The sequence below is a fragment of the Acinetobacter sp. 479375 genome, from assembly GCF_000581715.1.
In the GTDB taxonomy this organism is placed as follows: domain Bacteria; phylum Pseudomonadota; class Gammaproteobacteria; order Pseudomonadales; family Moraxellaceae; genus Acinetobacter; species Acinetobacter ursingii.
Map to the genome: position 1 here is coordinate 1 of NZ_JEZN01000006.1, position 57,671 is coordinate 57,671.

At 40.0% G+C, this 57,671-nt stretch carries 55 protein-coding genes, 1 tRNA gene and 2 pseudogenes (1 of these 58 running past the window's edge); 36 read left to right on the forward strand and 22 right to left on the reverse strand.

Features of this window, described 5'->3' with window-relative positions; genetic code table 11:
- The 11 genes and pseudogenes from J500_RS06715 to J500_RS06765 all read left to right on the forward strand — a co-directional run.
- A pseudogene (locus J500_RS06715) lies at positions 1 to 300 on the forward strand (elongation factor Tu); the annotation flags it as partial.
- A gap of 59 nt (positions 301 to 359) precedes the next feature.
- Positions 360 to 435, forward strand: a tRNA-Trp gene (locus J500_RS06720).
- Positions 436 to 504: 69 nt separating this feature from the next.
- The gene (secE, locus tag J500_RS06725) at positions 505 to 945 is read left to right on the forward strand and encodes a preprotein translocase subunit SecE (protein ID WP_004995290.1); all 441 of its coding nucleotides are present in this window, start codon (positions 505 to 507) and stop codon (positions 943 to 945) included.
- Between the two features lie 7 nt (positions 946 to 952).
- Positions 953 to 1,486, forward strand: a complete 534-nt coding sequence (gene nusG, locus J500_RS06730) for a transcription termination/antitermination protein NusG (protein WP_004985062.1) — start codon at positions 953 to 955, stop codon at positions 1,484 to 1,486.
- 116 nt (positions 1,487 to 1,602) lie between these two features.
- Positions 1,603 to 2,031, forward strand: a complete 429-nt coding sequence (gene rplK / locus J500_RS06735; protein WP_004637639.1) for a 50S ribosomal protein L11 — start codon at positions 1,603 to 1,605, stop codon at positions 2,029 to 2,031.
- Between the two features lie 3 nt (positions 2,032 to 2,034).
- The gene (rplA, locus tag J500_RS06740; protein ID WP_004985063.1) at positions 2,035 to 2,730 is read left to right on the forward strand and encodes a 50S ribosomal protein L1; all 696 of its coding nucleotides are present in this window, start codon (positions 2,035 to 2,037) and stop codon (positions 2,728 to 2,730) included.
- Positions 2,731 to 3,004: 274 nt separating this feature from the next.
- A complete protein-coding gene (gene rplJ, locus J500_RS06745) occupies positions 3,005 to 3,511 on the forward strand; it encodes a 50S ribosomal protein L10 (protein ID WP_004985064.1) in 507 nt (168 codons plus the stop codon).
- 42 nt (positions 3,512 to 3,553) lie between these two features.
- The gene (rplL, locus tag J500_RS06750; protein ID WP_004985065.1) at positions 3,554 to 3,925 is read left to right on the forward strand and encodes a 50S ribosomal protein L7/L12; all 372 of its coding nucleotides are present in this window, start codon (positions 3,554 to 3,556) and stop codon (positions 3,923 to 3,925) included.
- Positions 3,926 to 4,233: 308 nt separating this feature from the next.
- Positions 4,234 to 8,322, forward strand: a complete 4,089-nt coding sequence (rpoB, locus tag J500_RS06755) for a DNA-directed RNA polymerase subunit beta (protein WP_004995287.1) — start codon at positions 4,234 to 4,236, stop codon at positions 8,320 to 8,322.
- Between the two features lie 136 nt (positions 8,323 to 8,458).
- On the forward strand, positions 8,459 to 12,652 hold the full coding sequence (gene rpoC, locus J500_RS06760; RefSeq protein ID WP_004995284.1) for a DNA-directed RNA polymerase subunit beta': 4,194 nt from the start codon (positions 8,459 to 8,461) through the stop codon (positions 12,650 to 12,652).
- 179 nt (positions 12,653 to 12,831) lie between these two features.
- Entirely contained in the window at positions 12,832 to 13,188 is a 357-nt protein-coding gene (locus J500_RS06765; RefSeq protein ID WP_004995282.1) for a hypothetical protein, read from the forward strand.
- Between the two features lie 114 nt (positions 13,189 to 13,302).
- On the opposite strand, the gene J500_RS06770 is transcribed toward J500_RS06765, so the two are convergent.
- Entirely contained in the window at positions 13,303 to 13,794 is a 492-nt protein-coding gene (locus J500_RS06770) for a DUF4442 domain-containing protein (RefSeq protein ID WP_034698863.1), read from the reverse strand.
- A gap of 120 nt (positions 13,795 to 13,914) precedes the next feature.
- Here J500_RS06770 and J500_RS06775 point away from each other — a divergent pair, with 120 nt between their 5' ends.
- The gene (locus J500_RS06775) at positions 13,915 to 14,793 is read left to right on the forward strand and encodes an alpha/beta fold hydrolase (RefSeq protein ID WP_034698980.1); all 879 of its coding nucleotides are present in this window, start codon (positions 13,915 to 13,917) and stop codon (positions 14,791 to 14,793) included.
- Positions 14,794 to 14,864: 71 nt separating this feature from the next.
- Here the strand turns inward: J500_RS06775 and J500_RS06780 are convergent, their stop codons facing one another.
- Complete coding sequence (locus J500_RS06780; RefSeq protein ID WP_034698866.1) at positions 14,865 to 16,226, reverse strand: amino acid permease; 1,362 nt, start codon at positions 16,224 to 16,226, stop codon at positions 14,865 to 14,867.
- Positions 16,227 to 16,726: 500 nt separating this feature from the next.
- Here J500_RS06780 and J500_RS06785 point away from each other — a divergent pair, with 500 nt between their 5' ends.
- The 3 genes from J500_RS06785 (at position 16,727) to htpG (ending at position 19,936) form a co-directional block, all read left to right on the forward strand.
- Positions 16,727 to 17,311, forward strand: a complete 585-nt coding sequence (locus J500_RS06785; protein WP_004985082.1) for an OmpW/AlkL family protein — start codon at positions 16,727 to 16,729, stop codon at positions 17,309 to 17,311.
- A 240-nt stretch (positions 17,312 to 17,551) separates the two neighbouring features.
- Complete coding sequence (locus J500_RS06790; protein WP_004995275.1) at positions 17,552 to 17,905, forward strand: lysozyme inhibitor LprI family protein; 354 nt, start codon at positions 17,552 to 17,554, stop codon at positions 17,903 to 17,905.
- A 105-nt stretch (positions 17,906 to 18,010) separates the two neighbouring features.
- Positions 18,011 to 19,936: a molecular chaperone HtpG gene (gene htpG, locus J500_RS06795; protein WP_004995273.1), complete on the forward strand. Its 1,926-nt coding sequence runs from the start codon at positions 18,011 to 18,013 to the stop codon at positions 19,934 to 19,936.
- Positions 19,937 to 20,039: 103 nt separating this feature from the next.
- On the opposite strand, the gene J500_RS06800 is transcribed toward htpG, so the two are convergent.
- The 4 genes and pseudogenes from J500_RS06800 to J500_RS06815 form a co-directional block, all read right to left on the reverse strand.
- Positions 20,040 to 20,933 carry a hypothetical protein gene (locus tag J500_RS06800; RefSeq protein ID WP_004995271.1) on the reverse strand — a complete coding sequence of 298 codons (894 nt, stop codon included), beginning with the start codon at positions 20,931 to 20,933 and terminating at the stop codon, positions 20,040 to 20,042.
- Positions 20,934 to 21,066: 133 nt separating this feature from the next.
- Positions 21,067 to 22,269 (reverse strand): hypothetical protein, encoded by a 1,203-nt coding sequence (locus tag J500_RS06805; RefSeq protein WP_004995267.1) that lies wholly within the window; start codon positions 22,267 to 22,269, stop codon positions 21,067 to 21,069.
- A 151-nt stretch (positions 22,270 to 22,420) separates the two neighbouring features.
- A pseudogene (locus J500_RS06810) lies at positions 22,421 to 22,750 on the reverse strand (DMT family transporter); the annotation flags it as partial.
- A gap of 160 nt (positions 22,751 to 22,910) precedes the next feature.
- Complete coding sequence (locus J500_RS06815) at positions 22,911 to 23,141, reverse strand: hypothetical protein (RefSeq protein WP_004995259.1); 231 nt, start codon at positions 23,139 to 23,141, stop codon at positions 22,911 to 22,913.
- 266 nt (positions 23,142 to 23,407) lie between these two features.
- Between J500_RS06815 and J500_RS06820 the strand changes: the two genes are divergently transcribed.
- Positions 23,408 to 23,764, forward strand: coding sequence for an ASCH domain-containing protein (locus J500_RS06820; protein WP_004995257.1), 357 nt, complete (start codon positions 23,408 to 23,410; stop codon positions 23,762 to 23,764).
- A 207-nt stretch (positions 23,765 to 23,971) separates the two neighbouring features.
- On the opposite strand, the gene J500_RS06825 is transcribed toward J500_RS06820, so the two are convergent.
- Positions 23,972 to 24,670: a DsbA family oxidoreductase gene (locus tag J500_RS06825; RefSeq protein ID WP_004995254.1), complete on the reverse strand. Its 699-nt coding sequence runs from the start codon at positions 24,668 to 24,670 to the stop codon at positions 23,972 to 23,974.
- Positions 24,671 to 24,856: 186 nt separating this feature from the next.
- On the opposite strand from J500_RS06825, the gene J500_RS06830 reads away from it, so the two are divergent.
- Entirely contained in the window at positions 24,857 to 25,633 is a 777-nt protein-coding gene (locus J500_RS06830) for a hypothetical protein (RefSeq protein ID WP_004995252.1), read from the forward strand.
- 67 nt (positions 25,634 to 25,700) lie between these two features.
- Here the strand turns inward: J500_RS06830 and bfr are convergent, their stop codons facing one another.
- The 6 genes from bfr to gmk form a co-directional block, all read right to left on the reverse strand.
- A complete protein-coding gene (gene bfr, locus J500_RS06835) occupies positions 25,701 to 26,165 on the reverse strand; it encodes a heteropolymeric bacterioferritin subunit Bfr (protein WP_004995250.1) in 465 nt (154 codons plus the stop codon).
- Between the two features lie 250 nt (positions 26,166 to 26,415).
- Complete coding sequence (locus J500_RS06840; RefSeq protein WP_010588682.1) at positions 26,416 to 26,610, reverse strand: bacterioferritin-associated ferredoxin; 195 nt, start codon at positions 26,608 to 26,610, stop codon at positions 26,416 to 26,418.
- 220 nt (positions 26,611 to 26,830) lie between these two features.
- Positions 26,831 to 27,214 (reverse strand): RidA family protein, encoded by a 384-nt coding sequence (locus tag J500_RS06845; RefSeq protein ID WP_004985108.1) that lies wholly within the window; start codon positions 27,212 to 27,214, stop codon positions 26,831 to 26,833.
- A gap of 111 nt (positions 27,215 to 27,325) precedes the next feature.
- Positions 27,326 to 29,437: a RelA/SpoT family protein gene (locus J500_RS06850; protein ID WP_004995248.1), complete on the reverse strand. Its 2,112-nt coding sequence runs from the start codon at positions 29,435 to 29,437 to the stop codon at positions 27,326 to 27,328.
- A 388-nt stretch (positions 29,438 to 29,825) separates the two neighbouring features.
- Positions 29,826 to 30,107, reverse strand: a complete 282-nt coding sequence (gene rpoZ, locus J500_RS06855) for a DNA-directed RNA polymerase subunit omega (protein ID WP_004985115.1) — start codon at positions 30,105 to 30,107, stop codon at positions 29,826 to 29,828.
- 67 nt (positions 30,108 to 30,174) lie between these two features.
- Positions 30,175 to 30,798: a guanylate kinase gene (gmk, locus tag J500_RS06860; RefSeq protein ID WP_034698872.1), complete on the reverse strand. Its 624-nt coding sequence runs from the start codon at positions 30,796 to 30,798 to the stop codon at positions 30,175 to 30,177.
- A gap of 143 nt (positions 30,799 to 30,941) precedes the next feature.
- Here gmk and ispH point away from each other — a divergent pair, with 143 nt between their 5' ends.
- The 12 genes from ispH to rplS all read left to right on the forward strand — a co-directional run bounded on the left by ispH (position 30,942) and on the right by rplS (position 42,105).
- A complete protein-coding gene (gene ispH / locus J500_RS06865) occupies positions 30,942 to 31,892 on the forward strand; it encodes a 4-hydroxy-3-methylbut-2-enyl diphosphate reductase (RefSeq protein WP_004995246.1) in 951 nt (316 codons plus the stop codon).
- A gap of 144 nt (positions 31,893 to 32,036) precedes the next feature.
- The gene (locus tag J500_RS06870; RefSeq protein ID WP_004995245.1) at positions 32,037 to 32,570 is read left to right on the forward strand and encodes a prepilin-type N-terminal cleavage/methylation domain-containing protein; all 534 of its coding nucleotides are present in this window, start codon (positions 32,037 to 32,039) and stop codon (positions 32,568 to 32,570) included.
- Positions 32,571 to 32,572: 2 nt separating this feature from the next.
- Complete coding sequence (pilV, locus tag J500_RS06875; protein ID WP_004995244.1) at positions 32,573 to 33,088, forward strand: type IV pilus modification protein PilV; 516 nt, start codon at positions 32,573 to 32,575, stop codon at positions 33,086 to 33,088.
- Complete coding sequence (locus tag J500_RS06880) at positions 33,088 to 34,062, forward strand: PilW family protein (RefSeq protein WP_004995242.1); 975 nt, start codon at positions 33,088 to 33,090, stop codon at positions 34,060 to 34,062. Before pilV ends, J500_RS06880 begins: the two co-directional genes overlap by 1 nt.
- 10 nt (positions 34,063 to 34,072) lie before the next feature.
- Positions 34,073 to 34,828, forward strand: a complete 756-nt coding sequence (locus J500_RS06885; RefSeq protein ID WP_004985133.1) for a pilus assembly PilX family protein — start codon at positions 34,073 to 34,075, stop codon at positions 34,826 to 34,828.
- A gap of 15 nt (positions 34,829 to 34,843) precedes the next feature.
- Positions 34,844 to 38,782 (forward strand): hypothetical protein, encoded by a 3,939-nt coding sequence (locus J500_RS06890; protein WP_004995239.1) that lies wholly within the window; start codon positions 34,844 to 34,846, stop codon positions 38,780 to 38,782.
- Position 38,783: 1 nt separating this feature from the next.
- Complete coding sequence (locus J500_RS06895; protein ID WP_004995237.1) at positions 38,784 to 39,392, forward strand: type IV pilin protein; 609 nt, start codon at positions 38,784 to 38,786, stop codon at positions 39,390 to 39,392.
- Positions 39,386 to 39,820: a type IV pilin protein gene (locus tag J500_RS06900; protein WP_004995236.1), complete on the forward strand. Its 435-nt coding sequence runs from the start codon at positions 39,386 to 39,388 to the stop codon at positions 39,818 to 39,820. The genes J500_RS06895 and J500_RS06900 overlap by 7 nt, the downstream gene beginning before the upstream one ends.
- A 148-nt stretch (positions 39,821 to 39,968) precedes the next feature.
- Positions 39,969 to 40,226 (forward strand): 30S ribosomal protein S16, encoded by a 258-nt coding sequence (gene rpsP, locus J500_RS06905; RefSeq protein WP_004923845.1) that lies wholly within the window; start codon positions 39,969 to 39,971, stop codon positions 40,224 to 40,226.
- A 14-nt stretch (positions 40,227 to 40,240) separates the two neighbouring features.
- Positions 40,241 to 40,789, forward strand: a complete 549-nt coding sequence (rimM, locus tag J500_RS06910; protein ID WP_004995234.1) for a ribosome maturation factor RimM — start codon at positions 40,241 to 40,243, stop codon at positions 40,787 to 40,789.
- Between the two features lie 53 nt (positions 40,790 to 40,842).
- A complete protein-coding gene (trmD, locus tag J500_RS06915) occupies positions 40,843 to 41,586 on the forward strand; it encodes a tRNA (guanosine(37)-N1)-methyltransferase TrmD (RefSeq protein ID WP_004995231.1) in 744 nt (247 codons plus the stop codon).
- A 147-nt stretch (positions 41,587 to 41,733) separates the two neighbouring features.
- On the forward strand, positions 41,734 to 42,105 hold the full coding sequence (gene rplS, locus J500_RS06920) for a 50S ribosomal protein L19 (protein WP_004985149.1): 372 nt from the start codon (positions 41,734 to 41,736) through the stop codon (positions 42,103 to 42,105).
- A gap of 68 nt (positions 42,106 to 42,173) precedes the next feature.
- On the opposite strand, the gene J500_RS06925 is transcribed toward rplS, so the two are convergent.
- Together J500_RS06925 and J500_RS06930 are read right to left on the reverse strand one after the other, a co-directional pair.
- Positions 42,174 to 43,142, reverse strand: a complete 969-nt coding sequence (locus tag J500_RS06925) for an esterase/lipase family protein (protein ID WP_004995227.1) — start codon at positions 43,140 to 43,142, stop codon at positions 42,174 to 42,176.
- Between the two features lie 132 nt (positions 43,143 to 43,274).
- Positions 43,275 to 44,303 carry a lipase secretion chaperone gene (locus J500_RS06930; RefSeq protein ID WP_004995222.1) on the reverse strand — a complete coding sequence of 343 codons (1,029 nt, stop codon included), beginning with the start codon at positions 44,301 to 44,303 and terminating at the stop codon, positions 43,275 to 43,277.
- 152 nt (positions 44,304 to 44,455) lie between these two features.
- Here J500_RS06930 and truB point away from each other — a divergent pair, with 152 nt between their 5' ends.
- From truB to J500_RS06945, 3 genes are all read left to right on the forward strand, one after another.
- Positions 44,456 to 45,361 (forward strand): tRNA pseudouridine(55) synthase TruB, encoded by a 906-nt coding sequence (truB, locus tag J500_RS06935; protein ID WP_004995219.1) that lies wholly within the window; start codon positions 44,456 to 44,458, stop codon positions 45,359 to 45,361.
- Positions 45,362 to 45,373: 12 nt separating this feature from the next.
- Positions 45,374 to 46,144 carry a sulfite exporter TauE/SafE family protein gene (locus tag J500_RS06940; protein WP_004995217.1) on the forward strand — a complete coding sequence of 257 codons (771 nt, stop codon included), beginning with the start codon at positions 45,374 to 45,376 and terminating at the stop codon, positions 46,142 to 46,144.
- A 142-nt stretch (positions 46,145 to 46,286) separates the two neighbouring features.
- Positions 46,287 to 46,736: a hemerythrin domain-containing protein gene (locus J500_RS06945; RefSeq protein ID WP_034698877.1), complete on the forward strand. Its 450-nt coding sequence runs from the start codon at positions 46,287 to 46,289 to the stop codon at positions 46,734 to 46,736.
- Positions 46,737 to 46,782: 46 nt separating this feature from the next.
- On the opposite strand, the gene J500_RS06950 is transcribed toward J500_RS06945, so the two are convergent.
- The 3 genes from J500_RS06950 to serA form a co-directional block, all read right to left on the reverse strand.
- Positions 46,783 to 47,661, reverse strand: a complete 879-nt coding sequence (locus J500_RS06950; RefSeq protein WP_034698880.1) for an EamA family transporter — start codon at positions 47,659 to 47,661, stop codon at positions 46,783 to 46,785.
- A gap of 84 nt (positions 47,662 to 47,745) precedes the next feature.
- On the reverse strand, positions 47,746 to 48,630 hold the full coding sequence (locus J500_RS06955) for an EamA family transporter (protein ID WP_034698883.1): 885 nt from the start codon (positions 48,628 to 48,630) through the stop codon (positions 47,746 to 47,748).
- A gap of 90 nt (positions 48,631 to 48,720) precedes the next feature.
- Positions 48,721 to 49,953, reverse strand: coding sequence for a phosphoglycerate dehydrogenase (serA, locus tag J500_RS06960; RefSeq protein ID WP_034698885.1), 1,233 nt, complete (start codon positions 49,951 to 49,953; stop codon positions 48,721 to 48,723).
- Between the two features lie 379 nt (positions 49,954 to 50,332).
- On the opposite strand from serA, the gene J500_RS06965 reads away from it, so the two are divergent.
- From J500_RS06965 to J500_RS06975, 3 genes are all read left to right on the forward strand, one after another.
- Positions 50,333 to 51,742: an FAD-binding oxidoreductase gene (locus J500_RS06965; RefSeq protein ID WP_034698888.1), complete on the forward strand. Its 1,410-nt coding sequence runs from the start codon at positions 50,333 to 50,335 to the stop codon at positions 51,740 to 51,742.
- Between the two features lie 98 nt (positions 51,743 to 51,840).
- A complete protein-coding gene (locus tag J500_RS06970; RefSeq protein WP_034698891.1) occupies positions 51,841 to 52,209 on the forward strand; it encodes a hypothetical protein in 369 nt (122 codons plus the stop codon).
- An 89-nt stretch (positions 52,210 to 52,298) separates the two neighbouring features.
- The gene (locus J500_RS06975; protein ID WP_004995202.1) at positions 52,299 to 53,579 is read left to right on the forward strand and encodes an AbiH family protein; all 1,281 of its coding nucleotides are present in this window, start codon (positions 52,299 to 52,301) and stop codon (positions 53,577 to 53,579) included.
- A 62-nt stretch (positions 53,580 to 53,641) separates the two neighbouring features.
- Here the strand turns inward: J500_RS06975 and J500_RS06980 are convergent, their stop codons facing one another.
- Together J500_RS06980 and J500_RS06985 are read right to left on the reverse strand one after the other, a co-directional pair.
- Positions 53,642 to 53,956 (reverse strand): putative quinol monooxygenase, encoded by a 315-nt coding sequence (locus tag J500_RS06980; protein WP_004995201.1) that lies wholly within the window; start codon positions 53,954 to 53,956, stop codon positions 53,642 to 53,644.
- Between the two features lie 10 nt (positions 53,957 to 53,966).
- Entirely contained in the window at positions 53,967 to 54,560 is a 594-nt protein-coding gene (locus J500_RS06985; protein WP_034698893.1) for an NAD(P)H-dependent oxidoreductase, read from the reverse strand.
- Positions 54,561 to 55,071: 511 nt separating this feature from the next.
- On the opposite strand from J500_RS06985, the gene J500_RS06990 reads away from it, so the two are divergent.
- Positions 55,072 to 56,301, forward strand: a complete 1,230-nt coding sequence (locus J500_RS06990; protein ID WP_034698896.1) for an MFS transporter — start codon at positions 55,072 to 55,074, stop codon at positions 56,299 to 56,301.
- Positions 56,302 to 56,361: 60 nt separating this feature from the next.
- On the opposite strand, the gene J500_RS06995 is transcribed toward J500_RS06990, so the two are convergent.
- Both J500_RS06995 and yccS read right to left on the reverse strand, forming a co-directional pair.
- Positions 56,362 to 56,649: a DUF3817 domain-containing protein gene (locus J500_RS06995; protein ID WP_034698899.1), complete on the reverse strand. Its 288-nt coding sequence runs from the start codon at positions 56,647 to 56,649 to the stop codon at positions 56,362 to 56,364.
- 71 nt (positions 56,650 to 56,720) lie between these two features.
- Positions 56,721 to 57,671, reverse strand: partial view of a YccS family putative transporter gene (yccS, locus tag J500_RS07000; RefSeq protein WP_034698903.1) — the 3' portion only. The gene runs 1,200 nt beyond the window's last position; 951 of the gene's 2,151 nt are visible here — the last part of the coding sequence; its start codon lies off the right edge, out of view; its stop codon occupies positions 56,721 to 56,723.

The following is a 57,671-nucleotide window of genomic DNA, read 5'->3' on the forward strand; positions in this document are numbered from 1 at the left end:
CCAGGTGCGATCAAGCCACACACTAAATTTGACGCAGAAGTATACGTACTTTCTAAAGAAGAAGGTGGTCGTCATACTCCATTCCTAAATGGTTACCGTCCACAGTTCTATTTCCGTACCACTGACGTAACTGGTGCAATCCAGTTGAAAGAAGGTGTAGAAATGGTTATGCCAGGTGACAACGTAGAAATGTCAGTAGAATTGATCCACCCGATCGCAATGGATCCAGGTCTACGTTTTGCGATTCGTGAAGGTGGTCGTACTGTAGGTGCTGGTGTTGTTGCGAAAGTAACTGCATAATCATCTTATACGGTTGCAATTTTTGAGCCGAGAGTCTAGACTCTCGGCTTGTGTGTCCTAGGTCAGTAGTTCAATTGGTAGAGCGTCGGTCTCCAAAACCGAATGTTGGGGGTTCGAGTCCCTCCTGGCCTGCCACGTTATGACAAGCTTGATGCTGACTTAAGTGTCATATAATAAGTCGCGAGTTCAACGACGAGTAAAAAAATGTCGAATGATAAATCGCGTGACGCATTAAGCGACGCGCCAATCCCTCAAAGAAATAATTCTGCCGAAGTTGTCACTTCTGGTTCGCCGTTGGATATTGTACTGTGGGTGATTGCACTGGTACTTTTAGTTGGTGCAGCCATGGTGAATCAATATCTACCTGCGTATTGGCCGCCTGCAAATAGTGTTTGGGTGCGTGTTGGTGTAATTATCGCTTGTATCGTTGTTGCTTTAGGTTTATTATACGCCACCCATCAGGGTAAAGGCTTTGTTCGTTTACTTAAAGATGCGCGACTTGAGTTGCGTCGAGTAACTTGGCCAACAAAACAAGAAACCGTGACCACATCTTGGCAGGTTTTGTTAGTGGTTATTATTACTGCAATTGTATTGTGGTGTTTTGACTATGGACTGGGTTGGTTAATTAAGTTAATTATCGGATAAAAGAGCTATGAAACGTTGGTACATTATTCATGCCTATTCTGGTTATGAAAAACAGGTAATGCGTTCTTTGAATGATCGTATTGCACGTAGCGCTGTTGCCGATAGCTTTGGTGAAGTCCTTGTTCCTACCGAAGAAGTGGTGGAAATGAAGGATGGTAAGAAGCGTAAATCAGAACGTAAGTTCTTTCCAGGCTATGTGTTGGTCGAAATGGAAATGAACGATGAAACTTGGCATATTGTCAAAGAATGTCCAAAAGTTCTGGGCTTTATAGGTGGAACAGCAGAAAAGCCTGCTCCGATTTCACAAAAAGAAGCTGATGCGATTCTTGCACGTGTGCGCAATACTGGTGAAGCACCTCGTCCTAAGACAATGTTTGAGCCAGGCGAAGAATTATTGGTGACTGATGGTCCGTTCACAGACTTTAAAGGAGTCGTGGAGGAAGTTCAGTACGAGAAGTCACGTTTAACGTTGACGATTAATGTATTTAACCGTCCAACTCAGGTTGAACTCGAGTTTCGTCAAGTCGAAAAAGCGAATTAATCTGAATTGGTTGGAAAGCGCCCGATCTGATCGGGCATTTGTTATTACAGCATCCTGTATGTTGTGAAGTAAATGTTGGGGAGCCTAGCGGCGTTTGTACCCAGAGGTAATCTATAATGGCTAAGAAGATTGACGGCTATATCAAGCTGCAAGTTCCAGCTGGTAAAGCAAATCCATCTCCACCAATTGGTCCTGCTTTGGGTCAACGTGGTGTTAACATCATGGCATTCTGTAAAGAATTCAATGCTGCGACACAAAAACTTGAAGTAGGTTTGCCTATTCCTGTCGTGATCACTGTGTACAATGATAAGTCGTTCACTTTTATCATGAAAACTCCACCTGCATCTATTCTTCTTAAGAAAGCTGCTGGTATTCAAAAGGGTTCTTCTGTACCAAACAAAACTAAAGTTGGTAAGTTGACTCGTGCTCAATTAGAAGAAATCGCGACTACGAAAGAACCAGATTTAACTGGTGCTGATTTAGACGCACGTGTTCGTACCATCGCTGGTTCTGCACGTTCTATGGGCTTGGAAGTGGAGCTATAAGACATGGCAAAGTTAACTAAACGTCAAAAAGCCATTGCTGCTGCTGTCGATACTAACAAAGTTTATACTTTGGAAGAAGCGGTACAAGTTCTTAACGACCTACCTGCTGCTAAATTCAAAGAGTCTTTGGATGTTGCAGTGAATCTGGGTGTAGATCCACGTAAATCTGATCAGGTTGTTCGTGGCGCGACTACTCTTCCTGCGGGTACTGGTAAAACTGTACGTGTTGCAGTATTTGCTCAGGGTGCTGCTGCTGAAGCTGCTAAAGCTGAAGGTGCTGATATCGTAGGTTTTGATGATCTTGCTGAAAGCATTCAACAAGGTAATCTTGATTTTGATGTTGTAATCGCGGCTCCAGACGCAATGCGCGTTGTAGGTAAGTTGGGTACGATTCTTGGTCCACGTGGCTTAATGCCAAACCCGAAAGTGGGTACGGTTACTCCAGATGTTGCTGGTGCAGTTAAAAATGCGAAAGCAGGTCAGGCTCGTTACCGTGTAGACAAAGCAGGTATTATCCATGCTGCGATCGGTCAAGTAGGTTTTACCGCTGAAGCGATCCGTCAAAACGTTGAAACTTTAGTTGCTGACTTGAAAAAGTTAAAACCTGCAACTTCTAAAGGTGTTTATATCAAAAAGATCACTTTGAGCTCAACAATGGGCCCTGGTTTGACTGTTGATGTAAACAACGTTTCTAACTAATTTTAGTTAAAAGATTTTTAAAGGTCTTGGTGAATAAACGTATTTGATGAATCTTTGAGGATTTAAATACGTCATCAAGCGGACTTTGAATTGGTAAATATTAATTTGCCAGCGTCAAAGACCTCAGGTGGTTGGAGTTTCGACTTTGGCCTTAATTGATTGCCTGAGTAGACGCGGTGGTGTGATTTGTTCCTCCTCCGCGTGTAAGCCGAAAGGTTTACGAATTGGGAGTGCATCTAGCTCAGATGCATAAGTCACCTTAGGAGGTTTTACAATGGCTCTTCTTATCGAAGGCAAAAAACAGATCGTCGCAGAAGTCAACGAAGTTGCTTCTAAAGCGTTCTCTGCTGTTGTTGCTGATTATCAAGGTTTAACTGTCGAAAAACTTACTCAACTTCGTGTTGAAGCGCGTAAGTTAGGTGTTACTACACGTATCGTGCGTAATACTTTGGCTAAACGTTCATTTGAAGGTACTCAATTTGATATCTTGAATGACAACCTTGTAGGCCCAACAATTCTTGGTTTTTCAACTTCTGAAGACGACATGGGTGCAGCTGCACGCTTGTTTGAAGAATTTGCAAAAACGAACAAAGCATTTGAATTAAAAGCTGCTGCATTTGACGGCAAAGTTTATCAAGGTGCTGAAGTTAGCGTTATTGCAAACCTTCCAAACCAAGAAAAAGCACTTACTATGCTTGCCTCTGTTCTTCAAGCTCCTGTTTCGAAATTGGGTCGCTTACTTACAGCACTCAAAGAGAAAAACGAGTCAGAAGCAGCTTAATCACACTTTTACCTTATTCAATATCCATTTGGAGTTATTCTCATGGCTTTAACTAACGAAGAAATCTTAAACGCAGTTGCTGAAAAAACTGTTCTTGAACTTGTTGAATTAATCTCTGCTTTTGAAGAGAAATTCAATGTATCTGCTGCTGCTGTAGCTGTTGCTGCTGCTCCAGGTGCTGGCGCTGCTGCTGCTGAAGAACAAACTGAATTCAATGTTGAATTGACTTCTTTCGGCGCGAACAAAGTTGCTGTAATTAAAGCAGTTCGTGAAGCGACTGGTCTTGGTCTTAAAGAAGCGAAAGATCTTGTTGAAGGTGCTCCACAAGTTCTTAAAGAAGGCGTTTCTAAAGAAGAAGGCGAAGAGCTTAAGAAGAAACTTGAAGAAGCTGGTGCTACAGTTACACTTAAGTAATGCATCAAGGGGTCGATTTTTTGATAATCGGCCCCATAAAATGGCTGATGGCTCTTGGGTCATCAGCCTTTTTGCGTTACAATAATCGGCTCGATTTTTGTTTGTTTGATATAAAAACGCTCGATTTAAAGAACAAATGAAATAAATTCAAACGCTTACCAATATTTTTCTGGTTTAAAAATATTGTTAAGCGTTTTAATACCACTTAAAAATTGCAGCATTTGTAAAAGTGGTGGCCATATCGGCCTGCGTCATTCCATCCAAGCTCGTTCTGCAGGCGAGCCTGGTTTACTTTCCGAGGACTCCAGATGGCATACTCATATACCGAAAAGAAACGGATCCGTAAGAATTTTGGTAAATTGCCTAGCGTCATGGACGCTCCGTACTTGCTTTCGATTCAGGTCGATTCGTACAGAACGTTTTTACAAGATGGCAAATCACCGAAAAACCGCGAAGATATCGGTCTCCAAGCCGCATTTCGTTCAGTTTTTCCTATAGAAAGTTATTCTGGCAATGCTGCTTTAGAATTTGTTGAGTATAGTCTTGGTAAACCAGAGTTTGATGTACGCGAGTGTATTCTTCGCGGATCAACTTATGCGGCACCAATGCGCGTAAAAATTCGTTTGATCATTAAAGATCGTGAAACGAAATCAATTAAAGATGTTCGCGAACAAGAAGTGTATATGGGTGAAATGCCACTCATGACTGAGAACGGAACATTTGTGATTAACGGTACTGAGCGTGTCATCGTATCTCAGTTACACCGTTCACCAGGTGTGTTCTTCGATCATGATAAAGGTAAAACTCATTCAAGCGGTAAAGTGCTGTATTCAGCACGTATTATTCCTTACCGTGGTTCATGGTTAGACTTTGAATTTGATGCCAAAGATTTGGTTTACGTGCGTATTGACCGTCGTCGTAAGCTATTGGCTACGGTTATTCTGCGTGCACTGGGTTATAACAATGAGCAAATCCTTGATTTGTTCTATGAAAAAGTTCCTGTGTATCTGGACATGGGCAGCTACCAAATTGATCTTGTGCCTGAACGTTTACGCGGTGAAATGGCGCAGTTTGATATTACTGATAATGACGGTAAAGTCATTGTAGAACAAGGCAAACGTATTAATGCGCGTCATGTTCGTCAAATGGAAGCGTCTGGTCTAAGCAAGCTTTCAGTGCCTGATGAGTATCTATATGAGCGTATCACTGCTGAAGATATTACACTAAAAGATGGTGATATCATTCCTGCCAACACTTTGCTCAGCCATGAAGTGATGGTCAAGCTAGCTGAAGGCGGCGTAAAGCAGTTCAATATCCTGTATACCAATGATATCGATCATGGTCCGTTTATTGCGGATACTTTACGTGCTGATACCACATCAGGCCGTGAAGAAGCACTGGTTGAAATCTACAAGGTAATGCGTCCAGGTGAGCCACCAACGAAAGAAGCGGCTGAAAACTTGTTTAATAACTTGTTCTTCTCTTCTGAACGTTATGATTTGTCACCTGTCGGTCGTATGAAGTTTAACCGTCGTTTGGGTCGTCCTTACGAAGTCGGTACAGATCAAAAATCACGTGAAGTTGAAGGTATTCTCTCTAATGAGGATATCACTGATGTACTACGTACATTGGTTGAGATTCGTAACGGTAAAGGTGAAGTTGACGATATCGATCACTTGGGTAACCGTCGTGTCCGTTCAGTTGGTGAAATGACAGAGAACCAGTTCCGTGTGGGTCTGGTGCGTGTTGAACGTGCGGTGAAAGAGCGTTTAAGCCAAGCTGAAACCGATAACTTGTCTCCACAAGACTTGATCAATGCGAAACCTGTTGCTGCCGCGATCAAAGAATTCTTTGGTTCAAGCCAATTGTCTCAGTTTATGGATCAAAACAATCCATTGTCTGAAATTACACACAAACGTCGTGTATCAGCGCTTGGGCCAGGTGGTTTGACACGTGAACGTGCAGGCTTTGAGGTACGTGACGTACATCAAACTCACTATGGTCGTGTTTGTCCGATTGAAACGCCTGAAGGTCCAAACATTGGTTTGATCAACTCGCTATCTGTTTATGCAAAAGCCAACGATTTCGGTTTCTTGGAAACGCCTTATCGTAAGGTAGTCGATGGTCGTGTAACGGACGATGTTGAATATCTTTCTGCGATTGAAGAAGTGGGGACTGTGATTGCACAGGCCGACTCTGGTGTTGATGCAGAGGGTAACCTCGTTGAAGAAATGGTTTCAGTCCGTCATCAGGGCGAATTTGTACGTATGCCTCCTGAAAAAGTGACGCATATGGATGTTTCTGCGCAGCAAGTTGTTTCTGTAGCAGCATCATTGATTCCATTCCTTGAACACGATGATGCGAACCGTGCCTTAATGGGTTCGAACATGCAACGTCAGGCAGTGCCAACTTTACTTGCGGATAAACCGCTTGTGGGTACGGGTATGGAAGCGACCGTTGCACGTGACTCAGGCGTCTGTGTAATTGCAAAACGTGGTGGTGTGATTGAGTTTGTTGATGCATCACGTGTGGTCATTCGTGTTCATGAAAATGAAATGATCGCGGGTGAAGCAGGTGTTGATATTTATAACCTGATCAAATACACCCGTTCTAACCAAAACACTTGTATTAACCAGAAAGTTCTTGTGAATCTGGGCGATAAAGTTGGTCGTGGTGATGTATTGGCTGATGGTCCTTCTACCGATGGTGGTGAGTTGGCATTGGGTCAAAACATGCGCGTCGCGTTCATGACATGGAATGGTTATAACTACGAAGACTCAATCTTGTTATCTGAGCGAGTTTTGCAGGAAGATCGTTTAACTTCGATTCACATTCAGGAATTATCATGTGTTGCACGTGATACCAAGTTAGGTGCAGAAGAAATTACTGCCGATATTCCGAATGTAGGTGAAGCTGCTCTATCCAAGCTAGATGAATCTGGTATTGTGTATATCGGTGCAGAAGTTACTGCAGGTGATATTCTTGTGGGTAAAGTAACACCTAAAGGTGAAACTCAACTTACTCCAGAAGAAAAATTGCTTCGTGCAATCTTCGGTGAAAAAGCCGCTGACGTGAAAGATTCATCTTTACGAGTTCCGTCTGGTACGAAAGGTACGGTGATCGATGTACAAGTCTTCACACGCGATGGTCTTGAGAAAGATGATCGTGCACTTGCGATTGAAAAAGCGCAATTGGATTCGTACCGTAAAGATTTGAAAGAAGAATACAAAATCTTTGAAGAAGCAGCACGTGAACGTATTGTGCGCTTATTAAAAGGTCAGGATTCTAACGGTGGTGGCACGACTAAACGTGGTGACAAACTGACTGAAGATTTATTGTCTGGTCTTGAGCTGGTCGATTTACTTGAAATTCAACCAAGTGATGAAGGCATCGCTGAGCGTTTAAGTCAAATTCAAGTATTCTTGAAAGAGAAGAGTGCTGAAATTGATGAGAAATTTGCAGAGAAAAAACGCAAATTAGCGACGGGTGATGAGTTAACGACGGGTGTCTTGAAAGTCGTTAAAGTCTACCTTGCAGTTAAACGTCGTATCCAGCCAGGTGATAAAATGGCGGGTCGTCACGGGAACAAAGGTGTTGTTTCTAACATCTTGCCTGTAGAAGACATGCCACATGATGCCAATGGTGTACCTGTCGATATCGTCTTGAACCCATTAGGTGTACCATCGCGTATGAACGTGGGTCAGATTCTGGAGACACATCTAGGATTGGCAGCCAAAGGTCTGGGTGAACAAATCGATAAGATGTTGCAACAACAGCGTACCATTGCCGAACTTCGTATCTTCCTTGATAAGATTTACAACAAGGTCGGTGGTGAGCAAGAAGATCTAAACAGTCTGACTGATGATGAAGTCTTGGTATTGGCTGGCAACTTGCGTAAAGGTGTACCACTAGCAACTCCTGTATTTGATGGTGCTGAAGAAAGTCAAATTAAAGAGTTACTTGAGTTGGCTGAATTGCCACGTACTGGTCAACAGATTTTGTTTGATGGACGTACAGGTGAACAGTTTGACCGTCCTGTAACCGTAGGTTATATGTACATGTTGAAACTGAACCACTTGGTGGATGACAAGATGCATGCGCGTTCAACAGGTTCATATTCTCTGGTAACGCAACAACCATTGGGTGGTAAAGCTCAATTCGGTGGTCAGCGTTTCGGTGAGATGGAAGTCTGGGCACTGGAAGCTTATGGCGCAGCATATACCCTTCAGGAAATGCTCACTGTGAAGTCGGATGACGTTGAAGGTCGTACACGCATCTATAAGAACATTGTAGATGGTAACCATTATATGGATCCGGGTATGCCTGAATCATTCAACGTATTGACCAAAGAGATCCGTTCTTTAGGTATCAACATTGAACTGAAAAATGGTGACTAAATCCCCCTCGATTCCCCTTTGTTAAAGGGGGCCCCTCTTTTCAAAGAGGGGTTAGAGGAGATTTTCAAATTTCAGTAAAAACAATATTTGTGACCCAGTCGGATGAGCCTAGCTCTCTGACACACGGAGAAAAAAATTGAAAGACTTGCTCGATATCATGCGTAAGAAAACGGATTCTGACGGTCATGCACCCGTTGAATTCGACCGTATCCGTATTGGTCTTGCGTCACCAGAAATGATTAAGTCATGGTCTCACGGTGAAGTGAAAAAGCCTGAGACAATCAACTACCGTACGTTTAAACCAGAACGTGATGGTTTGTTCTGTGCCAAAATCTTTGGTCCAGTCAAAGATTACGAATGCTTGTGTGGTAAATACAAGCGTATGAAATACAAAGGCGTCATTTGTGAAAAATGTGGCGTTGAAGTCACCACTGCAAAAGTTCGTCGTGAACGTATGGGTCACATCGAGCTTGCTTCGCCAGTGGCGCACATCTGGTTCTTGAAATCATTACCAAGCCGTATTGGTTTATTACTAGATATGACACTTCGTGATATCGAACGTGTGTTGTATTTCGAATCTTATGTCGTGACTGATCCTGGTATGACTCCATTCGAGAAATACCAGTTGCTTAGCGATGAAGAATATTACAACGCCCTTGAAGAACACGGTGATGAATTTACTGCGAAAATGGGTGCGGAAGCGGTTCAGGATTTGTTGAAAGACATCGATCTTGAAGCTGAAATCGCGCGTCTTCGTGAAGAAATTCCACAAACAACCTCAGAGACGAAACTGAAAAAAGCGTCTAAGCGTCTGAAGTTGATGGAAGCGTTTAAAGAGTCAAACAACAAGCCAGAATGGATGGTGATGAATGTACTGCCAGTACTTCCACCAGACTTGCGTCCACTTGTACCACTTGAAGGTGGTCGTTTTGCGACGTCTGACTTGAACGATCTTTACCGTCGTGTAATTAACCGTAACAACCGTTTGAAGCGTCTGCTTGACCTTGCAGCACCAGATATCATCGTACGTAACGAAAAACGTATGTTACAAGAATCTGTTGATGCCTTGTTAGATAATGGTCGTCGTGGCCGTGCGATCACAGGTTCAAACAAACGCCCATTGAAATCTTTGGCAGATATGATCAAAGGTAAACAAGGTCGTTTCCGTCAGAACTTGTTGGGTAAACGTGTTGACTATTCTGGTCGTTCGGTCATTACCGTTGGTCCTACTTTACGCTTGCATCAATGTGGTCTTCCGAAGAAGATGGCACTTGAACTATTCAAGCCATTTATTTTCGCAAAATTGCAGGCATCTGGTCAGGCAACCACCATTAAAGCTGCCAAGAAAATGGTTGAGCGCGAGACTCCTGAAGTTTGGGACGTTCTAGCGAATGTGATTCGTCAACATCCAGTGATGTTGAACCGTGCACCGACACTTCACCGTTTAGGTCTACAAGCCTTTGAACCGATTTTGATCGAAGGTAAAGCGATTCGTTTGCATCCATTGGTTTGTACTGCATTTAACGCCGACTTTGACGGTGACCAAATGGCAGTACACGTTCCATTGACCTTGGAAGCACAGCTTGAAGCACGTGCTTTGATGATGTCGACCAACAACATCTTGTCACCAGCCAATGGTGAGCCGATTATTGTTCCGTCTCAGGACGTCGTCTTGGGTCTTTACTACATCACGCGTGATGCAGTCAATGCCAAAGGCGAAGGCATGGTCTTTGCTGATACGCACGAAGTAAACCGTGCTCTGGCCACCAATAAAGTTGCGATCCATGCACGTGTAAAAGTGCGTGTGCATCAGACTGTAATTGATGAAAATGGTCAGCGTGAAAAGCAAACCATTATTGTGGATACCACACCGGGTCGTTGCTTACTTTGGGAAATCGTTCCAGAAGGCTTAAGCTTTGACATGATCAACCTTGAGATGACCAAGAAAAACATCTCAAAACTGATCAACTCTTGCTACCGTAAATTAGGTCTAAAAGACACCGTCATCTTTGCTGACCAATTGATGTATTTGGGCTTCCGTCAAGCGACTCGCTCAGGTGTATCGGTGGGTATGGAAGACATGGTGATTCCGCCACAAAAGCAAGTCATTATTGACAAAGCAGAAACTGAAGTTCGTGAAATTGAGCAACAGTTTGAACAAGGCTTTGTGACTGCGGGTGAGCGTTATAACAAAGTGGTCGATATTTGGGCGCGTACTAACGATCAAGTCGCTAAAGCGATGATGGATAACTTGTCATTTACCAATGTGAAGAACAAACAGGGTGAAGACGAGAAACAAAAATCGTTCAACAGCATCTACATGATGTCTGACTCTGGTGCACGTGGTAGTGCGGCTCAGATTCGTCAGTTGGCGGGTATGCGTGGTTTGATGGCAAAACCAGATGGTTCGATCATCGAAACGCCAATTAAAGCGAACTTCCGTGAAGGTCTAACGGTTCTTCAGTACTTTATTTCAACGCACGGTGCGCGTAAAGGTTTGGCCGATACAGCATTGAAAACTGCGAACTCAGGTTACTTGACTCGTCGTTTGGTTGACGTAGCACAAGACTTGGTGATTACTGAGCCAGACTGCGGTACTGCGGGCGGTTTAGTCATGACTCCATTCATTCAGGGTGGGGATGTGATTGAGCCATTACGTGATCGCGTATTGGGTCGTGTAACAGCAGAAGATGTACGTCGTGCATCGGACAATGAAGTGGTATTGCCACGTGGCACTTTGATTGACGAGAAAATTGCAGCTCAGCTTGAAGAAGCGGGTGTCGATGAAGTGAAAGTTCGTTCAGTCATCGCATGTGAATCGTCATTTGGTGTTTGTGCGAAATGTTATGGTCGTGATTTGGCTCGTGGTCATCAGGTTAACCCAGGTGAGTCTGTTGGTGTTATGGCAGCTCAATCGATTGGTGAACCAGGTACACAGTTAACGATGCGTACCTTCCACGTGGGTGGTGCTGCAAGCCGAACTTCTGCTGCGAACAGTGTACAAGTGCGTAACAAAGGTACTGTACGTTTCCATAATGTGAAAACGGTACAACACGCCAAAGGTCACTTGGTTTCTGTTTCGCGTTCAGGCGAAATTGGTATTGCCGATGAGTTAGGTCGTGAGCGTGAGCGTTATAAACTGCCTTATGGTGCAAGCATTCTGTTGAAAGACGGTGAGTTTGTTGAAGCAGGCGGTATTGTCGCAACTTGGGATCCGCATACACATCCACTTGTAACAGAAGTGGCAGGGAAAGCGCGATTCAGTCAAATTGCGGATGGTGTCACTGCAACGTCTAAAACTGATGATGCGACGGGTATGACTACGGTTGAAATCTTGCCTGTGACAGCACGTCCTGCGTCTGGTAAAGATTTACGTCCTGCAATCGTCTTGGATACAACTGATGGCGGCGAGCAGTTCTACTTCTTGCCACAAAATACCATCGTAACCGTACGTGATGGTGAAACCATTGGTGTGGGTGATGTTATTGGTCGTGTACCGCAAGAAACTTCACGTACTCGTGATATTACCGGTGGTCTACCGCGTGTTGCTGACTTGTTCGAAGCACGTAAGCCAAAAGAGCATGCGATCTTGGCAGAAATATCAGGTATCGTGAGCTTTGGTAAAGAGACCAAAGGTAAAAACCGTTTAGTGATCACGCCTGATGATGGTTCTGAAATCTACGAAGAATTGATTCCGAAATGGCGTCAAATCAACGTGTTCGAAGGCGAGCATGTGAACCGTGGTGAAACCATTTCTGATGGTCCACAAAATCCACATGACATCTTGCGTTTGAAAGGTGAAGTGGCATTGACCAACTACATCGTGAACGAAGTTCAGGACGTTTATCGTCTACAAGGTGTAAAAATCAACGATAAGCACATTGAAGTCATCGTACGTCAAATGTTGCGTAAAGTTGATATCACTGATGGTGGTGATACCAGCTTCATCAAAGGTGAGCAAGTGGACTACATCCGTGTCGTTCAAGAAAACCAAGCAGTCTTGGCTCAGAACAAGTTCCCTGCGAAGTTTGAACGTCAATTGATGGGGATTACCAAAGCATCGCTTTCGACTGACTCATTCATCTCTGCTGCATCGTTCCAGGAAACCACTCGTGTGTTAACTGAAGCGGCTGTAACAGGTAAAGAAGATGATTTACGTGGCTTGAAAGAAAACGTAGTTGTGGGTCGTTTGATCCCAGCAGGTACGGGTCTAGCGTATCATCTCGAACGTCGTCGTCAGGAAGCTGAAGCGGCTGAGTATGAATTGCACAACGACTTTAGTGATGTTGATCAAGCTTTCAGTCAGGCATTAAACTCTGATCAATTTTAAAGATTGATTGAAAAAGAAAGGCACCTACGGGTGTCTTTTTTTATGCAAAAAAATAGATGAATTTGTCCAATTTTTTTGATTACAAAATCACTGCATGGATGGGGCATTTTGTTACATGATCTTATTAAAAAATTCTCCAAAAATGCTTATTCTGATAGGTATTAAACGAGGAGCTAAGCATGAAAAAAACAATGAGTTTAATGGCGATCGCTGTCATGTCGACCGCAATTCTCGCTGGTTGTCAGGATATGAGTCCATCGAATCAACGTATTGGCGCTGCTGCTTTAGGTGGTGCTGTTGGTGGTGGCGTGGGTAACCATGTGGGTGGTGGCGTTGGTGCTGCTGCTGGCGGTGCTTTAGGTGGTGGCGTAGGTGCTAATGCCAAAGGTGGTAATAGTAGCTCAACAACCAGTAGTGCCGTTGGAGCGGGTATTGGATCTGTCGTCGGCAAGGCGATATTTGGTGGCGATGGTGGTGCTGCGATTGGTGGAGCCATTGGTGGCGGTGCGGGTGCGGCCATTCAAGAGAAAAAATAATGTTTTATCGATGACAAAAAAGACAGCACGAAGCTGTCTTTTTTGATAGGAATTTAGACAAATATAGAATCTTTGATTTTATCAAAACTCTTTAAATTTCAAATAAAAATAAGATCAATGATACTTTTCAAATGGTTTTGGCTTTTTACGACGAATATAAAGTGTTTTTTGAATCTCTGCGATTCTGACACCAGATTCATCAAAAAGATTAACGGTATAGTTTCTTAGCACTGGTGCATAATTTTCTGCTAGTTCACGGATATGCTCAAGTTCCATCGCATCTAGGCGAATATCTGCATACACGGTACTTCGTCCAGGTGATAAAAAGTTGATATTGGCAGACTTATCCCAAACGATATATTTTGAGCCCAGATGATGCATGAGGATCAACATATAAAAAGGATCCACCATCGAGTATAAGCTCCCCCCAAAATGAGTCCCGACAATATTTTGGTTTTTTCGGGTGAGGGGCATTTTGACTCGGATGTAATAATTTTTCAGATCAATTTTGTCAATGCTAATCCCCGCACCACGATAAGGTGAATAGCGATTAATAATAAACTTTGAGACAGCGGGTATGGTTTGAAGTTGCTTTAAAATATTCATGAGGGTCAATTGATTTTCTATAGGCTATCTTCATACTAAATAACTAACATCATTCTGGCATTGATAGCAATGCCTAATCCGATTAAAGAAATGGTCAATCAAAAACAAAAAGGAAATGGCATGCATCCTCAGATTCACACTGTCCAAACTTCCGATCAGCAGACCTTATGTGCTAAAACATGGGGCGATCAGCAAAAACCAGCCTTGGTACTGGTTCATGGTTATCCTGATAATCAGGAAGTCTGGGAGCCGATTATTCATGAGCTGATCGATGATTTTTATATAATCACCTATGATGTTCGTGGCGCTGGTCAATCCAGCATTCCTAAGCATATTCGGGATTATCGGCTTGAACGCCTTTCTCTGGATCTGGAAGCAGTTGTCAATCAATTGTTGTTAGATCGACCATTTCATTTGGCTGCGCATGATTGGGGGTCGATCCAAAGCTGGGAATCGGTGACTGAACCTAAGTTTAAAGATCGTATTTTGTCTTATACCACGATTTCAGGCCCTTGTTTGGACCATGCTGCTTGGTTGCTACGTGATGAAGTTAAAACTCATCCAGCCAATTTTTTGAAGAAATTATCAAAATCATGGTATATCGGCGCATTTCATCTGCCCTTCATTGCACCTACCGTCTGGCATTATTTCACTCCCGAAAAATGGGGAAAAATCTTAAATGGTTTGGAAAGGAAGCAAGATTTACCATTGAATTTTCATATTGCGAGTGATGGAAAATATGGGGTTAATCTTTATCGAGCGAATTTTATTCCAAGTTTGACTCGACCACGTCAGCGCTATGCACAATGCCCAGTTCAGGCTGTGGTACTCATGCGTGATGCTTTTGTCAGCCCTGATTATATTTTAAAAGGAATGCCAAAATGGGTGGAGCAATTTGAATATGTTGAACTGGATGCCAATCATTGGGCAATGTTGAGTGAACCACAAAAAATGGCAGACTATATTCGTCAGTTTGCTTGGTCTCAACAGTCAGTTTAATTCAATGGTCGCAATAAAAAACCACCTTTAGATTGCCATGAAAGGTGGTTTTTTATACCAGTTAACATTGATTAGATTTTTGGTTTGACCCAAATCTTGTAAGCAACAGCTAATAAAAGTAACCAGAAAATGCCGACATACAGGGCAGGGCGCGTATCAGGGAAATAGCCAATCACCGCAATCACAAAGATCATAAATGCGGTAGCAAGTGCAGGTGCTACAGGCCAACCAATCATCGGGAAATCAAGCTTTTTAATTTCATCACTCGATAATTTTCTGCGCATGCCAAAATGCGATAATAAAATCATCAGCCAAACATAGACCGTCGCAAAAGTCGCGATCGAAGCAATAATTTCAAATACATTTTTAGGAATTAGGTAATTTAGAACCACGCCAATTAACAATACGCCAGCCATGACCACCACGGTCATCCACGGCACACCGAATTTAGACGTTTTACGGAACACTTCAGGTGCTTGTCCTTTGAGTGCCATACCGTACATCATACGACCTGCGCCAAATACATCACTATTAATCGCTGAAATAGCTGCTGTAATTACCACGACATTCAATACGGCAGCGGCAGATTTAATGCCTAAACTCTCAAAAATTTGTACAAATGGACTGCCTTGAGTCCCGATCTGATTCCATGGAAAAATCGACATTAAGACAAAAATAGTCAAAACATAGAACAGGATAATTCGGATCGGAACAGCATTAATGGCACGTGGAATGGCCGTTTTCGGATTTTCTGTTTCACCTGCGGTAATGCCGATGATTTCAATTCCACCAAAAGCGAACACGACCACTGAGAAACAGGCGATGACACCCATTACTCCATTTGGCATAAAGCCGCCATGTTCCCATAGATTAGAAATACCAGGATTAAAGCTAGTATTGGGAACATGCAAACCATAAAACATAATGCCAAAGCCACCACAGATCATGGCAACAATGGCGCTCACTTTAATAATCGATAGCCAGAATTCAAGCTCACCGTAAAATTTGACATGAATCAGATTAATTGCACCCAAAAAGAAGATGAGCGATAAAATCCATGTCCAGCGTGGCACATCAGGAAACCAAAATCCCATATAGATGCCAAAAGCGGTGACATCTGCTATGGCAACAATCACCATCTCAAAAACATAGGTCCAACCTGTGGTGAAACCAGCCAAAGGGCTCACATAATCGGAGGCATAACGACTAAATGAGTCTGAAACTGGGTTGTGTACGGCCATTTCGCCAAGCGCGCGCATCACGATATAAATGGCAATACCCGCGATGACATAGGCCATCAAGACTGCGGGACCTGCGAGTTTAATAGCAGAAGCAGATCCATAGAACAGACCTGTACCAATGGCAGAGCCTAAAGCTAAAAAACGGATGTGGCGTGTATTGAGTCCACGCTTTAAAGAAGAATTCTGTGACATCGATTACTCCAATTCTTGCGCGTATTGTATCGGAGCTACATTCAATGTTCACTTTATTTATATAAAAAATGAAAAATTTGGGCTGGACAAGACATTGATCGAAATAAACTTACAAATTTATTTAAATTAATTAAATTAACAAAATGAAAGATTAAAAATAAATATAAGCTTGTGATTAAATATTTTAAAATAATAGACTTCTTTGATCATTATTTAGTTTTTTATTTTTCTCCCGTAGGTGGGGATAAAAAGATTTTATGAAAATAGTCTAATAATCACAAAACCTTATTATTTTGGTTGGTTTTAAAGTATATTAATTTAATTGGATTTATTTGTGTTTAATTTGGCATTTTAAAAACATACTAAAATACTCTGATTAAAATAAATAAATAAGAATATCATTGTGTTATAAATGATGTTTAAAATGTGTTTATAATCTGTATTGCGTTTAATATATATATAATATTATGATGTTATCAAGATATTAAGAGGTAATAAAAATGTTGAAACAAGCTGCTGTTATTGCATTATTAGGTTTGTCTTCTTCTGTTTTTGCAGGTGATTGGCAGGTTAAAGTCGGGGCAAGTTATATTGCGCCAACCAGTGATACTCAAACTGCATTAGGCAAAGTTGAAGCGGATGATGAGTTTGCTTTTACACCATCTGTTGAATATTTCTTTGGTGACTCACCATTCTCTGCTGAATTACTTCTTGCAACACCGATTAACCATGACGTGTTATTGGATGGTAATAAGGTTGCAAGAGTAAAACATTTACCACCAACCATCACAGCAAAATATAACTTTAAAAACGCGACACGCTTTACACCATATATTGGTGTAGGTGCAACTGCTTTCATTCCATGGGATGAGTCAGGTGTAGCAGATAAAGTCAAAAATGATTACGGTTTCGCGGGACAAGTTGGCTTCACTTTCCAACCTGCTGATGCAAAAAATTGGGGTGTTTACTTCGATGTGCGTTATGCAGATTTGAGCCCAGAAGTTCGTTTAGTCGACAACTTAGGTACGTTTGATTTAGATATCGACCCAGTGATTTATACACTAGGTTATAGCTATAGATTCTAAGGAAGATATAGCCTTTTAAAACTCCCTCGTGGGGAAGGGAGTTTTTAACTGATAATGCACTTAATAATAATGATATAGAGAACAACAATAATATGATCATCGGCATGATAAGCCTGACAGGAAACTGTGAGGCTTTTTTTATGGTTGTGACTGATGTTGTACAGAAAATGGCAAAAATTTACTTATTCAAATGAACATAATTGTTAAAGTTAAAATAATAAATCCAACAAGAGCGTTTCAATGAAAAAATTACGAATAGTTCTGCTCAGTAGTTTATTTTGTATAAATGGTTTAAGTCTCGCCCATGCTGCAAGTTTCTCCTGCGATAAAGCCAAAACCAGTACAGAAAAAACCATTTGTCAAAACCGCAGTTTAAATGATGCCGATGTAAAAATGGCAACAACTTATAATATTGTTGTTCACGCCTTGCCAATGGGCGGTCGTGATGCCGAAAAAAGCGCCCAATACCAATGGCTCAAGCAACGTGATAGCTGTCGCGCCAACGTGAATTGTATTGCGCAGCGTTATAGTGAACGCCAAAAGCATCTGGATGATATTGTGCAAAATCGTATTCTAACGCAAGGGCCATTTTAAACCAGATAAAATTCTTAGCTTTTGCTATTGAAAAAAGCATGACTCACTCCAATACATACAGCATCAAAGAATATGCAACAACACATTGTATTTTAGGAGTGAGTGATGAGCGAGCAAAAAACTTCACAGAACTATAGCTTTCAGGCAGAAGTTGCCCAACTTTTACATTTAGTGACCCATTCACTATATTCCAATCCAGAAATTTTTCTGCGTGAATTGATTTCAAATGCTTCCGATGCTTGCGATAAATTACGCTTTGAAGGGATTAACCATCCAGAATATTATGAAAATGATCCAGATTTACATGTACGCGTTAGTCTGGATAAAGAGCATAAAACCATTACCATTTCTGACAATGGGATTGGTTTAAATCAGCAGGAAGCGATTGATAACCTCGGAACTATTGCCAAATCAGGCACCAAAGATTTTATGTCTAAATTAACGGGTGATCAAAAATCTGATGCGCAGTTAATTGGTCAGTTTGGTGTTGGTTTTTATTCAGGATTTATTGTTGCGGATAAAATCACGGTTGAATCGCGTCGTGCAGGTTTACCTGCGGAGGAAGGTGTACGCTGGATCAGTGGTGGTACGGGTGAATTTGAAGTTGAACAAATCAATAAGGCTTCACGTGGTACAGACATCATTTTACATTTACGTGACGATGCACTGGATTATTTAGAAAGTCATAAAGTTAAACAAATTATCAATAAATATTCCGATCACATTAGCCTGCCAATCCAGATGCAAAAAGAAGTCTGGCAAGAAGATGAAGTGGTAGAAGGTGAAGAACCCTCAACCCACGGCAAGATGGTGAAAACTGAGGAATGGGAAACCATCAACTCGGCTAGCGCACTTTGGACGCGTAATAAAAATGAGATTTCTGAAGAACAATATATCGAGTTTTATAAGAATCTGAGCCATGATTTTGATGCACCACTTGCATGGGCGCATAATCGTGTTGAAGGTAGTACCGAATATACTCAGCTTCTTTATATTCCTGCTAAAGCACCGCATGACATTTTTACTCGTGAAGCCAAAGCGGGGATCAAACTGTATGTGAAACGTGTCTTTATTATGGATGATGCGGATAATTTGATTCCAAATTATTTACGCTTTGTGCAAGGTGTGGTGGACAGTGCCGATTTGCCATTGAATGTAAGCCGTGAACTATTACAAGAAAGCCGTGATGTCAAAACCATTCGTGAAGGCAATGCGCGTCGTGTGCTGACCTTACTTGATGGTCTGGCAAAATCTGAAGATGAAAGCGATCAGCAAAAATTCAAAACCTTCTATACCGAATTTGGCGCGGTGCTGAAAGAAGGTTTGGGTGAAGACTTTAATAACCGTGAACGTATTCTAAAATTACTACGCTATGCGACTTCAACTCATGACGAGGTCAGTACATCTTTGGCTGACTATAAAGCGCGCATGAAAGAAGGGCAAAAAGCCATTTACTATGTAACCGCAGATAGTTTAAATGCTGCTAAAAACTCACCACAACTGGAGTTGTTCAAGAAAAAAGGCATTGAAGTTTTACTCATGTCTGAACGTGTCGATGAATGGGCAATGAATTTTGTGCATGAGTTTGATGGCACAGCATTGCAAAATGTGTCTAAAGGTGCAGTTGATCTAGGTGATTTGCAAGATGCAGAAGAGAAAAAAGCCTTAGAAGAAGCGGCTGAACAGTTTAAACCTGTGGTCGAAAAACTTGGTGAATCACTGAAAGACAAAACCAAAGAAGTTCGTGTCACCACGCGTTTAGTCGATTCGCCTGCTTGTTTGGTAACCTCAGAAGGCGAATTATCGCCGCAACTGATTCGTATGCTCAAGCAGGCAGGTCAGGAAGTACCTGAAATCAAGCCAACGCTTGAGATTAACCCAGAGCATCCATTGGTAAAAAAACTGGAAGGTTCAGCGCATTTTGATGATCTGGCCAATGTGATTTTTGATCAGGCGGTCATTGCGGAAGGCGGTTTACCAGAAGATCCAGCGGCGTATGTGAAACGAATTAACCGTTTATTACTCAAATAAATCCACGATAAACAAAGCCCTGACTTCGGTCGGGGTTTTTTATGCCATGATGATTGTGAGTAACCTTAGACTTATCCACAGTATTGTTGCTTTTCTAGGCAGATTAAAAATTTGCTTCGAGCTGAAGTGTGGTGCTAAACACGTGTTGCAGTTGTTTGTCGGTCGTTGTAAGGTCATGATAATAAGAAATTTGGTTATCAATAAAAATCCAGTCACGCCATAATGGTCGTCGCCATGAAAGATACGGCCCCCATAGTTGTAATTCCCAATCCTTTTTTTCTTGATCGTAGACACCACTACTGTAAATTCCATAAATCAAACGATGATTTTTTAAAAATTGATACTGTTGAAAGGTTCGATTGGCCCAATAATATTCTTCATCCTGACTTTTATTCAGGCTAAATTGATTGGAAAAAAGAGTATTATCTTGTAATTTTTGATTCAGATTGAAGGTCGTTTCAGAATAATTTTTACTACTCGAACCATAACGAAATAATTGTTGAGTATCGATACTGATATCATGCCTTAACACCCATTGTTTCTTTGCTAAAAACTGGACATACACATCACTGTCTGAATTTGAACCCAGATTAATATCGTTAGAAAAAGGCAGCAAGCTGGTGATGGTACTGATACTGGCACTAATGGGATCAGGATTAGTTACTTTATTTTTTTTACTTTTAGTTTTATGCGTTTTTCCAAATTTTTTAACAGCTTGGGGGTGTTGCTGCAAAGTCCTTGCCCATAAAGAATCGTTATCAAAAACAGCCAATAATTCCTGACTCAGTTGTTCGTTGGAAAGAATGCTTTCTTGTTCTGAATTTACCTGTGCTTCTGTACATGTTAATTTTGATAAGTGTTGCCGATTTAGATGCACTGTATAAGACTGAAAAGAATAGGGTTTAAAAGTAGAATGGCCTAATACCCATACCGCATAAATACTACATAGGCTTAAAATGATCACAAGCTGAAAATGAACGATAAGGTATCGCTTCATGAAAAAAATAATAAGAATAATGAATGTGGAACAGAATATAAAACCAATCTTAATTTTTTATTTAAGTTTCGATGCGCTTGGTCAAGCGCTTGCCAAAATACCACATGGCAAGCGCAAAAAGATGGTTTCTTATTTAAAATAAAGCCTCTAACCGGACAAAAGTACTCACATAGTGGCTGCGGTTTTCACGATGATCATTAAAATAATTGAGATCGCCTTGTACATAAAACCATTCACGCCAGAGTTGTTGACGCCAAGACATGAACGGCCCCCAACTATTTAAACGTAAGTCGCTATTATTGTAATATCCGCCTGTATACAAGCCGTAATTAAAACGATTATTGGCAAAGAACTGATGCTGTCTAAATAAACGGTTATCCCACCACAGATCATCATCCTGATCATCAGCATAAGTTAGGCTGAATTGGTTAGAGAGAAAAGCCTCATTGGGACGCGCATGTGTCAGTTCCAGATTGGTTCTTAAATAGTTTTTACTATCGATGCCATAACGATAAATTTGTTCCGCGTAAAACGAAAAATCGTTGCGTAGCGGCCACGCGCGTTTGGCTTTTAAGCGGACATAAATGTCATCCCCAGAACGAATCCCTAGATCGGCATCAGTTTCAAACGGTAATTTTTTTGAGAAATCAGACCATCGTAGTGCCAATGAACCATTATTGTCACGGGTTTGACGAGAATCTAAGCGTTTTTTATCCCCGTTTGGATCGATATTGGTATTGGCGACATTATTATCAAACTCATCATCGAGTGAGTCATCACCAAACACGACGCTAAAACGCCGTTCGAGTGTTGGAAGTTTAATTTTTCCTCGAATACGTGGCTTAATCTCATAGCCATTATATTTATCCCAATAATTATCTAGCATGATCCTCAAGGTGGCATCGGCTGGTTTTTTTGGATCTACATCACCAAACCAATGATCGATTTTGCCAGAGGTACGGTCTGCCCAACGGCTAATATCATGCTGCTTACGATCAAACCACGTTAGATCTTGAGTTTCAGATACAGGAGGAACATTGGGCGTATCTGACTCAGGAGGTAAAATGGTCGGTGTTGAATCAATCCATGCAGGAATTAAATCTAATAGATTTTTATCTTGTGATTGATTTAATTGATGTAATTTGACTGCATAGGCGACAGAGGTTCGTGGCGTATTGGGATCATTTGGTAAAACCAAGGGCTGATCTTGCTCGGAAGATTGATCGAAACTCACATCTTTTGTTTCTGTATTGGCGGAAAGCGAAGTTATTCCCCCCAAACACACTAAGAAATATAAAACGCGAGAACCCAAGTTAAAATAATTAGCTTTCATCATAATGGCTGTACATTGTTTATTATCTCATTTATGTGATAACTCTTGTTGATTTACGTCATAAAATCAAGTCCTAGCAACAAAACTAAGTAATTTTAAGAAGATACGTTATTTTTTTGTATATAAATAATTTGAAGTTTATACAAATATCGTAATGATTAATGGATTTTGAAAATAAATTGATGATGATTACCCCTGCAATAATCAAGAACATACCCAATAACGCTGGGAAGTCCAATTTTTGTTTGAGTACAATAACGTTGATGGCCGCTACCAGTACAATTCCTGTACCTGCCCAAATAGCATAGCTGATGCCTACAGCTAAGGTCTTAACGACAATACTTAATAAATAGAATGCACAGATATAGCAAATCACCATAATTAAGGTATAAAGTGCATGGGTAAAGCCTTTGGTATGTGGCAACAAAGATGTTGCAATGACCTCAAATATAATCGCAAGGCCAAGCGCTAGATACGCTTTAATCATGGATTACACCATTTGGAATCAATAAAGCGCAATTGCCAAAATTTTAATTGAACCAAAAAAAATTATATCGACCAAATAAAAACTCTCCACAAAGGGAGAGTCTTCAAGATATTAAGATAAGAATAAGTGATTAAAGTGATTCAAATCCTTTTTTTATTTAGGCTGAAGCATGAGTATGTTGGCAGCGACGAGAATAAATCTTACCAGCTATACCTCCAATCAACGCACCACTAAAGGTTCCAAAAACAGGAAGAATGCTGCCTGCTACCGCACCTATTACCACACCTTTTACAGTTGGAGAGAAACGTGATTTTTTTGCTGATTCCTGCTCATTTGCTGTTGAAGTGTTGGCTGTATCTAATATATTAGGATTTTGATCAGTTGCCATTTTCATTTCCTCTTATTTAGGTTGAGATATCCATGACCTGAATTGAGTCGAACGAGTCATTGAATTTATCTAAACACAAGATTCAGCCTGAATTTGTGGCAGAGCTGTTAATAAGAAATCAAGTTTAGTAACAACCTTGACAGTTTCGTTGCAAGCCACATACTTTGGGTGAAAGAACTTTTCCATAAAGTGTCTAAAGCAATTTTTTGTATTTCATCCATTCGTGAAACTTTTACAATACTCAAAAATAAATCCAGAGGAATACTGTGAAAAAATTAAAAGCACTCTCTATCGTAGCGCCCGCTTGTGAGCGAATTATCTCAGGACAGAAAAAACTGGAAATTCGTTCATGGCGACCCGAACATTTGCCGTTATGTGATTTAGTGATTGTACAAAATACGCAATTTCTGCATAAAGACGGTGATGAACAAATCGGGACAGCGATGGCAATCATTGATATTGTTGCTGCACATGCATGGCGTAAAGATGAAATTGAAATGGCCTGTGCAAACTATTGGACAGAAGGATATTGGGCTTGGGAAATTACCAATGTGCGTCCGCTTGTACCTGGCATTCAGTGCATGGCCAAACGTAGGATTTATGAGATTGATCTTGCTATATGAAAAAGGCTATAAAAAATCCCCCTGAATGAGGGGGATAAACTCAATGCTGTTCATCCATTGATTGGGTTGGATGAACATGACGAGAAATTAAAATTACAGCGCAGTTGATGCATCTGATTTTAAAAGTTCTCAATCAGTGAACCTAGTCTATTTATGCAACGCAGCATTGCAAAATAAGCCTCGACGAACCCAGTTTAACACCGAGATTTATTTTTGCGGAATTTCGCAACTGTCATCATGACAACTTGCTGCTGTCGTAGCGGTGATGGATGATTGAGGCTGATCCTGCGCTTGCTGTAAAGCCTGTAGAAAAACCTCACGTGGCTGTGCGCCTGACAGAGCTAACTTTTGATCGAACACGAAAAAAGGTACGCCACTAATATTGAGCTGTTCATGCGCAATTTTTTCATCATGACGGACAAAATCAGCCAACTCATCGCTATCAAGTACAAACTCGACTTCGGCATGATCCAAGCCAATTCTGGAGGCAATTTCCTCTACAACTTCACGTTCACCAATAGCAAGACCTTCTGTCATATATGCATGGAAAAAGGCTTCCTCCGCTTGACTTCCTAAGCCCTTACTTTGTGCTAAATGGATGATACGATGTGCATTAAAACTATTACCAGATTTGGCTTGCTGCCATTGGAAATCGATTCCTTCACCGGCTGCCATTTCGGCAATATTACGTTCCATTTCTTGCATTTCTTCAAAACTACGACCATATTTAATCGCTAGACGCTCTGTATTTGACATATCATGTTTGGCGGGAGCATTCGGATCCAGCTCAAAACTATGCCAATGAATCTCTAACTCGATACCTGCCTGCTCTGCAACGTGCTCAAGACGTTTTTTACCAATATAACAAAAGGGACACACCACATCTGACCAGATATCTACGCGCATGATGGATACTCAATTTTAATTAATGACTTTATAATAGAGGCGAGTGGATCGCGTTTAAAGTACAAAAATTGCAATACAGCATTACATTTTGTGCAATTCAGTGATCTTTAAGAGCATGAAATTTGATATTCAATTCAGACATCACGATAAAACATAACAACAAGCAAATAAATCAAGGAGGTGTATATGTCAGTACGCCGTTTAACCATAGGCTTTGTGCTATTAATCCTACTGGTTGGCTGTGTCTTTTGGTTTTATAAAAATTCACAATACCAACGTGATGATGTGTATAACCGAGAAATGTTCGATGTGGTCATGGCTGAAAAAATGCAGCAGCTTTATGATCAGGCTCAAAACTGGGAACAGCCTATTCATCTGGATGTCCACGATAAACGGCTATATGGTGATTATAAAATCATGTCAGAGTTTTTGCTCAATTACTGGATGCAAAATGCCGAAGCGAGAAATCTGTATTTACGTGAGCTAAAAGCCGCCAAATGGGATCAGTTTCTGGATGTAGATCGACTTGATCAGGATCGTCAGCATAATTATGTGGAAACCACACAAATGCTGGCAGATGTAAAAATGATAGAAACGAATTATTTGCAGGATAATAGTGAATCTCAACAGCATTTTTTAAATCAGGCGCGCAGTTTATCCATTCATCCTGAGATGAAAGCGGCGTTATTGGTCAAAATTAACCAAAAACAAGATCAACGAAAAGAATATGCGTTGTTTAATCTGGAACAACAGATTTATAGCAAAGCAGAGCAAATGTTTGAGTTATTAAAAAATCATCGCTGGCAGAAACAAGACGGCAAGATCTCATTTTATGACGCTGCACAGGTTAAACAATTCAATCAGCTTTATCAGGATGTTTTGCGTATAAATGCAAAAATTGAAAAAATTAAAAGTCAAAATGCACAAACATTACAGCAGGATGTAGCTTCACCTCGCCAATAAATAAAGGCAGATCAACTGGATCTGCCTTTACTCGGATTTTTTGAGAAAACAAATGATTAAATCAGAATTAAACCTGACTTTGGATATAGTTCTCAATACCAACATCATCAATCAAGTCAATTTGCGTTTCTGTCCAGTCCCAATATTCTTCTTCTTTTTCCAGAATTTCACGAACTAAATCACGAGAGACGTAATCCTGAGCTAATTCACAGACTTCAATGGTTTTCTTTTCGACTTCAATGTTCTCTTTGACTTTACGTACATCACACTTTAAAACTTCTGCGGTATGTTGACCGATATAAAGTTTGCCCAGATGTTGCAAGTTTGGTAAACCTTCTAAAAATAAAATACGCTCAATAATTTTATCGGCATGTTTCATCTGACGAATTGATTCTTTATATTCACTTGAACCCAGTTTTTCGATTCCCCAGTCATTACACATGCGAGAGTGTAAAAAATACTGATTAATCGCAGTGAGATGATGATAAAGCACTTGATTCAGTTGATTGATGACTTCACGATTACCTTTCATTGCGCGGACTCCCAAAACAAATTTTGCCCCGACTAAGGTTCAAGGCCATCTTTTTCAGATCAGTTTAATCAAGATTTGAGCTTCAAGCGAGTAATTTATGGAACAGCAAATGAAAATCGCAATCAAAAACAACTAAATATAAAATATAGATAAAATAAAACCCGCTTAGAGTCACAAGCGGGGAGGAGAGTATGATCTGGGGATCATGATAATATTGTTATAATTATGTTCAAAATAAATTTATCGCCATCTAGGCTGCAACTGAAATACGCGCAGCAATTTCAGCCAATTCATCGCTAATAATCGTACGAGCTTCTGGTGCGCAACGACCACAGCACGTGCCTAAATCTAGTAAATCACGAATTTCTCGATAGCTTTCAGCACCGTTTGCAACAGCATCTTTAATATCTTGATCGGTAATACCGCGACATAAACACACGTACATCAGACTTATTCGCATTGATAAATGGGATAACTGATATTATTGATAATTATTATCGTTTGTCAATGAAATTCATTTGAAAATACGATTTTTAATATTGTCATTTTGAATAAAAAGCTAAGAAACAAATGGAAAATCCGAGCATGGCTCGGACTTCTTGATCAAGCGATGTGCTCTATAGAATTAAAATGTTGAAAGTTGAAATCATCAGAAAACGCATAAGTTATTGATGAATAATGACAATCCCATCCATTTCAACCAAAGCACCTTTGGGTAAACTTGCGACACCCAACGCGGCGCGTGCAGGATAAGGCTGAGCAAAATACTCACCCATAATCTGATTGACGAGCTGAAAATGAGATAAATCAGTCATAAAAATATTAAGTTTCGCGATATCTGCTAGTGTTCCGCCTGCCGCTTCACAGACCGCTTTTAAATTATCAAATACGCGGCGAATTTGAGCCTCAATACCTTCAACAAGTTCCATACTATATGGGTCTAAACCAATTTGACCTGATAAATACAGCGTATTACCCACTAATATTGCCTGAGAATAAGTTCCAATCGCAGCAGGTGCATTTTCCGTATGGATCACTTGACGGGTCATTGATTTCTCCTAAATCTGATATTCTGACCATCATAATCCATGCGGCTGTTAGGCAAAAGACCGATTCATGAATTATCAGGAATTTATTCAGTCTTGTTTTTTCAAAAATGATTAGCTTGCCTGAGAGCTTTCCATAATAGCGGGTGGCAGTGCCAGACGGGAAATGCGAGGGAAGTTAAATTGCATACGCAGATCACGGATAATTTGTGCAATTTGTTTACGATTATTAACCACAATATTGACATAAGTACAATCAGTGGTTGGATACACTTGTTCGACCCCAATGTGCGATTTACGGCATAGATAAATCAATTCGGAGACTTGCTCGTCATCCATTGCCAGCTCTACGCATAAATAGGCATTAAAACTGACATCCTCCAGATCATCTGATTGCCACTGTAAAGGCATGATATTTTCTGGATGCAAATGTTGTTCATGCAATAAATTATGACATCGAGCGCGATGCACAATCAGACCACGTCGGGACAGATGACCCTGAATTGGGTCGCCTAAAACTGGATTACAGCAATGTGCATATTTAACATCAATCCCTTCAGTTCCCTGAATTAATCGATCCGATTCATGCGTTTCAGCTTGAGCTGTGTCCTGCTGTACATATAAATGATTGGCGACCAGTTGCGGCAAAAGATCACCCACTGCAATTTGTTCAAATAACGTATCTTTATTTTCAACATGACGCCATTGCAACACATCCATCCAGTCCGATTCAGATAAATCATTGATGGATCGATTAAACAGTTTTAATGCTCGATTTAAAGCTTGTTGTCCAACTAGGCGCTGTTCTTCTATATCCTGATCCCGCAAAATATTTTGCAGGGCTCGACGTGCTTTTTGCGTATTAATAAAACTGAGCCAATCTGGATTAGGTGTGGCTAACACATCAGTAATAACATCAACCACCTGACCACTGGTCAATGGCGTAGAAAGCGGACGAATTTCACCATCAACTTTAGCACCTACTGCATGGTTGCCCAAAAAGAGGCTGGCGGCATAGGCAAAATCTACCACCGTTGCGCCTTGAGGCAATTCATGCAAATGTCCATGTGGGGTATAGACCCAGATTTTTTCTTGATGAAGATAATCGAGTAAATCATTGAATGTGGTTTTAGCACAAGCATCGTCAATTAGGGTATTTAAATTCTGCATAGATGCCTGAATGGCTGAACGGCAGGCTTGCGGTGCATTTTCACCGAGTACCACCCCGAAACGCGCCGCTTTACGCATCAGTTCCGTCTGAATCGTTAAAGAAAGCGTGGTATTTTCACCTTTTAGTTTCATCAATAAAGATTGATTACCGCCTGGCAATGGGCGACGAATATGATCTTCATAATGCAACACTTCAAAGTTTTCACGGAGTGCTTCAACCAAACGGTCACAGTCCGCAATACTCTGTAAGATGATCTCAAAAGCATGGCTGTGCGTAAGTTCGTGCAAATCAATTTCATTTTTGACAAAGTGGCGCAGTAATTCAATATTATTATTTTTCTTTTTAATTCGACCATTAATTTGATAAGCAAGGAGTAAATCTGCTAAATGCTTTTCCCATTGGGACTGATATTCACAGCGTTTAGGTTTGCTTTCGAGTAAAGCGGTCTGAACATTATTGTACATATCCAGATCAAGATTTTGATAACACAATAGTTCAAGGTTATCCGCCATTTCATTCATGCCAACAATACGTGCCATCGGAACGAAAATATCCAGCGTTTCCTGCGCAATGCGAGCGCGTTTATCTGGACGCAAGGCATCTAGCGTGGTCATATTATGGTAGCGATCTGCTAATTTAATAATAATGACACGTGGGTCTTGCAAGGTCGCTTGTAAAATTTTACGGAAAGAAGCCGCTTTATTAAATTGCTTATCACTGGAATGGGTCAGTTTAGTTACACCATCCACCAAATCTGAAACAGTCCGTCCAAAACGCTCTGCCACATCATCTTTGGTATATTCTGTATCCTCGATGACATCGTGCAATAACGCGGCCATCAAAGTTTCTGCATCCAGACGCATATGCGCCAAAATACAACACACCGCGATAGGATGCAGCACATAAGGCTCACCACTTTTACGGGTGATTCCTGAGTGTGCCAGATCGGCAAAATCACAGGCAGCAAGCACACGCTCGACATCCTCAGCTTTTAAATAGGCATCGATAATAAGTTTGAGCTGTTGCTTGGCTTGGCTGACCTCTTCGCCTGGCATAGAGCACCTTTATTTACAGTGAATAATGAGAATCTATCTATCTCTTAATGAAATGCATATCGCAAATTTTGTCAATTCGTTCACACAAATATTCGCGGGTAAATTTCAATTGGGGAGATCGGCAGAATCAATCGAATCTTACAGTTGTATCAAATCTTTTATGTAGATGCATCATTTTTGAGAGGCGAGATGCATTTTTTTCACCAATTTTAGGATGCAAGTGTTTTATTTTTGAGCAAAAGGGATGGGTTGAATAAAAGAATAAAGAAAAAATGATGACAAATAGATGAATCCGAAAAAATAAATTGTAAGGTTGAATGGCAAATCTTTAAATTTTTTTCGGCATAAAAAAGAGTGCAATAATGCACCCTTTTTTATATTGAAACGCTTATTGGAAAGAAAAACCTTCCAAATTTAAGCTGTTTGCAGACAAAGCTAAATCAAGGCTAGACGTTTGATAGTCTTGATCGCGTTGTTTTAAAATATCTTTGGTCACGTGACCTGCTGCAATTTCACGTAATGCAACGACAGTGGGTTTGTCATTATCCCATTCTACAGTAGGTTCAATGCCCTGACGAGCAAGCTGACGCGCGCGTTTGCTTGCCACTAGTACAAGCTCAAAGCGGTTGTCTACATGGTCTAAACAATCTTCAACGGTTACGCGTGCCATATAAGTTCTCGGGTGATGAATACAACTAGACTGCAAAGTATAAAATGTATTGAGCGCAGACTCAAGTCTATTCGCTATTTGGGGTGATGAGTTGTTCGATCAACGACTGATGACGATAGACCTGTTGGGCAAGTGTCAAACGGTTCGCAGTAATAATCGACTCTAAATCATGTAAAGCTTTATTAAAGTCATCATTGATAATGACATAATCAAAATTGACATATTGTTGCATGTCTTCAACGGCGCAGCCTAAACGATGCTCAATGACTTCAACTGAATCTGTGCCACGGTTAGATAAACGTTGACGTAAATCAAATTGGCTTGGGGGAAGAATAAAAATTTGTCGGGAATCAGGAAAAAGTCGACGAACTTGTTGTGCACCCTGCCAGTCAATTTCAAGTAAAACATCATGACCTTTGGCAAGTTGCTGTTCTACAGTGGCTTTCGAAGGGCCATAAAAGTTACCAAAAAACCCAGCATATTCAATAAAACCGTTCTGTTCGACATGGCTTAGAAAAGCATCTTTTGTGGTAAAATGATAATGTACACCGTCGAGTTCGCCTGATCGCTGTCCACGGGTGGTATGTGAAACAGAGACGTGTAAATTGGTTACACGTTCCAGTAGGGCTTTGACTAAAGATGTTTTGCCCGTTCCTGAAGCAGCAGAAACGACAAACAATAAACCCGACATGATATTTTTCCTGATATGATAAAATATCTTCGCTATTGTAGTGTACCGAAGGCTTAAACTAAAGAGTTGTAGGGAAAGTTTAGGCGCTTATCTTTCTTAAAAATTTAAAATATCGTCTATTTTATTCATCTGTTGAGGATCATATGCAAATCGTATTGGCAAATCCACGAGGTTTTTGTGCTGGTGTAGACCGTGCGATTGCGATCGTCAATCGCGCTCTGGAATGTTTCAGCCCCCCGATTTATGTGCGCCACGAAGTGGTTCATAATAAATTTGTGGTGGATGACTTACGTCAGCGTGGTGCAATTTTTGTCGATGAGCTGGATCAGGTTCCAGATGATTCGATTGTGATTTTTAGCGCGCATGGCGTTTCTAAAGCGGTTCAGCTTGAAGCAGAACAACGCGGTTTAAAAGTTTTTGATGCGACCTGTCCATTGGTGACCAAAGTTCATATTGAAGTGACCAAGTATGCTCGTGAAGGAACGGAAGCGATTTTGATTGGTCATGAAGGTCATCCAGAAGTCGAAGGCACCATGGGACAATACGATAAAAAAAGTGGCGGAGATATTTATCTGGTTGAAGATGAACAGGATGTTGCTGAGCTAGCGGTGAGACATCCTGAGAAGTTGGCTTTCGTAACTCAAACCACTTTATCTATTGATGATACGGCTAAAGTCATTGATGCTTTGCGTTCACGCTTCCCTCATATTCAGGGACCACGTAAAGATGACATTTGTTATGCTACGCAAAACCGTCAGGACGCGGTGCGTGATTTAGCTGCGCAGTGTGATGTTGTGCTTGTGGTCGGTTCTCCAAATTCGTCCAATTCCAATCGACTTCGTGAACTGGCAGAGCGTATGGGGAAATCGGCATATTTAGTCGATAATGCTGATCAGCTTGAACAGGCTTGGTTTAAAAAGACGGATAAAATTGGCGTTACGGCAGGGGCTTCTGCGCCTGAAATTTTAATTAAACAAGTGATCCAGCGGTTACAGGATTGGGGTGCAGATGCCCCCAAAGAGTTAGATGGGCGTGAGGAAAATATTACCTTTAGTTTGCCAAAAGAGTTAAGAATACAAGTCACACAGGCTTAATTTTAAAAAGAAAGAATTTTAAAAAACGGATGAGTGCTACTCATCCGTTTTTTTATGCCCTTAATCTTGATTGTATTGGTTCTGTAAAAAAAAACGTTAATCTAAAATAATAAAGAAGGCGGTCATAATAAATAGGGGTAAACAATGCGTAGAAGTTTAGGATTTACGCTGATTGAGTTAATGGTCACTATTGCTGTGTTGGCGGTGATTGCCACGATAGCTGCGCCTTCTTTTGGAAATTTGGTGGCAGAAAAGAAATTGGATAGAGATGCTCGTGATTTAGCCTTGACACTAAGTGATGCTAGAGGGCAGGCTGCGGCTTTACGGAAACAAATAACAATAAAATTTAAAGCTGGAACTAATACCTCTACTACGTACTACTGGATACCACAATCAGAAAATAATGCTATGGATGAATCAGATCAGGATGTTTCTTTTTCTGATGTGACCTACACACCTGTTGGAGTGCCTTCTCAAAGAGAAGTGGATAAACCTAATCCTACATATGATAAAACAAAAGAGACTGATCTAAATACAAAGCCACCTACTAACCCGCCAACGATAAAAGTCATAGTTCCTTTAAAATTTAAACTTTGTAATTCAAAAATTAAGCAAAGTCGAATGATCAATGTTTCTTTAAATGGCACGATTCAACAAATAGAAAAAGGAACATGCTGAAAATGAATAAAAACTATCAAAATGGTGTGGGTCTAATGGAGGTTTTAGTTGCGCTTCAACTTCTGGCTATTGGAGTGCTAGGGTTTTCTGTTTTGCAAGTGAGAGCTATAGATGCATCGCAAGAAGCTTCTGATCGTTCCGTTGCTATGAATCTTGCTCGAGATTTGTCTGAACGAATTCGTATTAATAAAACTGCTTTAACAAAGTATAAAGAGTATATCAATGCTAAAACAGTAGATACGAGTTGCATTGGTTCGGCGACAAGTTATTTTCCAAAGTGTAATCCAGAAACAATGGTAAAATTTGATGTGGGAGAAATTCTTACAAAAGCTGATAGTTTGGGACAATCGATAAAAATATATAACTGCGTAGGAAGTAATTTAAATTGTATTTATGTGGCTTGGGGGAGAACAAATACAACGGCAAATAATATTAATACTGATGCAAGTAAATGTATTGATTCTTCCACAGGAACATATTTAGTGGGTTCTCAATGCCTTGTTATGGAGGCATTCTAATGAAATATAATTTAAATTATATCACGGAAAGAGGTGTTACCTTATTAGAGCTTATGGTTGCTTTGGCATTAGGTCTGATTATTAGTGCGGCGGCTATACAATTATTTCTAATCAGTCAACGTAGTATAACGACGCAGCAGGCTCTGTCGAATATGCAAAGTGATTCTATATTTGGATTGGAAGCATTAATTCGTGATATTCGATTAGCAAATTTAAATGCTGATCAGCCTTACATGGATGATTCTGTATTACATGGTGGAGTTGTATTAAATGGTAGAAATTACACATCTAAAAGACAGGCGACTCCTAAGGAAAATGAAGCAGATATTACTTTAACTAATGCATTATCTATTGGAGAACAAGGCTCATCTAATTTAAATGGTATAAAAAGCGACCAACTTGTTATTCAATATAAAAATATTTTGGATAGTCAATTCGACTGTGAAGGTAATAGTTTGAGTAAGGATGTTTTTGTCGTCGAGCGTTATTTTCTGCGCACAGATACTAATCGAAATGATCCTAATCAGGCTTTGTCATTAGCATGTAAATCTTTTGTTTATAGTGGTGATACGCCAACAAAAATAGATTTATCTGGAGATGGTCAGATTGTTATTCCTAGAGTTGACCATTTTAGTGTGATGCTACGTATCGCACAAGATGGTAGAAATGCAGCATGTAATGCTGATGATGCAACGCAAAAAGATGGAAATATGGACTGTTTTGGTGATATTAAAATCGAAGATTATAAAAAATTGACTGCAACAATAAAGCCACAAATTGTTGCAGTGAAAATAGGTCTGTTGATTCGTTCTACGAACACAGTGGGTGAAAACAAATTTTTCAATAAAGATCAACTGTATCAAATTTTACAGACTAGTGGGAAATTAATCGAAAATGACAAAAATAAACTCTATGTTCGAAATGTTGTAACACAGACCATCGCTATGCGTAATGGTTTTGGAATAGCGAAATAAGGGGCTTGTAATGAAAAATATCAAAGTATTCAAAAAAGCCCAAACTGGTGCTGTACTCATCGTTGTATTAGTTATGCTTATTTTGCTTACAATAGCAGGAACTTGGGCGATCCGTAGTGGATTAATTTCCCTCAATATAGCAACAAATTCTCAAGCACAATCATTGCTGATGCAAAATAGTGATTCTGTTTTTTTTACATTGGAAAATCAAACAAATGATGCTTTAAAGTTCGCCAATATGCGTATTGGAGATGGTATGTTGGCATATGTTATGCGACCAGAAAATAAGAACAAGGAGTTAGTGTTTTGTATTCGTGGAACTGTAGCAGATAATTTTGCAGGTAGTCGATATGGCAGTATTGTGTACTGGAATGGTACGAGTATTAGCAATAGTGACATGGGTAAAAATGGTTTTTGCAAAACAAGTAGATCGCTTGATTTTTTAAGTAAACGTGCTGCAGTTATGACTCAAGTCACTGTGAGAGCTGCGCCTAATGATAAAGACTGGGATCAACTTATTTCTGGTGAAGATAAAGAAACTTCAAAAGGGCAGGATATTCAAAAAGTAATTATTACAGCAACATCATTATTACCAAATTTAAGCACGAGTTTAGAATCTAAGATTAACTCTTGTCTAACAGATTATACGAGTTTTTATGATGATGTTGCGAAGCAGGATACTGTAACAGATTGTTTAGCAAAAAATAGTGTGCCATACAGTACGCAGGATATGGAATATACCTTGCGCTATATCAATGCATCTTAAAGTGGGGGAATGATGATGAAAAAATCAATCAATAAAAAAGCAAATAAAGATGTAAATGTGGAAATTGACAAGCAAGTGATTCATAAATTAAATATCGCTAGTGTATCGGCAACATTAACATCTTTAATATGTGCAGCAATAACCCCTACTTATGCATCTGATATTGAAATTTATAAGGTGCCTGAAGATTCTGTAGGTTCTACAACCTTAATGATGATGTTGGATCTTTCTGGAAGTATGGCTGACAATGATGCTGGACAGACTGGTAGTCGTATTTTACGGCTTCGCAATGGGATGAGGGATGTGCTGCAAGGAACACCAACTAATCTACCTGTTGCTGATAAAGTAGTGGTTGGTCTTGGTACTTTTGCAGCAGCAAAAGGACAAATTCGAATTGGTGCAAAAGCGTTAGATTTGCAAACGGGAACTGGTACACACCAAATACAGCGTTGGTATAGAATTGGGACACGCAGTTCAAGTTATAGATATGCGACATGTAGCGAAAATTATCCTGCTGGAGGATGTAAAACATGGGGAGCAATTAGCACAAATAATATAGATCCAGGAACAGGATCGGCAAGTGGGGACTATGGAACGAATAGTTGTTCTTTTGGTACTAATTGCACCATTTATTATGTAAACCAATCTCAAACAAAAACACATCGAGATGATTTGTTAGATGTGGTTAATGATTTATCTGCTAGTGGAAACACTCCTACCTCTTATGCATACGCTGAAGTGGCTGCATATTTGATGGGACAATCTGTGTTACGAAATGATTTGCAAGCTTATTTTGTCCGTTCAAATAATCAGTATAAAACTTGTACTGCATGGAGTGACACTATTTGTAATACATGGTCTTCTTGGGCAAATAATTTCACATATCCTCAAAATTATACTAAAGGCGATTCAGGTAGTGTATCTAATCAGTCAGGTAATTTTTATATTGGACCTAAACCCTCTTTATTAAATTATACAGGTTTTTTTGATGCAGATACTTCAATAAGGACGGAAAATTCTTATATAGCACCTACTTCTATTACTGATCAACTGACTAATGCGGATAAAAAAGAATGTAGTGGGCAAGGGATCTATTTTTTAACTGATGGTGAGCCAAACCCAGGTGGAGGGACGGCAACAGGCACAGATGGAAAAAGTGGTACAGCATATGAGCTGATGCGGACGGCGCTTGGGTCTTCAGGTAGTGCATTTACTTGTGCGGGTAGTCTTTTAGGTAATCGTACGGGTTACTTCAATTCATCAAATAATGGTTGGTCATGTATTGGAAATTTTGCGCAAGCTTTATTAGATACGACGAAAAATCCAATTGGATTGCAGATCAAAACGGTAGTAGTTGGTTTTGGGAATGATTTTAGTGGCAAGGGAAACCCTGATGTAGAGGATGCTAAAACTTGGGGGAATATAGGTGGTGGTGGTTGGGTACAGGGTTCTAGTTCAGTTGATATTGTTAATAGTATTAATAATTTTATTAAGGATATCACTAAAGACATTCCTTCTATGAGTACAGGGTCTTCTACTATTCCTATGGATGCTTTAAACCCTGAAGCCGTGCAGCCGTACTCTTATTTTCCACAATTTGAACCAAAAGTGAAGCCAGAGGATGTACAACAGTTATGGCTAGGTAACCTAAAAAAATATTACGTCTTAAATAATTCAGTGTATGCAAAAAATAAAGTAGATTTAGTTATCAAAGCGAGTAAAGTGCAGGATGTCACGGATCTTTGGAATGATGGCAGCATTACCTATACAGAAACAACGCCAGTTTATCAAAAAGGGGGGGCATTGAGTCAGTTGGTTTTGGGCACTAAAACAGGTACCAATAATGCAAAAGTTGCTGGAAGAACCTTGCTAACGAATTATGATTATGACGGCACAAAGACAGGAGCAAATCAGGTAACGAATAATCTTAATCTTGTTAAAGTGAATTACACCTATACGACTGATGCTAAAACAAAAACAGATACTACTTACGCACGTTCTTTAATGGCTTTACTTGGTTATAATATTACTAATGATGAAAATACGAATGGCTTGGATTTGACAAATCGTGTTGCAACCATTCGCCAAATGGGTAGTGTTTATCATTCAAATCCTGTGTTATTGACACAAGAAGGAAAGGTGGTGGCTAAGAAAAATGATGCAGGTCAGGTTTACATTGATTCAGAAAGTCGGGAAGACTATGCATTATTTGGTACAACACAGGGTCTAGTGAGCGTTGTTGATGCTAAAACAGGAGTAGAAAAATTTGCCTTTGTACCAAAAGAAATGATAGAGAAGCAATCTGAAACATTTAAGCTAAATGGCGGTAGTCTGGCTGGTGGTAAAAATGCGCTTTACTATGGGATGGATGGAGAATGGACTGCCCAGACTGTTTATGTTTCTAAGGATGATGGAACATTAACCGTTAAAGGAACGGTTCGAAATGTGGTAGGAAGTGCTACTGATAAAGAAAACCTTAAAGGGAAACAATGGGTGTATGGTGGTATGCGTATGGGCGGGCGTAGTTATTATGCGCTTGATCTTACGGACATGGATAATCCTAAAATTAAATTTCAGATAGATCCATCTGCTGGAATGATATATTCCCAAGACAGTCCAACAGGTAAAAGCTTTCCTGCGATCCAAAAAATGGGTCAAAGTTGGTCTAAACCTAAAATTGATTATGTAAACTGGAAAGGACAGCGCAAACTCGTTATGTTTGTTGGTGGTGGTTATGATGCTGGTGGCGATGATGGAGATGGATTAAAATCCAATGGTGTCCGTACTGGTTATGCGGGATATGAGTATTATAATTATAAGCAAGAAAACTCTACTTCCACCAATAAGAGGATTGGTGCTGGTGTTTATATGTTTGATGCAGATAATGGTGATTTGTTGTGGTATACCGACTCAACCAATGATGCAAATGTCAAAAATACCGATTTAAACTATAGTGTTGTTAGTCAAATTAAGACCGTAGATCGTAATAACGATGGTGTGGTCGATCATCTGTATTTTGGTGATTTGTCAGGACAAACTTTCCGTGTTGATTTTAAAAATGATGGTGCATCAACTTTTACAGCTCAAGTAAATAAAATTCTTGATATTCATAAAACTGATGGCACTAGCCCAAGGTTTTATTTACCACCCGTATTTACAGCACATCGTAGCGCTGGACAAGCGGAAGGTGGAAATATTGTTGTTGCAACTTTTATTTCGGGTAATAAAAGCTCGCCACTTCTTGGTACGCCTGATTCTCCAAGTACTACAGGTAAGCAAAATACTGTGGGCTTGCAGTATGATGCGGTCTATGCAATTTATGACTATGATATTTTCCCAAATGGTGCAAATTATCCTGTTGGGACTCAGGCTAGTCCATTGATTGCTACGAGGACACTGGCGGTTGCTAGCGACGTAGCCTCTACTTCTAAATTGAAATTGATTACGGCCACAACTAGTGCAAGTAATAATACTGGTGCGATAGTCAATAAAACATCTGGTTGGGGTGGCTGGTATTATAAATTGTCGACTAAGTTTAATGGTAATACTGAGAATGAAAGTGTGATTAAAGGATTATCTCCACTTATAGCTATGGGTGGAGCATTGTATGTCACAATGTTTGATTCAGCGGATAATGGAACCTCTTCAAGTTGTGGTGCGGGAGTAAAAGGAAATAGTTATACGAAAAGAATGTGTTTACCAACAGGTGTATGTTCATTAGATGCAGATTATACCTATAACCTAGGATCTGGGATTGTAGCACCGCAGGTCGGTGGTGGCGGTGACGGTGGTCCTAATTGTACAGGAGATACTTGTAGAACACTTATTATTCCAGATCCAAGTAGTACAAAATGTGTAGGTACAGCGTGTGGAACTACAAACTTTTTTGCTACTGGTGGCACTATGCGTTTTGTGCCAAATCGTTGGTATGAGCGTTATGCGAAGGTTCAGTAGTATGAGAAAAATGCCAATAATTACTATTGTACTAAGGGGTAAATCCTATCAGTATGGGTTTAGCCTTATAGAACTTATGGTGGTGATTGCTATTGTTGCAATTTTTGCAGCAATAGCAATCCCAAGTTATCAAATGTACGTCCGAAAAGCAGATGTTGCGAGTGCTCAACAAGAAATGCAAAGAATTGCTGAGCAACTATCAAGACATAAGGCTCGTAATTTTAGCTATAAAGGTTTTGATGGAAGTTATTTATACAAGGATAATGCTGGGACGTTAAACCCAAACTTTGACGCAAATAAACAAGAGTTAAAGATACCGATTGATAGTAGTACATCAAAATATACATTAACGATCATGGGATCTTCTACTGATGAAAAAGGCGATACAGATCCTAGTAACGATGTAATTACACAAACATTATTAACAAACACAGGCTTAACAAACCTTGGCCAGTCATGGTCAATAAAAGCTGAGAGTAATACTGTTACAAATCCCTCAAATTATGATTTATTAATTACAAGTACAGGTATTCGCTGTATGAATAAGAATAAAGCAAAAGTAACTTACCAGACTTGTGGAACTAAGGATGATGGGAGTGAACAATGGTAAATAAAGGATTTACCCTAATAGAGGTCATGATAGTTGTAGTTATTATTGCAATATTAGCTGCAATAGCTTATCCCTCTTATACTCAGTATAGAGTCCGTACGAATCGATCAGATGTGCAGAAAGAGTTATTGAATATCGCGCAACAAATGTCTGCTTATAAAGTTGCTACAGGCACTTATGCCGGAACAAATGTAAATACTATATACGGTTCAACTGCTTACCCTCAAGGATCGGCAGCAATTTACGATTTGACATTTGACCCAGTAACTACTACTGCGTCTGAATGGGTACTTATTGCCAAACCTAAAAGTGCAACAATCCAAGCTGGGAATGGCTGGATTTGTCTCAATGATCAAGGTCAAAAATATTGGGCTAAAGGTGCAACGGCTTGTGCTCTTTCTGCCACCTCCAACTGGGACGGACGATAAACCACAAATTCAAACCTGCGGATAACTCAAAAAAGCATCTTTTCTTTAGGTCAAAAATCACGTAGAATATCGCCCTCTATGAAAGGGGTTTGAAGCGTGATCGGTGGTCGGTTACAGGATAATCCGTAAGAATTATAAGGCTTTTATCATGGTTGTTATTCGTTTAGCGCGCGGTGGTGCAAAAAAACGTCCATTCTATCAAATCGTTGTGACTGATAGCCGCAATGCACGTGATGGTCGTTTCATCGAACGTATTGGTTTCTTTAACCCAACTGCTCAAGGTCAAGCGGAAAAACTTCGTTTAGATGCAGACCGTTTTGCTCACTGGGTTTCTCAAGGTGCTCAACCGTCTGAACGTGTTGCTTCTTTAGCTGCTCAAGCTAAAAAAGCGGCAACTGCTGCTTAAGTAGTAGGTAATCCATGACACCAGCACTGAATGTTCCCGAAGATCGTATTCAGATTGGACAGTTACGTTCAGCCTATGGTTTAAATGGGTGGCTCTGGGTGTATTCCAATACAGAACCCATGAGCAATATGTTTGACTATCTGCCTTGGTACATCGAGACCAAAGCAGGTTGGCAAACGATAGATGTAAAGCGTTGGAAACCGCATGGCAAAGGTCTGGTGGTGAGCTTAAAAGGTGTGAGTGATCGCACTACTGCTGACAGTCTGATCGGCGCTAATATCTGGATTGCCAAATCACAATTGCCAAAAGCAGATGTAGATGAGTATTACTGGTCTGATCTCAAAGGTCTTACGGTGTTAGGACTGAATGATGATGAGCAGGAAGTCAATCTCGGACAGATTCATGAGCTTTTTGAAACAGGTGCCAATGATGTCATGGTGGTTCGCGCCACGGCTGACAGTATTGATGCTGAAGAGCGTATGATTCCATGGCATAAAGATGTGGTACAACGTGTGGATCTTGAAGCAAATCGTATTTACGTCAATTGGGGCGTAGATTACTAAATTGCACATAAGTGGTTTAGTGCGAACGCAGTAGGAAAATAGAGGAGTCTGCGATGTTTTTTGCAGTCATTACACTGTTTCCTGAAATGTTCGAAGCGATTACTGCCTACGGGATTAGTGGTCGTGCTTCCAAGCGTGACATGGTACAGGTAACTTGTATCAATCCACGTGATTTTGCACAGGGTAACTACAAACGAGTGGATGAACGTCCATTTGGTGGTGGCCCAGGTATGGTGATGATGGCTGAGCCTTTGGCGCAAGCGATTGACCATGCCAAACAGCTTGCGAGCCAAGCAGGATGTGTTCACGTCCCTGTGGTATATATGTCGCCACAAGGTCAAACCTTAAATGAACCCGCAGTACAACAGTTCATTGAATATGATGGCTTAATTGTACTTTGTGGTCGTTATGAAGGTGTCGATGAGCGTTTAATCCAGCGTTATATTGATCAGGAATGGTCAATTGGGGATTACGTTTTGTCGGGTGGTGAACTGCCCGCGATGGTGCTTTTGGATAGTATTATTCGGCGTCTGCCCGATGTGATGTCCGATGAGCAATCGCATATACAGGATTCGTTTGTGGATGGTCTACTCGACTGCCCACAATATACCAAGCCTGACCATTTTGAAGGGTTGGATGTGCCTGAGGTACTTAAATCAGGACATCATGCCAATATTGAAAAATGGCGTTTTTTGCAGCGTTATCAACGTACACTTGAACGTCGACCTGAGTTGGTTGAACAAGTGATATTGACCAAGCAGCAAAAAAAATGGCTCAACGATTTAGATGAATCATGAAGATGAAACATCTTTTATAGGCTCTTTATTTTTATACGTTCAGTATGAATGATAAAGGGAAAGTTAAACGGGTTGATATGCGCTTTAGCCTCTGTCCCCAGCGGTGTAAGAGACCTCTTCTCTCCCGCACATATTGGAGATTCCACAATGAGTGGTAAACATCCTTTAGTTCAAGCAATTGAAAATTCACAGTTAAAATCAGACATTCCTGCTTTTGCTCCAGGTGACACAGTCATCGTTCAAGTTAAAGTAAAAGAGGGTGATCGTGAGCGTCTTCAAGCATTTGAAGGTGTTGTGATTGCGAAGAAAAACCGTGGCCTAAACTCTGCGTTCACTGTTCGTAAAATTTCTAGCGGTGTTGGTGTTGAGCGTGTTTTCCAAACTCACTCACCAGTTGTTGCTAAAATTGAAGTGAAACGTCGTGGTGATGTTCGCCGTGCGAAACTTTACTATCTTCGTGAATTGTCTGGTAAAGCTGCACGTATTCGTGAAAAATTGCCAGCACGTAAACAAGGTTAATTTTAACCTCGTTTTCAAGCAAAAAAATGCGCCGATAAGGCGCATTTTTTTATGACTGTTAGAATAAATTATAGATTCTGACCTTTCAAGCGGTTGGCATGCTGTCTAAAGACTGCCACTGGATCTTGGGCAAAAAGATTGCGTAGGCCCAGCACCTGATTGACCTCATCTAGATGATTCCATACATAATCATCACGAATTACAGTGCCTAAGTGACTGCTACAGGCAGGTACTAGTCCATCATTGTTTTTACCACTCAATATGCTGGTTAAGGTTAATCCATAATCGATAGGATCTAATGGATTGGTCAATACTGATGCACCACTCCATGAGTAGTAACGTATACCATTGACCGAGGCATCACCTTGACCGCATGCAGTATAGGGTACCCCTGCTGGAAACATTGCATTAAACTTGCCTGCCCCTTCAGTTGATAAACTATAAGCCGCACCGAGTGAGTTCATTGGATACTTGCGTGGATCATCTAGTTGTCCAAGAGTAATGAAGTTCGATGCAACGTTAAAAATTGTTGCAATTGGTGTTTCTAATGGCGTTCCAGCAAGTGTTTTATAGATGGTGTCAGCCAGTGGTGCACCTTTGGCTGGGCCACCGATAGTTGAGACTGAAGCGATATTTGCTGGAAGAACACCCGCAACATAACGCACAGATTGAGAGCCGTGACTATGGCCAATCAGATTGACTTTCTGTGCTCCCGTGATCGCCAGAATGTCCTGAACCTCGGCAAGGAGTTGCTCACCTCTAAATTCAGATGTGTTGGCAGCAGATTGACGACTGATCCAGACATTAGCTCCGTTTCTGGCCAGATCTTGAGGAATCTGATACCAGTAGTCTAGCCCAAAGGCCTCGGAACCCAATTTGTTAAAACCAAATAGTCCGTGCGCCAGTACAATCGGATATTTGGTTTTTGCATAATCTGAGATGACAAATGATGCAGACGTATTCTGTATGGCATTACTTGCAAATATAGGCTGTGTCAGAACCAATAACAAAGTCGTGAATAATAATTTGAATTTCATTTTATTTCCCTAAATTTCATTTTTCTAAGTTCAAAAATTAATCCATCTTCAAACTGCATATTATTTCCGTTAAAAAGCGTTGACAGAGGTATTAAAGTCAAAAATCTCCTTATCTTGAATCCTGAATTGCATTTATTCAGAGAAAGGCATGCTTTGTCCTTGACCTTTTGCAGATTCAAACGCATGTACTCTCATCTGATCCTGTGGTGTAGCAAAGGTATTATTTCTGAGGGTGTTGATTGCGCTTTGTTTGGCACTATCGCTCATATTGCTGTTTAAAATCGTCTGACGTGCATCAAGATATTGTGTGACATCATTTTTCCAGTTTGAGCGTTCGAGATCGAGTTGTTCCAGACGTGCTGTAGCATCAGGTCCAACTAAATTGGTTCGCATATCATGTAGTTGTTGTGCTGAACCGCCATTTTTTTTAATTGAGTCAGTTAATTGTCTTAAATCATCCAGTGTAGAGAGTTGCTCTAGATTGGCTTTCCAGTCCTGAGGTAACTGATCAAATAATGCTTTGAGTTGTTTTGCCTTTTCAATCTCATTGAGTTTGTGATTACTTAAAATAGCCATACGATCCAAGGTATATTGATTATAAATATCCTCTGTACCAAATAGGCCTTCAATTTCCGTCGCTGAAAAATATCGTTGTCTGAGCATTTGTCTGGAGCTAAACACTGCGCGATAATAAGCGATATCGGTCTTCGCAATAGATGGCTCTGTCAGGTTTCCGAGATCTTCACGATATTTCAGATAACGTTGCCATAAATCCTGTGCTTGATCGCGTGCAGGTTGAATTAGGTTCTGGGTTAAATAAATTTTCATGTCCTGATCGATCTGAGCCAGACTTTTCTCACCGTATTGCGTAAGAAAATACTCAAAGCAGTTGCGTGTCTGTTCATTCACTATCAAACGCTTGGCGCCATCTAACTGGAGCTGACAATTGACTTGTGTATCCTGCTGGCTCTGACTGCTAAAAGGCATCGCATTTGTAGACACGTGATTTTGTTGCTCAGGACTCATCTGAGAGATTTCTGAATTACTATTCGTCATTTGGGACGATGCACTGGCAATGTCTTTCGACATCCACCCATAGATTAAAATCAGCACTAATCCGATTAAACCAATCCCTAGATAAATTTTTTTCGATCCATTCATTTTATTTGTATTCCAATAAGATTTTTTTCTTTTCATCATCCGGTTGATCAAACAGTATAAAAATAGCACAGTAAACATAAAATACTGTAAAAATGGATAAGCGGATTTGATAACATGGCGACAGCATTTTGACTGCTTCGCACTGGACATACATGACGGCTAAATCTGAAAAAATCCCTCGTCGCCACTTGAGTGGTGTTTTTCTGCTGAATAAGCCTTTAGGGTTGAGTTCAAATGCAGCCTTGCAAAAAGTTCGTTGGCTATTTCGGGCGCAAAAGGCAGGACATACGGGTGCACTGGATCCTTTAGCCACAGGTTTGTTACCTATTTGTCTGGGGGAAGCAACTAAGTTTTCACATTATTTATTAGATTCGACCAAACGTTATCAAACTGTGGTCAAACTCGGACAAACCACTTCGACGGGTGATGTAGAAGGGGAGATTCTTAAGCGTAGAAATGTTCCCGCATTGACCCGTGAAAGTATTGAACAAGTACTGGATCAATTCCGTGGGGATATTCAGCAAATTCCGCCGATGTACTCCGCTTTAAAGCGCGATGGACGTCCTCTGTATGAATTGGCGCGACAGGGCATTGAAATTGAACGTATGGCCCGTCCTGTAACCATTTATGAGTTAAAACTGATTGATTTCGATGCAGAAAGTTTAACCTTGGATGTGACTTGTTCTAAAGGGACTTATATTCGAGTATTGGGGGAGGATATTGGTGAGGTGCTCGCTTGTGGTGGTCATCTCACCCATTTGCATCGAATCCAGACGGGACATTTTCAACTTATCCCTGAATATAGCATTGAATATTTAGAACAACTGAATGAAACACAGCGCGATATGCTATTATTGCCGGCCTACGCACCCGTCGAATATTTACCGAAAGTTCAAATTCCTGAAGGCCGTCACAAATATTTTTGTAATGGTCAGGAAAGTAATATCGAACACCCACCTGCGCCTGAAGTTCTAGTATTTGATCAAGATCATTGTTTGGGTCTGGCTGAAATTACCGATAAAAAAAGATTGGTGCCGAAGCGTCTTTTAAATTTATAGGCATAGTTCCCCATGGAAATCGAAGTCATACTCAGCTTAATCTTTTTTGCGTTTTGTGCAGGTGCAATTGATGCGGCAGTGGGTGGGGGTGGCTTGATTCAGATTCCTGCTCTGATGAGTACATTTCCGCAAATGTCACCTGCCACCGTGATTGGAACCAATAAGCTCTCTTCAGTTTTCGGCACAGCTTCTGCGGCTTATACCTTTGTGCGCAAGGTCAAATTACAGTGGAAATTACTGGCGGTGATTGCCGTATGTGCCTTGATCAGTTCTTTTCTGGGGGCAGCTTGTTTGTCCTTGATTCCTCAGTCGGTGTTACGTCCATTTGTCTTTGTGATGTTGATCGTGATTGCGGTTTACACCTTAGTCAAAAAGAATTTTGGACAAGTTCACATTGCATTAAGTATCACGCCTAGAGTACTCATGCTTGCTGCAATTGGGAGTTTGCTGATTGGATTTTATGACGGAATTTTTGGTCCAGGCACCGGCAGTTTTTTTATTTTTTTCTTTATCCGCTTTTTGAATGTTGATTTCTTACATGCTTCAGCATTATCAAAAATTGGCAACTTCATGACCAATATTGCGGCATTGAGTTTTCTTGCCCCAACGGGTCATGTTATTTTTCAAATTGGTCTTATGATGGCGGTTGCCAATGTGATTGGCTCTATAGTCGGTGTACGTGTTGCGCTGAAATATGGCAGTGGCTTTGTACGAATTATCTTTTTGATTTTGGTTTCGATCTTGATCTGTCGCATTGGTTATCAAATGTTTGTAACAGGATAGTCGATCAAACAACGTTCTGAAACAGATTTTGACATCAACGAACTTTTTTTCATGAATTGAAAAAGTAAACTAAAGGTAGCCAATCGGCTGCCTTTTTCTTATTTAGCCACATGATAATAGCCAGAATAGGGATGATAAATAGATGAATATTTTTGAAGCATTACGGGAAAGTCATGACAATCAACGTGCTCTTTCTGAACAATTAATACAGACGCATGGACATACTGAACAACGTGAACAATTGTTTCAGGCTCTAAAAAATGAACTGTGGGCGCATTCTGTTGCAGAAGATCGATATCTTTATATTCCGTTAATGTTTAACGATACGGGTTTGGATATTAGCCGTCATGCCTTATCAGAACATCATGAAATGGATGAGCTTGTTGAACAGCTTGAAGACACTGATATGAGCAGTCCAAGTTGGTTGGCGATTGCTAAACAGTTAAGTGACGTGGTACATCACCATCTAAAAGAAGAAGAACATAAATTCTTCCAGCAGGCTGGTAAAATTCTGGATGACAAACAAAAAGAAAAACTGGGCCAGCAATATTTAAAAGAATACGCCAAATATAAGAAGCATGAACTTGTCTGATATTAAATGCTCCATTCTTTAGCGTATTTTAAAGTCGAGTTACGAGTTACGTAGTAGAGTGATCAATGTCTTGGCGCGATGCGCGTAGCGTAACTCCAATTGAGGCAAGCATAATAAAACCGAGGGCAATCCATTGTAATAACGTAATGTTTTCATGCAATAAGATTAAACCTGCGAGTGCGGCCAAAGCAGGAGAAAGGCTTGATAATGTGCCGTAGCTGAGTTTAGTCAGTCTTTTTAGGGCAAATAAATCTAGTGCATACGGAATAGCGGTGGCTAAGATGGCAATCAACAATGCCTTTGGCCAAAACTCAGAATCGAGAAGATGTTCAGGTTGATGAACTAAACCAATGGGCAATAACACCATCGCTGAAAGGCTAATGGCAATGGTTAAGGCATGCATCCCGATATTTTGGCGTACCACTTTATGTCCAAAGTAGATATAAAATGCCCAGCATAAACCTGCCCCAAGTGCAAACGCTGTGCCACTCATGGAAAAATTAGCCTGAGCCGCTTGTTGCCACGGCACCATCAGGGCAATCCCTAAGATGGCACAGATAACCCATATATAATCGCGGCGTTGCTGAATCGAAATTAAGGCGAGTCCCAGTGGGCCAATAAACTCTAATCCAACCGCAATCCCTTGAGGCAGTTTGCCAAGAGACATATAAAACAACACATTCATGAGACCTAAAGCGCCACTATAACCGAGTAGGTCGCGCCATTTTAAAGTCGAAAGCTTGCTTAAGATTTTCCAAGATCGAAACATGAAAAAGACTAAAACTGAAGCAAAGCAGAGCCTTAAAATGGTCACACTTAAGGGATCTAATACTGCAATTAATTGCTTGGCAAAAGATGCACTAACTTGATAACACATCATCGACAACATCATGGCTAGGACAGCAATCAATGGAGTATTAGACATGGTGAGGGCTCAAAAGATATAAATAACTGAAACGATAAATCTTGTATGCAATAACATCTATTATAAGAAACTGAGATGAGTCTTTCATGGCGCTACATGGTCTGCACGTTTAGCGCGTTGCGTTGTCACTGTGCAACCCACCGAAGCTGTAATAATCGTTGCTAAAGCGAGCCATTGACTCCATATTAATTTTTCGCCCAAAAAGATGAAACCAGAAAATGCAGCAACCGCAGGTTCCATGCTCATCAGTGTACCAAAGCTTAGAGCAGTGAGTCGTCTTAATGCCAGCATTTCCAGTGAAAAAGGCAAGGCACTGGCTAAGATTGCAAGTGCAATAAAATAAAAAATATAGGGAAGTTCAAAGACGTGCGCCATAGAGCCTGTTAGAAATGCAATGGGGATTAATAATAATGCACCAATTGTCATGCCTAGAAATACCGTGTGATTGCCTGAAATGCCTGAAGGCTTCTGACCTGCAATAATATACAATGCCCAACAAGCACCTGCCGCTAAGGCATAAGCTATTCCAATCAGATCCAGATGATGGCTGGCCTGATGAAATGGAAACAGTAAGAGTAAGCCTATAATGGCACAACACACCCAGATCAAATCGTATTTTTGTCTAGCATAGTAAAGAGCAATACTTAGTGGCCCAACAAACTCAAATGCCACTGCAATGCCCAAAGGCAAGCGTTGTAGTGATAAATAAAATAAGGCATTCATTCCCGCCAGCGCCAGACCATAACTGATAATCGCTTTCCAGCGAACCTGTTGCCACTGGATTTTCCATGCCTGAAAAATCACCGCTAAAATCAGCGCGCCAAAACATAGTCGCATCGCAGAAACCGTCAGAACGGGGTAACTTTGAAATAAGACTTTGGCGAGAGAACCGCTACTTTGCACACAGATCATCGCCACAAGCAGAAAAATTAAAGCTTGTAATTGCGACTTCGGACTAGATAAGGACATTTTGAACAAACGGTATATTTTTAAGCATGATAATTCATGTTGAGACAAAAAAGCCACAGACATTGCTGTGGCTTTTGAGCAAAAATTTTATTAGAACAAGATACGAACGCGAATCGTACCTTCGACTTCGCTCAACATATCCAGAGCTTCCTGAGAGGCAGATGCATCAACATCCATGACCAGATAGCCAATATCACCTTTGGTCATTAAACTTTGACCAGAAATGTTAATACCTTGATCTGCAAATAGATTATTGATTTTAGACAATACGCCTGGAATATTCTTGTGAATATGCAACAGACGATGTTTACCTTCAGTCAATGGCAATGCGATTTCTGGGAAATTCACAGCAGAAAGCGTCATACCCTTATCAGAATACGCGACAAACTTTTCAGCCACTTCAAGACCAATATTGGCCTGCGCTTCCATGGTTGAACCGCCCACATGTGGGGTGAGGATCACGTTTGGAATGTTACGTAGTGGAGAAATAAATTCTTCACCATTGGCTTTAGGCTCTTTCGGGAATACATCGACCGCTGCACCTGCAAGATGACCAGATTTTAAAGCATCTGCCAAGTCTTCAATCACCACACAAGTACCACGTGCCGCATTCAAGAAGATTGAACCTTCTTTCATTTTAGCAAACTGTTCTTTTTTGAAGAAGTTGCGTGTAGACGGTACATCTGGAACGTGTAAAGTCACCACATCAGCCGTTGCAAGTAATTCATCCAGTGAACCTACTTGACGTGCATTACCTAATGGGAGTTTGGTCACGGCATCAAAATAGATCACTTTCATACCAAGACTTTCTGCCAATACAGAAAGCTGAGAACCAATCGAACCGTAACCCACAATACCTAAAGTCTTACCACGTGTTTCAAAAGAACCAACCGCAGATTTATTCCATCCACCTGCATGGGTATCTGTTGATTTCTCTGGCACACGACGCAACAATAAAATTGTTTCAGCAAGAACCAGTTCAGCAACGGAGCGCGTATTTGAATACGGTGCGTTGAAAACTGGGATACCACGTGACATCGCGGTTTTTAAATCAACCTGATTGGTTCCGATACAAAAGCAGCCAACCGCGATCAATTTATTCGCAGCTTCAAATACTTCTTCAGTGAGTTGAGTACGCGAACGAATCCCAATAAAGTGCGCATCTTTGACGGCTTCTTTCAGAGCGTCGCCTTCCAGCGCAGTTTTATGATAATCGATGTTGGTATAACCCGCTGCATTGAGAGTATCGATGGCGTTTTGGTGAACACCTTCTAACAACAAGAAACGAATTTTATCTTTAGGTAGTGATAGATGTTGGCTCATTACGGCTCCGCTACAAAGGCCAAATTTAGTCGCGAAATTATATCACAAGTCCTGCCAGTTGTTTATGCGTTATCACGCAACGATATGGAATCATGAGCTGAATAAATTTCAATTTATTGACAATCTGATTCAAGTTGTGGTTGGCAGATTAAAAAATGGAATACTTCTAAATAAGCTATTCAACACATTTTGTAGTGACTGTATGTTTAAGCGATGCTTTATCCAGCGCCTGCTTACATGTAAAATAAGATGAATATTTGGTAAAACACCAAAAGCTTTTAGAAATTTGTGAGTCATGCTGAAACTTGTGTATGTGATTGCAGTACAATTTTCAAATTTCTTAACCCCACCTGTTTATTTCTTGCTAGGCCTGTAAACGATGAATGCTCCAGTCGCTTTAACACCTGAGTTACTTACCCAATTAACTGCGATCGTCGGTGAAAACCGAATTAAAACCGATGCGGATAGTCTTGAAAATTGGGGACGCGATCATACCAAGCATTTTGATCCAAACCCATCAGTCATCGTTTTTCCATCAAGTACTGAGCAGGTTCAAGCGATCGTCAAACTTGCCAATCAATTTCATGTGGCGATTACACCATCAGGTGGTCGCACAGGTTTATCGGCAGGGGCAGTTGCGACCAACGGGGAAATTGTCATTAGTATGGATAAGATGAACCAGATTCTGGAATTTTTCCCAGCAGATCGTATGGTACGTGTGCAAGCAGGGGTGGTGACTGAGCAATTACAGAATTACGCTGAAGAACAAGACATGTATTATCCAGTTGATTTTGCATCGGCAGGTTCGAGCCAGATTGGTGGCAATATTGGTACCAATGCGGGCGGTATTAAAGTCATTAAATACGGCATGACCCGTAACTGGGTACTGGGTCTGACCGTGGTGACAGGTAAAGGTGACATTTTACGTTTAAATAAAGGCATGATTAAAAATGCCACAGGTTATGCCTTGCAACATTTATTTATTGGTGGGGAAGGCACATTAGGTTTAGTCACTGAAGCTGAAATTAAACTGGAACGTCAACCACAAAATCTACAAGTGTTGGTGCTAGGTGTACCTGATTTTGATGCGGTGATGCCTGTATTACATGCATTTCAGAAAGAAATCGACCTGACGGCTTTTGAGTTCTTTGGTGAACTGGCGATGCAAAAAGTGTTGGATCGTGGTCATGTCCAACGTCCTTTTGAAACGCAATGTCCATTTTACGTGTTACTTGAATTTGAAGCACAGTATGAGCCGATTATGGATAAAGCCATGCAGATCTTTGAACATTGCATGGAACAGGGTTGGGTACTTGATGGTGTGATGAGTCAAAGTCTGGATCAGGTTGAAAGCTTGTGGCGTTTGCGTGAAGATATTTCTGAGTCTATTGCACCATTTATTCCTTATAAAAACGATATTTCAGTTTTGATCACGCATGTACCTGCATTTATTAAAGAAATTGATGCTATTGTGCAGGACAATTATCCAGACTTTGAAATTTGTTGGTTTGGTCATATTGGTGACGGGAATTTACATTTAAATATTTTAAAACCTGAGAATTTAAGCAAGGATGAGTTCTTTGCTAAATGTCAGGTGGTGAATAAATATGTATTCGATACCGTGAAAAAATATGATGGTTCAATTTCGGCTGAACATGGCGTAGGGATGACCAAAAAACCGTATTTGGAATATTCGCGTTCACCTGAAGAAATTGGTTATATGAAAGCCTTGAAATTGGCATTTGATCCGAACGGTATTATGAATCCGGGTAAATTGTTTGATTTATAAAATGACAAACTGTAGAAGCTACATAGTTTCTACAGTGTAATTGAGATTGGCGTAGCATCATAAAGCTACGCCTTTTGTTTTTTAGATGTGTGAAAAAGATGTTACGTTTAATTGCGATTTCAGGATTATGTTTGGGACTGATGACAGGCTGTGCCACGACCACCAAGCTGATGTCATTGGGTGGTGGCGAAAGCCCAATGCAACAGGTTTTAAAAGCGCAGCCTGAAATTAGTAAAGAGCATCAAAATACCTCGATTCAGCAAGTGTTTAATCGAGTTGAATCTCCTACTGTTTCCAGAATTACGGTCATTCAAACGGGTTTAATGGATGATTCGGTGTCTGCGATTAAGACTGAATATTTATTTAAGTTGGATGATAAAAAATGGCAGTTGCAAAATAAACAGCAAAGTTATCAATGTGCCAGAGGCAAGAATACTCGCAGTTTTCAGAGTCAGTTGTGTTCTTAGTGTTTTAGGCTTTATTGCTTGAATAAATAAGAAATTTTAGGTAAAAGCATATCGTAAGATATGCTTTTTTTTATGAGATTTTTATAATAATGAATATTTTGATTGTTGGAAATGGATTCGATTTATCCCATTACTTACCGACGAAGTATGATCATTTTATGGTTGCAATGGGAGCTATAGAAAGTTGGGATGAAAATAAAGGCGAAATGGGCTTTGATGATCTATTTGGCTCTCTATATGAAAAAGAAAATTATTTCTTTAAATATACAAAAGCAATGTATCAAACAGATGAAATAAAAATATCTATAGATAAAGTTCAAGACTTAAAAGAAGAGCTAAAAGGCAATGTATGGTATCAATATTTTAAACATCACATAACTAATATTGAAACTTGGATTGATTTTGAAGTTGAAATTGAAAGTGTATTGGATTGCGTATCTAATTTTTGCCAGGAAGCTGATAAGATATATAAGTTAAATGAAAGACTTGATTCCCAAGTATATCATTTGATGCAGGAAAGTGTAGCGAAGACTAATGTTAGGTGTGGTCGCAATACTTTACAAATCCTAAAATGTTTAATGATTATAATTGATAAAAAGGATGATTTTTTAGATCAAAACGTAAATGTTATAAGTGATCAATTTTTTCGCAATGGTAATGTTACATTGAGTCTTGATAATTGTTATATTTTTATGATTTTAGAGAGGTTTTTAAGAAAGTTTATCGATATTTTTAATTTCTATTTATCTGGAGTTATTTATAATTTAAATCTAAAAGAAAAATTAACTAATGAAATCTTAGAAATCGACGATGATTTGAGACTATACTCTTTCAATTATACAGAAACATTTCAAAAAATTTATGATAATAAAAATATTGCTCAATACTTACATGGTAAATCAGGTGAAGTACATAATATCGTATTAGGTATATCTGAGTTGAAGAGTGAGCATCTTTTAACTTCAAAAGCATATGGTTTTACAAAGTATCATCAAAAATTATTTAAGAATACAGATTATTTATTTTTGAATGATGATGAGTCCCTGAAGAATAAAATTTATCCACGAGGTATGGGCCGACATGATCTTGTAAAAATATTTATTTGGGGGCATTCATTGTCGAATTCAGATGATAATTATGTGAAAGAAATATTCTCATATAATGAAGATAACTATTGTCTAGTGAGAGTAATAATTTTTTATTTTAAAGAAGATAATTTTATTCTATTGAATAATCTGCTTGATATTCTTGGGAAAGATAAAGTTGAAAAATGGATGAAAAAAGGTTGGTTGAAGTTTAAACCAAATCCAAATATTGTAGAAATAAATAATATACAGCCTATTGATTTACCTAAGTTTTGTGAGAAATAACTTTTTAAAATCTTTTAAATTAAACTATCAGTAAACTTACTTTTACCGATAGTTTATAAAGTTTATACTCCACTCTCTAAAACCTGAATTTTCACATCTACCACATGATTTTTGATCACTTCAAAATGCTGCTGCATATGTGCAGTTTGCATATGCGTTTCAAGATGTGTAGTGCTTTGCCATTTTTCCAGCATCATAATTAAATTTGGATCTTGAGTTTGCATTTCAAGCGCAGGTACGTGATCAATCAAAGTCTCGTAACCATAACAACCATCTTCTGCCAACACCGTAGGAGTGATTTTTTGGAAAGCATCTAATACCGCTTGGCGATGTTCCGTAGCTGCATGGGTACGAATTTCGGCAATAATCGTCAACATTGTATTTTCCTTATTCATGTTCCACTGTAAAAACTTGATCTAAATGGGCTTTGTAAGCGTCGAGATAGCTCGGCACGTCTGGCATTTTAATCACATCATTGACGATAAAAGTGGGGAGTGAGTCCATTCCCAAAAATTGGTTTGCCTTATGAAAAGGTAAATACACGCCATCTACACCGACGCCGTGAAAAAATTGATCAGGATCGGTAAATGCTTCGATTGGTGCATTCCACGTTAAAGACAACATATATTTTTTGCCCTGAATTAAACCGCCTGAACCATATTTTTTAGTGACATCGGAACGGCTGCGTCCATCGCTGGCATACAGTACACCATGACCAATGGTAAATACCTCATCGATATATTTTTTCATCGTCCACGGCGCGCCCATCCACCAACCTGGCATTTGATAGATCACCACATCTGCCCACACATATTTATCTATCTCAGCTTGAATATCATAGTCACAGTCCGTCCGCGTTACTTTGATGTCATGACCTAACTGGGTTAAATGACGTTGCGCAAAATCGGTTAAGGTATCATTCAATTGTCCATTGGAATGTGCAAATGCTTTAGCACCGTTGATGATTAAGATATGACTCACGGGAGAACCTGATTTTTAAAATTCATGATAGTCAATATAGAGTGTTTATTGGTTCTAAAAAATGCATGAATCTGCAAAATATTATTGCTTAAAAATCAATAATTATTTATAGGAATTTGCGTGCTGTTTATTTCTTAACTCAAACTGTGGATAATTTCGCATTTACTCACAGTCACAACATGCATAATTTGTGGTTAAATCTTGAAAATAATTTGAAAGAAATAATAATCTTCTGCTTTATTTAACATTTTAATATCGACGCTGAAAATAAAAAGTGCTATGTTTGCGCCAGATTTTTCATAAATCTTGGTCATATCATTTGACCTCAATCTCACATGGTTATTTTCTCCTCAAAATTCAGACACTTTGTGAATACAGTGTTTTATTGCTGAATAGTCAGCATATCAAAAATTCAATTCTCTAAAACTCAATGTTTGTCATTGGGCTGGCGCATATTGATTAGAAAATAATGTTCAGCTTGCAAACAGACATCTTGAAGAAGTAGATCACAATGCAAAATATGCAAACGACAACATTAAATCGTCAGACCTTAATGTTTCCGCTGGCTTTGGTTCTGTTTGAACTTGCGGTTTATATTGGCAATGATTTAATTCAGCCAGCGATGCTGGCCATTACACAGGATTTTGGTGTCAGTTCGACATGGGCGCCTTCTTCGATGTCTTTTTATTTATTGGGCGGTGCAAGTGTGGCTTGGTTACTTGGCCCACTTTCAGATCGTCTAGGCCGAAAAAAGGTTTTATTAACGGGTGTGTTATTTTTTGGCATTTGCTGTTTATTGATTTTATTGACTCAGGATATGGCGCAATTTCTGATCTTGCGCTTTTTACAAGGTATTGGTTTGACTGTGATAGCTGCGGTCGGTTATGCCGCGATTCAGGAAACTTTTGCCGAACGTGATGCCATTAAAGTCATGGCGTTAATGGCCAATATTTCCTTACTTGCACCATTACTTGGGCCTGTTTTAGGTGCTTTTCTGATTGATTATGTGTCATGGCACTGGGGTTTTGTTGCGATTGCACTATTGGCATTGATCAGTTGGTTTGGACTTAAAGCAAAAATGCCAAGTCAGCAGCAAAGTGTGACGCGGCAGCCATTCATTTATTTGTTTGATGATTTCAAAAAAATCTATAGTGATAAAAAGTTTCTGGGTCTGACCTTGGCATTGCCATTGGTGAGTTTGCCGTTAATGCTATGGATTGCATTGTCACCTGTCATGCTCGTTGAAGAGCTGAACTTTAGTAGTGTGCAATATGGTTTGGCACAATTCCCTGTATTTATCGGGCTGATTTTGGGCAATATTGTGCTGATTAAAATTATGGATCGTTATCCTTTGGGAACCACCATTCTCACAGGCTTACCTATAATGCTATTAGGCACTGTTATCTTAGTGATCGGGGCAATCTGGCAACACTATCTGGTGCCATGTTTATTAATCGGCATGACCTTGATTAGTTTTGGTGAAGGCATTAGTTTTTCGGTGATGTATCGCTTTGCTTTGATGTCATCTGAAATTAGTAAAGGTACAGTTGCAGCAGCAGTGTCGATGTTACTGATGTTAAGCTTCTTTGGAATTATTGAACTGGTGCGCGAACTCTATGTCCATTTTCATATCATGGCATTTAGTCTCGCCTCTTTTGTTTTGATTGCGATGTGGTTTTTAAAACCCAAGCAAGTTTTGCTGAAATTGATGCAGCAACGTAGGCAGGAAGGGCAGTTTTAAGCAAAGAGCGAATCTACGGGTTCGCTCTTTTTATCGCGAAATTATTTTTTTCTAAGCAACTTAGGTTTGGTTTGATTGTTTTAATTTATGATCAAATACAAAAGGGCCAAACGGTAAAATCGACGCGATCAAACCTAAAATAAACATATGAATCGACCATTTCATCCGTTGGCATACCACCAATAAAACGACGATAAATAAAATAAACAGTAAACCATGCCCCATACCCACATATTTGACCCACAGTGGATTATCCCAAATATATTTCATTGGCATGGCAATAAATAGGAGCAATAAAAAAGACCAACCTTCTAAAAATCCAACAATGCGTAAAGTTTTGACGTTCATCATTCGCTCAAAAAATATAAACAAAGACCGAGTGTAGCCTAGATCGGTTGAAAGCTGAACAACAACTGAGGCTATTTAATTTCCATTGATAATAGTTTGTTTTGCAGCATCAGTAATTCAGGCAAAGTTTCGAGTAATAAACTCATTTGTTTTAAAATTAACATGAAGTAATCCGATGTCGAGTTTTGTTCAGAAAGTTGTCGAATTTCCAATAACTTTTGCTCAATATCTTGCGCAGGAAGTGGTTTTTGTTCGAGTAACGTCTGTTGTAGTGTATCGGTACACCATTTTAATAAGTCCATGACTTGCTGATCATTAATCTTTTGACGATGGCTTCCGAGCGCAGAAATATAACTAAGTTGACTGTGGCTATACACCAAATAGCGAAAAGCAGAATGAATTAACGCCTGATTCGGTTGCGGTTCCGCGCTTAAACTGGAAATCATACTGGAAAGTTCAGTTTGTGCATTATGTGCCAAACGCCTTGCGGTACGATATTCAACACTATTGGTACAGCCAAACTGATATTGGTTCAGCACAGCATTTAGGTAATTGATACTTGCTTGACTGGTTTTTTTAATGTTGTTGGAAATATTACGAAAGTTCCAGTCTGGCCAGATAAAGCTCACGGCAAACCATGCAATGCCACAGCCAATGAGCGTATCCAAAATACGTGGCGCAATAATGCTATAACCAAAGCCTTTAAGGTTAAAAATCAGCAACACCATTAAGGTTGCCATTGAAGTCGCAAGCGCATATTTCTTTTGACGGAGATAGAAAAAATATACGCCACAAATCACGGTGATGATCAATTGACCTTCGACACTTGGCACAAAATAAAGAATCGGTAGACCTAAAATTACACCCAGTAAAGTACCTAATGTTCGTAGTTTTAAACGACTTTTGGTCGCAAAATAAGTCACCTGACACACAAATAAACTGGTCAGAACAATCCAGTAACCATTTTGGGCAAATGGTAAAAGTGAAACCAGCGAGCCTGCTGCAAAGACAAACGCGATGCG

Excerpts from the sequence above, each read along its gene's own strand:
- J500_RS06840 (WP_010588682.1), bottom strand. The coding sequence starts at position 26,610 with ATGTACGTGTGTTTATGTCGCGGTATTACCGATCAAGATATTAAAGAT.
- secE (WP_004995290.1), top strand. The coding sequence starts at position 505 with ATGTCGAATGATAAATCGCGTGACGCATTAAGCGACGCGCCAATCCCT.
- rplL (WP_004985065.1), top strand. The coding sequence starts at position 3,554 with ATGGCTTTAACTAACGAAGAAATCTTAAACGCAGTTGCTGAAAAAACT.
- J500_RS06825 (WP_004995254.1), bottom strand. The coding sequence starts at position 24,670 with ATGCGCGTAGATATCTGGTCAGATGTGGTGTGTCCCTTTTGTTATATT.
- J500_RS06800 (WP_004995271.1), bottom strand. The coding sequence starts at position 20,933 with ATGAAGCGATACCTTATCGTTCATTTTCAGCTTGTGATCATTTTAAGC.
- J500_RS06790 (WP_004995275.1), top strand. The coding sequence starts at position 17,552 with ATGAAAAAATTACGAATAGTTCTGCTCAGTAGTTTATTTTGTATAAAT.
- J500_RS06765 (WP_004995282.1), top strand. The coding sequence starts at position 12,832 with ATGAAAAAAACAATGAGTTTAATGGCGATCGCTGTCATGTCGACCGCA.
- J500_RS06965 (WP_034698888.1), top strand. The coding sequence starts at position 50,333 with ATGAATGCTCCAGTCGCTTTAACACCTGAGTTACTTACCCAATTAACT.
- J500_RS06925 (WP_004995227.1), bottom strand. The coding sequence starts at position 43,142 with ATGAAATTCAAATTATTATTCACGACTTTGTTATTGGTTCTGACACAG.
- J500_RS06990 (WP_034698896.1), top strand. The coding sequence starts at position 55,072 with ATGCAAAATATGCAAACGACAACATTAAATCGTCAGACCTTAATGTTT.
- J500_RS06885 (WP_004985133.1), top strand. The coding sequence starts at position 34,073 with ATGAAAAATATCAAAGTATTCAAAAAAGCCCAAACTGGTGCTGTACTC.
- J500_RS06845 (WP_004985108.1), bottom strand. The coding sequence starts at position 27,214 with ATGACCCGTCAAGTGATCCATACGGAAAATGCACCTGCTGCGATTGGA.
- rpsP (WP_004923845.1), top strand. The coding sequence starts at position 39,969 with ATGGTTGTTATTCGTTTAGCGCGCGGTGGTGCAAAAAAACGTCCATTC.
- J500_RS06780 (WP_034698866.1), bottom strand. The coding sequence starts at position 16,226 with ATGTCACAGAATTCTTCTTTAAAGCGTGGACTCAATACACGCCACATC.
- rpoB (WP_004995287.1), top strand. The coding sequence starts at position 4,234 with ATGGCATACTCATATACCGAAAAGAAACGGATCCGTAAGAATTTTGGT.
- J500_RS06785 (WP_004985082.1), top strand. The coding sequence starts at position 16,727 with ATGTTGAAACAAGCTGCTGTTATTGCATTATTAGGTTTGTCTTCTTCT.
- J500_RS06900 (WP_004995236.1), top strand. The coding sequence starts at position 39,386 with ATGGTAAATAAAGGATTTACCCTAATAGAGGTCATGATAGTTGTAGTT.
- bfr (WP_004995250.1), bottom strand. The coding sequence starts at position 26,165 with ATGAAAGGTAATCGTGAAGTCATCAATCAACTGAATCAAGTGCTTTAT.
- ispH (WP_004995246.1), top strand. The coding sequence starts at position 30,942 with ATGCAAATCGTATTGGCAAATCCACGAGGTTTTTGTGCTGGTGTAGAC.
- J500_RS06930 (WP_004995222.1), bottom strand. The coding sequence starts at position 44,303 with ATGAATGGATCGAAAAAAATTTATCTAGGGATTGGTTTAATCGGATTA.
- rpoZ (WP_004985115.1), bottom strand. The coding sequence starts at position 30,107 with ATGGCACGCGTAACCGTTGAAGATTGTTTAGACCATGTAGACAACCGC.
- J500_RS06940 (WP_004995217.1), top strand. The coding sequence starts at position 45,374 with ATGGAAATCGAAGTCATACTCAGCTTAATCTTTTTTGCGTTTTGTGCA.
- J500_RS06890 (WP_004995239.1), top strand. The coding sequence starts at position 34,844 with ATGAAAAAATCAATCAATAAAAAAGCAAATAAAGATGTAAATGTGGAA.
- rplJ (WP_004985064.1), top strand. The coding sequence starts at position 3,005 with ATGGCTCTTCTTATCGAAGGCAAAAAACAGATCGTCGCAGAAGTCAAC.
- truB (WP_004995219.1), top strand. The coding sequence starts at position 44,456 with ATGACGGCTAAATCTGAAAAAATCCCTCGTCGCCACTTGAGTGGTGTT.
- htpG (WP_004995273.1), top strand. The coding sequence starts at position 18,011 with ATGAGCGAGCAAAAAACTTCACAGAACTATAGCTTTCAGGCAGAAGTT.
- J500_RS06870 (WP_004995245.1), top strand. The coding sequence starts at position 32,037 with ATGCGTAGAAGTTTAGGATTTACGCTGATTGAGTTAATGGTCACTATT.
- J500_RS06975 (WP_004995202.1), top strand. The coding sequence starts at position 52,299 with ATGAATATTTTGATTGTTGGAAATGGATTCGATTTATCCCATTACTTA.
- nusG (WP_004985062.1), top strand. The coding sequence starts at position 953 with ATGAAACGTTGGTACATTATTCATGCCTATTCTGGTTATGAAAAACAG.
- J500_RS06775 (WP_034698980.1), top strand. The coding sequence starts at position 13,915 with ATGCATCCTCAGATTCACACTGTCCAAACTTCCGATCAGCAGACCTTA.
- J500_RS06955 (WP_034698883.1), bottom strand. The coding sequence starts at position 48,630 with ATGTCCTTATCTAGTCCGAAGTCGCAATTACAAGCTTTAATTTTTCTG.
- J500_RS06815 (WP_004995259.1), bottom strand. The coding sequence starts at position 23,141 with ATGGCAACTGATCAAAATCCTAATATATTAGATACAGCCAACACTTCA.
- rplS (WP_004985149.1), top strand. The coding sequence starts at position 41,734 with ATGAGTGGTAAACATCCTTTAGTTCAAGCAATTGAAAATTCACAGTTA.
- J500_RS06830 (WP_004995252.1), top strand. The coding sequence starts at position 24,857 with ATGTCAGTACGCCGTTTAACCATAGGCTTTGTGCTATTAATCCTACTG.
- J500_RS06895 (WP_004995237.1), top strand. The coding sequence starts at position 38,784 with ATGAGAAAAATGCCAATAATTACTATTGTACTAAGGGGTAAATCCTAT.
- J500_RS06995 (WP_034698899.1), bottom strand. The coding sequence starts at position 56,649 with ATGAACGTCAAAACTTTACGCATTGTTGGATTTTTAGAAGGTTGGTCT.
- pilV (WP_004995244.1), top strand. The coding sequence starts at position 32,573 with ATGAATAAAAACTATCAAAATGGTGTGGGTCTAATGGAGGTTTTAGTT.
- rplK (WP_004637639.1), top strand. The coding sequence starts at position 1,603 with ATGGCTAAGAAGATTGACGGCTATATCAAGCTGCAAGTTCCAGCTGGT.
- trmD (WP_004995231.1), top strand. The coding sequence starts at position 40,843 with ATGTTTTTTGCAGTCATTACACTGTTTCCTGAAATGTTCGAAGCGATT.
- gmk (WP_034698872.1), bottom strand. The coding sequence starts at position 30,798 with ATGTCGGGTTTATTGTTTGTCGTTTCTGCTGCTTCAGGAACGGGCAAA.
- serA (WP_034698885.1), bottom strand. The coding sequence starts at position 49,953 with ATGAGCCAACATCTATCACTACCTAAAGATAAAATTCGTTTCTTGTTG.
- J500_RS06970 (WP_034698891.1), top strand. The coding sequence starts at position 51,841 with ATGTTACGTTTAATTGCGATTTCAGGATTATGTTTGGGACTGATGACA.
- J500_RS06770 (WP_034698863.1), bottom strand. The coding sequence starts at position 13,794 with ATGAATATTTTAAAGCAACTTCAAACCATACCCGCTGTCTCAAAGTTT.
- J500_RS06850 (WP_004995248.1), bottom strand. The coding sequence starts at position 29,437 with ATGCCAGGCGAAGAGGTCAGCCAAGCCAAGCAACAGCTCAAACTTATT.
- J500_RS06880 (WP_004995242.1), top strand. The coding sequence starts at position 33,088 with ATGAAATATAATTTAAATTATATCACGGAAAGAGGTGTTACCTTATTA.
- rplA (WP_004985063.1), top strand. The coding sequence starts at position 2,035 with ATGGCAAAGTTAACTAAACGTCAAAAAGCCATTGCTGCTGCTGTCGAT.
- J500_RS06945 (WP_034698877.1), top strand. The coding sequence starts at position 46,287 with ATGAATATTTTTGAAGCATTACGGGAAAGTCATGACAATCAACGTGCT.
- J500_RS06805 (WP_004995267.1), bottom strand. The coding sequence starts at position 22,269 with ATGATGAAAGCTAATTATTTTAACTTGGGTTCTCGCGTTTTATATTTC.
- J500_RS06950 (WP_034698880.1), bottom strand. The coding sequence starts at position 47,661 with ATGTCTAATACTCCATTGATTGCTGTCCTAGCCATGATGTTGTCGATG.
- J500_RS06980 (WP_004995201.1), bottom strand. The coding sequence starts at position 53,956 with ATGTTGACGATTATTGCCGAAATTCGTACCCATGCAGCTACGGAACAT.
- rimM (WP_004995234.1), top strand. The coding sequence starts at position 40,241 with ATGACACCAGCACTGAATGTTCCCGAAGATCGTATTCAGATTGGACAG.